The sequence below is a fragment of the Spirillospora sp. NPDC047418 genome, from assembly GCF_040643275.1.
Lineage (GTDB): Bacteria > Actinomycetota > Actinomycetes > Streptosporangiales > Streptosporangiaceae > Spirillospora.
Genome location: NZ_JBEYTW010000052.1, coordinates 1 through 57,161, shown reverse-complemented (window position 1 = coordinate 57,161; position 57,161 = coordinate 1). Strand labels below are relative to the sequence as shown.

At 67.8% G+C, this 57,161-nt stretch carries 54 protein-coding genes and 2 riboswitches; of the genes, 28 read left to right on the top strand and 26 right to left on the bottom strand.

The annotated features are described in order from the left end of the window. Positions 1-42 precede the first annotated feature (42 nt). The 3 genes from fxlM to ABZ806_RS28080 all read right to left on the bottom strand — a co-directional run bounded on the left by fxlM (position 43) and on the right by ABZ806_RS28080 (position 3,348). Positions 43-1,269, bottom strand: coding sequence for a methyltransferase, FxLD system (gene fxlM / locus ABZ806_RS28090; protein ID WP_500220402.1), 1,227 nt, complete (start codon positions 1,267-1,269; stop codon positions 43-45). A gap of 367 nt (positions 1,270-1,636) precedes the next feature. After that, positions 1,637-2,338 carry a DUF6879 family protein gene (locus tag ABZ806_RS28085; protein ID WP_500220401.1) on the bottom strand — a complete coding sequence of 234 codons (702 nt, stop codon included), beginning with the start codon at positions 2,336-2,338 and terminating at the stop codon, positions 1,637-1,639. 134 nt (positions 2,339-2,472) lie between these two features. Further along, positions 2,473-3,348, bottom strand: a complete 876-nt coding sequence (locus tag ABZ806_RS28080) for a helix-turn-helix domain-containing protein (protein WP_500220400.1) — start codon at positions 3,346-3,348, stop codon at positions 2,473-2,475. 830 nt (positions 3,349-4,178) lie between these two features. On the opposite strand from ABZ806_RS28080, the gene ABZ806_RS28075 reads away from it, so the two are divergent. Further along, on the top strand, positions 4,179-4,724 hold the full coding sequence (locus tag ABZ806_RS28075) for a GNAT family N-acetyltransferase (protein ID WP_500220399.1): 546 nt from the start codon (positions 4,179-4,181) through the stop codon (positions 4,722-4,724). Here the strand turns inward: ABZ806_RS28075 and ABZ806_RS28070 are convergent. Then, positions 4,676-5,986: a helix-turn-helix domain-containing protein gene (locus ABZ806_RS28070; RefSeq protein ID WP_500220398.1), complete on the bottom strand. Its 1,311-nt coding sequence runs from the start codon at positions 5,984-5,986 to the stop codon at positions 4,676-4,678. The genes ABZ806_RS28075 and ABZ806_RS28070 overlap by 49 nt on opposite strands. A gap of 389 nt (positions 5,987-6,375) precedes the next feature. Here ABZ806_RS28070 and ABZ806_RS28065 point away from each other — a divergent pair, with 389 nt between their 5' ends. The 11 genes from ABZ806_RS28065 to ABZ806_RS28015 all read left to right on the top strand — a co-directional run bounded on the left by ABZ806_RS28065 (position 6,376) and on the right by ABZ806_RS28015 (position 15,729). After that, positions 6,376-6,594 carry a hypothetical protein gene (locus ABZ806_RS28065; RefSeq protein ID WP_500220397.1) on the top strand — a complete coding sequence of 73 codons (219 nt, stop codon included), beginning with the start codon at positions 6,376-6,378 and terminating at the stop codon, positions 6,592-6,594. Next, positions 6,591-7,442, top strand: a complete 852-nt coding sequence (locus ABZ806_RS28060; protein ID WP_500220396.1) for an SAM-dependent methyltransferase — start codon at positions 6,591-6,593, stop codon at positions 7,440-7,442. Before ABZ806_RS28065 ends, ABZ806_RS28060 begins: the two co-directional genes overlap by 4 nt. Next, on the top strand, positions 7,439-8,263 hold the full coding sequence (locus ABZ806_RS28055; protein ID WP_500220395.1) for an SAM-dependent methyltransferase: 825 nt from the start codon (positions 7,439-7,441) through the stop codon (positions 8,261-8,263). The genes ABZ806_RS28060 and ABZ806_RS28055 overlap by 4 nt, the downstream gene beginning before the upstream one ends. 197 nt (positions 8,264-8,460) lie before the next feature. Then, a complete protein-coding gene (locus ABZ806_RS28050; RefSeq protein ID WP_500220394.1) occupies positions 8,461-9,777 on the top strand; it encodes an ATP-binding protein in 1,317 nt (438 codons plus the stop codon). Positions 9,778-9,806: 29 nt separating this feature from the next. Next, entirely contained in the window at positions 9,807-10,307 is a 501-nt protein-coding gene (locus ABZ806_RS28045) for a roadblock/LC7 domain-containing protein (RefSeq protein ID WP_500220393.1), read from the top strand. Positions 10,308-10,455: 148 nt separating this feature from the next. Further along, positions 10,456-10,740: a DUF742 domain-containing protein gene (locus ABZ806_RS28040; protein ID WP_500220392.1), complete on the top strand. Its 285-nt coding sequence runs from the start codon at positions 10,456-10,458 to the stop codon at positions 10,738-10,740. Further along, positions 10,730-11,344 (top strand): GTP-binding protein, encoded by a 615-nt coding sequence (locus ABZ806_RS28035; protein ID WP_500220391.1) that lies wholly within the window; start codon positions 10,730-10,732, stop codon positions 11,342-11,344. Before ABZ806_RS28040 ends, ABZ806_RS28035 begins: the two co-directional genes overlap by 11 nt. Continuing rightward, entirely contained in the window at positions 11,341-11,928 is a 588-nt protein-coding gene (locus tag ABZ806_RS28030) for a GAF domain-containing protein (RefSeq protein WP_500220390.1), read from the top strand. Before ABZ806_RS28035 ends, ABZ806_RS28030 begins: the two co-directional genes overlap by 4 nt. Before the next feature lie 65 nt (positions 11,929-11,993). Next, positions 11,994-13,235 carry an acyl-CoA dehydrogenase family protein gene (locus ABZ806_RS28025; protein WP_500220389.1) on the top strand — a complete coding sequence of 414 codons (1,242 nt, stop codon included), beginning with the start codon at positions 11,994-11,996 and terminating at the stop codon, positions 13,233-13,235. Positions 13,236-13,320: 85 nt separating this feature from the next. Further along, complete coding sequence (locus tag ABZ806_RS28020) at positions 13,321-14,703, top strand: BldC family transcriptional regulator (RefSeq protein ID WP_500220388.1); 1,383 nt, start codon at positions 13,321-13,323, stop codon at positions 14,701-14,703. Positions 14,704-14,793: 90 nt separating this feature from the next. Then, the gene (locus ABZ806_RS28015) at positions 14,794-15,729 is read left to right on the top strand and encodes an endonuclease/exonuclease/phosphatase family protein (protein WP_500220387.1); all 936 of its coding nucleotides are present in this window, start codon (positions 14,794-14,796) and stop codon (positions 15,727-15,729) included. Positions 15,730-16,366: 637 nt separating this feature from the next. Here the strand turns inward: ABZ806_RS28015 and ABZ806_RS28010 are convergent. The 14 genes from ABZ806_RS28010 to ABZ806_RS27945 all read right to left on the bottom strand — a co-directional run bounded on the left by ABZ806_RS28010 (position 16,367) and on the right by ABZ806_RS27945 (position 29,240). Continuing rightward, on the bottom strand, positions 16,367-17,869 hold the full coding sequence (locus ABZ806_RS28010; RefSeq protein WP_500220386.1) for a hypothetical protein: 1,503 nt from the start codon (positions 17,867-17,869) through the stop codon (positions 16,367-16,369). A gap of 24 nt (positions 17,870-17,893) precedes the next feature. Continuing rightward, positions 17,894-18,277, bottom strand: a complete 384-nt coding sequence (locus tag ABZ806_RS28005; RefSeq protein WP_500220385.1) for a hypothetical protein — start codon at positions 18,275-18,277, stop codon at positions 17,894-17,896. Positions 18,278-18,443: 166 nt separating this feature from the next. Beyond that, positions 18,444-19,196: a hypothetical protein gene (locus ABZ806_RS28000; protein WP_500220384.1), complete on the bottom strand. Its 753-nt coding sequence runs from the start codon at positions 19,194-19,196 to the stop codon at positions 18,444-18,446. Positions 19,197-19,201: 5 nt separating this feature from the next. Next, complete coding sequence (locus ABZ806_RS27995) at positions 19,202-19,603, bottom strand: hypothetical protein (protein WP_500220383.1); 402 nt, start codon at positions 19,601-19,603, stop codon at positions 19,202-19,204. A 90-nt stretch (positions 19,604-19,693) separates the two neighbouring features. After that, positions 19,694-20,515, bottom strand: coding sequence for a hypothetical protein (locus tag ABZ806_RS27990; RefSeq protein ID WP_500220382.1), 822 nt, complete (start codon positions 20,513-20,515; stop codon positions 19,694-19,696). Between the two features lie 52 nt (positions 20,516-20,567). Beyond that, positions 20,568-20,873, bottom strand: a complete 306-nt coding sequence (locus ABZ806_RS27985; protein WP_500220381.1) for a hypothetical protein — start codon at positions 20,871-20,873, stop codon at positions 20,568-20,570. Positions 20,874-21,035: 162 nt separating this feature from the next. Beyond that, positions 21,036-21,449 carry a DUF4913 domain-containing protein gene (locus tag ABZ806_RS27980; RefSeq protein WP_500220380.1) on the bottom strand — a complete coding sequence of 138 codons (414 nt, stop codon included), beginning with the start codon at positions 21,447-21,449 and terminating at the stop codon, positions 21,036-21,038. Between the two features lie 105 nt (positions 21,450-21,554). Beyond that, entirely contained in the window at positions 21,555-23,360 is a 1,806-nt protein-coding gene (locus ABZ806_RS27975) for a type IV secretory system conjugative DNA transfer family protein (RefSeq protein ID WP_500220379.1), read from the bottom strand. Beyond that, positions 23,357-24,802, bottom strand: coding sequence for a putative type IV secretion/conjugal transfer ATPase (locus ABZ806_RS27970; RefSeq protein ID WP_500220378.1), 1,446 nt, complete (start codon positions 24,800-24,802; stop codon positions 23,357-23,359). The genes ABZ806_RS27975 and ABZ806_RS27970 overlap by 4 nt, the downstream gene beginning before the upstream one ends. An 18-nt stretch (positions 24,803-24,820) precedes the next feature. Next, positions 24,821-26,296, bottom strand: a complete 1,476-nt coding sequence (locus ABZ806_RS27965; RefSeq protein ID WP_500220377.1) for an SCO6880 family protein — start codon at positions 26,294-26,296, stop codon at positions 24,821-24,823. After that, a complete protein-coding gene (locus tag ABZ806_RS27960) occupies positions 26,286-27,680 on the bottom strand; it encodes a TrbL/VirB6 family protein (protein ID WP_500220376.1) in 1,395 nt (464 codons plus the stop codon). Before ABZ806_RS27960 ends, ABZ806_RS27965 begins: the two co-directional genes overlap by 11 nt. After that, complete coding sequence (locus ABZ806_RS27955) at positions 27,680-28,426, bottom strand: DUF8175 domain-containg protein (protein ID WP_500220375.1); 747 nt, start codon at positions 28,424-28,426, stop codon at positions 27,680-27,682. The genes ABZ806_RS27960 and ABZ806_RS27955 overlap by 1 nt, the downstream gene beginning before the upstream one ends. Continuing rightward, the gene (locus ABZ806_RS27950; RefSeq protein WP_500220374.1) at positions 28,423-28,740 is read right to left on the bottom strand and encodes a hypothetical protein; all 318 of its coding nucleotides are present in this window, start codon (positions 28,738-28,740) and stop codon (positions 28,423-28,425) included. The genes ABZ806_RS27955 and ABZ806_RS27950 overlap by 4 nt, the downstream gene beginning before the upstream one ends. Continuing rightward, on the bottom strand, positions 28,737-29,240 hold the full coding sequence (locus tag ABZ806_RS27945; RefSeq protein ID WP_500220373.1) for a hypothetical protein: 504 nt from the start codon (positions 29,238-29,240) through the stop codon (positions 28,737-28,739). The genes ABZ806_RS27950 and ABZ806_RS27945 overlap by 4 nt, the downstream gene beginning before the upstream one ends. Before the next feature lie 182 nt (positions 29,241-29,422). Here ABZ806_RS27945 and ABZ806_RS27940 point away from each other — a divergent pair, with 182 nt between their 5' ends. The 4 genes from ABZ806_RS27940 (at position 29,423) to ABZ806_RS27925 (ending at position 34,778) form a co-directional block, all read left to right on the top strand. Beyond that, positions 29,423-29,710: a helix-turn-helix domain-containing protein gene (locus ABZ806_RS27940; RefSeq protein WP_500220372.1), complete on the top strand. Its 288-nt coding sequence runs from the start codon at positions 29,423-29,425 to the stop codon at positions 29,708-29,710. A 27-nt stretch (positions 29,711-29,737) separates the two neighbouring features. After that, positions 29,738-30,715 carry a C40 family peptidase gene (locus tag ABZ806_RS27935; protein WP_500220371.1) on the top strand — a complete coding sequence of 326 codons (978 nt, stop codon included), beginning with the start codon at positions 29,738-29,740 and terminating at the stop codon, positions 30,713-30,715. A 110-nt stretch (positions 30,716-30,825) separates the two neighbouring features. Then, on the top strand, positions 30,826-32,520 hold the full coding sequence (locus tag ABZ806_RS27930) for a tyrosine-type recombinase/integrase (protein ID WP_500220370.1): 1,695 nt from the start codon (positions 30,826-30,828) through the stop codon (positions 32,518-32,520). Next, positions 32,517-34,778: a tyrosine-type recombinase/integrase gene (locus ABZ806_RS27925; RefSeq protein WP_500220369.1), complete on the top strand. Its 2,262-nt coding sequence runs from the start codon at positions 32,517-32,519 to the stop codon at positions 34,776-34,778. Before ABZ806_RS27930 ends, ABZ806_RS27925 begins: the two co-directional genes overlap by 4 nt. 116 nt (positions 34,779-34,894) lie before the next feature. On the opposite strand, the gene ABZ806_RS27920 is transcribed toward ABZ806_RS27925, so the two are convergent. Further along, positions 34,895-35,728 (bottom strand): hypothetical protein, encoded by an 834-nt coding sequence (locus ABZ806_RS27920; protein ID WP_500220368.1) that lies wholly within the window; start codon positions 35,726-35,728, stop codon positions 34,895-34,897. 174 nt (positions 35,729-35,902) lie between these two features. On the opposite strand from ABZ806_RS27920, the gene ABZ806_RS27915 reads away from it, so the two are divergent. From ABZ806_RS27915 to ABZ806_RS27885, 7 genes are all read left to right on the top strand, one after another. Then, positions 35,903-36,103 (top strand): helix-turn-helix transcriptional regulator, encoded by a 201-nt coding sequence (locus tag ABZ806_RS27915; protein ID WP_500220367.1) that lies wholly within the window; start codon positions 35,903-35,905, stop codon positions 36,101-36,103. Positions 36,104-36,901: 798 nt separating this feature from the next. Beyond that, positions 36,902-38,338 (top strand): hypothetical protein, encoded by a 1,437-nt coding sequence (locus tag ABZ806_RS27910; RefSeq protein ID WP_500220366.1) that lies wholly within the window; start codon positions 36,902-36,904, stop codon positions 38,336-38,338. Next, positions 38,335-38,907, top strand: a complete 573-nt coding sequence (locus ABZ806_RS27905; RefSeq protein WP_500220365.1) for a hypothetical protein — start codon at positions 38,335-38,337, stop codon at positions 38,905-38,907. Before ABZ806_RS27910 ends, ABZ806_RS27905 begins: the two co-directional genes overlap by 4 nt. Then, on the top strand, positions 38,904-40,859 hold the full coding sequence (locus tag ABZ806_RS27900) for an AAA family ATPase (RefSeq protein ID WP_500220364.1): 1,956 nt from the start codon (positions 38,904-38,906) through the stop codon (positions 40,857-40,859). Before ABZ806_RS27905 ends, ABZ806_RS27900 begins: the two co-directional genes overlap by 4 nt. A gap of 847 nt (positions 40,860-41,706) precedes the next feature. Then, the gene (locus tag ABZ806_RS27895; protein ID WP_500220363.1) at positions 41,707-42,054 is read left to right on the top strand and encodes an AbiJ-related protein; all 348 of its coding nucleotides are present in this window, start codon (positions 41,707-41,709) and stop codon (positions 42,052-42,054) included. Further along, the gene (locus ABZ806_RS27890) at positions 41,951-42,997 is read left to right on the top strand and encodes an AbiJ-related protein (protein WP_500220407.1); all 1,047 of its coding nucleotides are present in this window, start codon (positions 41,951-41,953) and stop codon (positions 42,995-42,997) included. The genes ABZ806_RS27895 and ABZ806_RS27890 overlap by 104 nt, the downstream gene beginning before the upstream one ends. Positions 42,998-43,273: 276 nt before the next feature. After that, positions 43,274-43,966, top strand: a complete 693-nt coding sequence (locus ABZ806_RS27885) for a DUF305 domain-containing protein (RefSeq protein ID WP_500220362.1) — start codon at positions 43,274-43,276, stop codon at positions 43,964-43,966. 173 nt (positions 43,967-44,139) lie between these two features. On the opposite strand, the gene ABZ806_RS27880 is transcribed toward ABZ806_RS27885, so the two are convergent. The 4 genes from ABZ806_RS27880 to ABZ806_RS27865 form a co-directional block, all read right to left on the bottom strand. Continuing rightward, the gene (locus ABZ806_RS27880) at positions 44,140-44,712 is read right to left on the bottom strand and encodes a hypothetical protein (RefSeq protein WP_500220361.1); all 573 of its coding nucleotides are present in this window, start codon (positions 44,710-44,712) and stop codon (positions 44,140-44,142) included. Positions 44,713-44,717: 5 nt separating this feature from the next. Then, positions 44,718-45,395: a hypothetical protein gene (locus ABZ806_RS27875; RefSeq protein ID WP_500220360.1), complete on the bottom strand. Its 678-nt coding sequence runs from the start codon at positions 45,393-45,395 to the stop codon at positions 44,718-44,720. Beyond that, on the bottom strand, positions 45,392-46,069 hold the full coding sequence (locus ABZ806_RS27870; RefSeq protein ID WP_500220359.1) for a hypothetical protein: 678 nt from the start codon (positions 46,067-46,069) through the stop codon (positions 45,392-45,394). Before ABZ806_RS27870 ends, ABZ806_RS27875 begins: the two co-directional genes overlap by 4 nt. A 224-nt stretch (positions 46,070-46,293) precedes the next feature. After that, entirely contained in the window at positions 46,294-47,082 is a 789-nt protein-coding gene (locus ABZ806_RS27865; RefSeq protein ID WP_500220358.1) for a peptidoglycan recognition protein family protein, read from the bottom strand. 375 nt (positions 47,083-47,457) lie between these two features. Further along, positions 47,458-47,607: riboswitch (cyclic di-AMP (ydaO/yuaA leader) on the bottom strand. Positions 47,608-48,505: 898 nt separating this feature from the next. Between ABZ806_RS27865 and ABZ806_RS27860 the strand changes: the two genes are divergently transcribed. The 3 genes from ABZ806_RS27860 to ABZ806_RS27850 all read left to right on the top strand — a co-directional run bounded on the left by ABZ806_RS27860 (position 48,506) and on the right by ABZ806_RS27850 (position 52,054). Then, entirely contained in the window at positions 48,506-49,636 is a 1,131-nt protein-coding gene (locus ABZ806_RS27860; protein WP_500220357.1) for a PLP-dependent cysteine synthase family protein, read from the top strand. Next, positions 49,633-50,925 (top strand): MFS transporter, encoded by a 1,293-nt coding sequence (locus tag ABZ806_RS27855; RefSeq protein ID WP_500220356.1) that lies wholly within the window; start codon positions 49,633-49,635, stop codon positions 50,923-50,925. The genes ABZ806_RS27860 and ABZ806_RS27855 overlap by 4 nt, the downstream gene beginning before the upstream one ends. A gap of 94 nt (positions 50,926-51,019) precedes the next feature. Beyond that, complete coding sequence (locus ABZ806_RS27850; protein ID WP_500220355.1) at positions 51,020-52,054, top strand: abortive infection family protein; 1,035 nt, start codon at positions 51,020-51,022, stop codon at positions 52,052-52,054. Here ABZ806_RS27850 and ABZ806_RS27845 read toward each other — a convergent pair. Then, positions 52,051-52,251 (bottom strand): hypothetical protein, encoded by a 201-nt coding sequence (locus tag ABZ806_RS27845; RefSeq protein ID WP_500220354.1) that lies wholly within the window; start codon positions 52,249-52,251, stop codon positions 52,051-52,053. The two genes, ABZ806_RS27850 and ABZ806_RS27845, sit on opposite strands and share 4 nt — an antisense overlap. 306 nt (positions 52,252-52,557) lie before the next feature. On the opposite strand from ABZ806_RS27845, the gene ABZ806_RS27840 reads away from it, so the two are divergent. Beyond that, positions 52,558-53,850 (top strand): MFS transporter, encoded by a 1,293-nt coding sequence (locus ABZ806_RS27840; RefSeq protein WP_500220406.1) that lies wholly within the window; start codon positions 52,558-52,560, stop codon positions 53,848-53,850. Between the two features lie 169 nt (positions 53,851-54,019). Here the strand turns inward: ABZ806_RS27840 and nicT are convergent, their stop codons facing one another. Beyond that, positions 54,020-55,189 carry a Nickel transporter NicT gene (gene nicT / locus ABZ806_RS27835; RefSeq protein WP_500220353.1) on the bottom strand — a complete coding sequence of 390 codons (1,170 nt, stop codon included), beginning with the start codon at positions 55,187-55,189 and terminating at the stop codon, positions 54,020-54,022. A gap of 140 nt (positions 55,190-55,329) precedes the next feature. Further along, positions 55,330-55,914: a TetR/AcrR family transcriptional regulator gene (locus ABZ806_RS27830; RefSeq protein ID WP_500220352.1), complete on the bottom strand. Its 585-nt coding sequence runs from the start codon at positions 55,912-55,914 to the stop codon at positions 55,330-55,332. Between the two features lie 270 nt (positions 55,915-56,184). Beyond that, positions 56,185-56,371, top strand: a riboswitch (cyclic di-AMP (ydaO/yuaA leader). A 6-nt stretch (positions 56,372-56,377) separates the two neighbouring features. Between ABZ806_RS27830 and ABZ806_RS27825 the strand changes: the two genes are divergently transcribed. Further along, complete coding sequence (locus tag ABZ806_RS27825; protein ID WP_500220351.1) at positions 56,378-57,046, top strand: M15 family metallopeptidase; 669 nt, start codon at positions 56,378-56,380, stop codon at positions 57,044-57,046. Positions 57,047-57,161 lie beyond the last annotated feature (115 nt).

The following is a 57,161-nucleotide window of genomic DNA, read 5'->3' as shown; positions in this document are numbered from 1 at the left end:
ACGGACAAGGGGGTGATGCTTCCCAGCTCACGGAGGCGGTCCTCAGTTCGCCTGCGGCCAGGAGATCGAGATGGCGCCGTGGTGCTTGGTGAGCACAGCCGAGCGGCCGGGGGGAGGAGCGGGGTGGCTACCGGTCGGCCAGAACCCGAACGTGGGCTCGCAGGAGCGGCCGTGGCGGTCCCACGCCCGAACCTGCTCGGTCAGCGCAGTGGCCGCGGCTTGACTGCGAGCCCCGTAGGCGGTAGCGCCGAACTCGACGCCACCGCCATCCAGCGCGGGCCGCGCCGCCAAGTAGGCGAAGGAGCCGTCTCGCACTGCCCCGAATGGGAACCACGACTTGCCGAGCTGTGACGCCAGTTCGGTGCCCGGGTCGGCCCCGACGCGGCAGAAACCGGGTAGAAAGGCCGCAAGCCATAGGTGCAGGTCGGCGAACGAGACACCGTTGGCGATGGTGACGCCGGACCACGCCGCGAGCGGCTCGGAAGCCAGGACGCCGTCGAGCCCAGAGATCGGCTCTGGAGCTTCGGAGTCGAATTGCAGCTTGATGTGCTTGCCGTGCCGGTCTGGCAGCAGGAACGTCCGCTCGGTGTGGGCGCCCTCGCCTCTCATCGGGACGAACCCGGCCAACTCGACATCGATGCTCGCCAGGTGGTCGCCATGGCGCCGGAAGGCGATGGTCCTCGTGATGCCGTTCATCCGCAGCGGCATGACTAGGACGCCTTCTGCGGTGAGCTGATCCAGCCAAGCCGGAAAAATGTCCCAAGCGCCGACCGTCACCAGGATCCGGTCGAACTGCTCAAAGCCGGGGACGGGGCGATCGGCATCGTGCTGCACGACTGTGACCTGCTCGCCGTACCCGGCCTTGCCGAGCAGGTCACGGGCCCGCTCGCTGATCTCAGGGTCGATATCGACGCTGACGACATGCCCACCCCGCCCGACGACTTCGGCCAGCAACGCGGCGTTATAACCGCCAGACCCGATCTCCAGCACCGTCATACCGGGTGCGAGTGCGGCCATTTCAATCATGCGAACCTGGATGTACGTCGCGCTGACCGAGGAGATGTGCGCACCGTGCTCGTCGGTCTTGGTGATCACTGGGCTGTCGACGCTGTAGACGATGTCCAGGGGAGTGCCGGCGAGGACGAACATTTCCCGTGGGACCGTGCGGAACGCTTTGTCCACGGCCGGTGAGACGATCTGGCCCCGATCGACCAGTGTGTCGGCCAGTTCGTGGCGCAGCCGTCTCGCTGGGCTGGAGTCGTCGGTCATGTCCCCTGCCTGGATCACGTGGTTCCCCGATTGGTCGATATCGCTGGCATGTCCAGTTCCCGCGTCGGAGCTCGCCCAGAGGGACGGACTCGATGCCGCTGGGAAGCCTGACATGACCTGGCGATGCCTACCGGGAAGTACGCCCGACACCGGTGAACGGGTCGGCTGACGTGATCGGCCGCGAGAAGGCAACAAGCCGTCTCACGAGGCCGAGGTCGATGCCGATGGGTGAACGGTCATGGCGGGCTCCCCTCAGGCAGGGGGAGGCTGTATCAACGACCCTGACGCTCCGGAGCCGTACTCGGGAAGAGATTTGGCGCTGTTTGGCCCCTGACTGGAGAGTGAGGAGACCAAGCCCCATCCTCCGTCAGTCGGGGCTCGGTAGTTCGTACTGTTCGTGCGGGATCGCACGTTCCCACACCCGTTCGAACGCGGCCAGGCAGCGCGCCACCACGTCAGGATCGTTGCTGCTCTTCTCCTCGGGGATTTCGATCCCGTCCCCGGAACAGAAGTTGAACATCACCAGCTTGTGGTCGAAGAGCCAGAAGTCCGCGCCTGGCAGCATCAGGTCCCATGCCCGTTCACGCGGCAGCCAGCGCACGTCCTCTCCCGCCGCGACGTTCTGCGAGGTGAGCATGTGCTCCCAGCGGATGTAGTCCGACGGCGGCTCGGAGACCACGCGGGCGCGGCGGATCGTCACGCCCCGCCCGACCGCGTCTTGGACGAGTTTCCGCCAGTTCGCCATCTCGTACCAGCCTGAGCCACCCGACACGAAGTCCTGGTAGGCCGGGTGGGAGGGGTCGTAGGTGTCGCGCATCTCCAGATGCAGCGCTGTGTGCTTGGCGACTTGGAGGACCTCGGTGCTGTCCGCCGGGCCATGGCCGAGACGTCCGGGCTCGTAGATGCCGGCGGCGGCCTCGGCGATGATCGACGCCATGCGGGCTGGCAACCGGACCACGGCCTCGTCGGAGTGCAGGTTCCCGTGCCGGGCGATCTCAGCGATCAGCAGCGGGTCGGTGATGAGCAGACCCTGGAAGTAGAAGTCGCCGGTGTTGGGATCGACGTACACCGCTGGGCACCTGCCCTCCGGTGAGTCAGGGTCTTCACCGACCAGATCGAACGCCACCGCGGTCCTCCGTTCAGCTTCGAGCAGCCAAGTCGAGAAAGGTTTACAGCCCTTGCCGACCCTGACCCCGCCGCAGCTCAAGCGTCAAGCTGATCCTGGGCACTGGTGATGATTTGTCTAGCTTTCTCCCCATGGACGGCCAGACCGAAAAGCCTCTCCCAGGCCGCCACATAATCAGCGATCTCAGCCGGCTCGGACACCGACAGGAACCCCGAGACCAGCTCCACCGTGACCAACTCGCTATCGCTGATGACGAAGGTGTGCTCGGGCCATATCCGATGTCCGGCATGGGAGCGCTCAGCGTTCAACGGAATGATTCCTAGCGACACCGACGGCAGTCGCGCCGCAGTCAGCAGATACGACAACTGCTCGGCTTGCACCTGGGCGGGGACGACACGGTGATGGAGGACCTGCTCCTCCAGCAGGAACACGAACCGCGCGTCCGGACGCCGCAACACCCGTTGCCGCCCCATACGCTCATCCACCGCCGCAGCGACGTCGTCAACCTCGACGTGCTGCTCGATACGCACCGACTCAAGCGCCGCGGCGGTGTAGGCCATCGTTTGCAGCAGCCCTGGAACGACGTGCGTGCAGTAGGTGCGCATGAGCCTGACCCGCTCATACCGATCCCGGACAGACTCTTGGGCGCCCTTGAGGCCCCCGCGGTTGAGTTGCCGGTAGGTCAGCCACATCCGCTCGACGCTGGCCTGCTCGGCCAGCAACTCACGCATGCGCTGCTCGGCAGCCCCGCATATCCGGCACCACAGCCGGACATGCTCGGCCGACGCCGGACGGACGGCCCGCTCGATCTTCGAGATGTTCGTCGAGTCCCGCCATCCGGCCCGGCGCGCGAACTCCACACCGGAAATCCCGGCAGCCGTACGGAGCTCGCGGAGCTGATCGGCCAGTCGCTGCCGGGCGGCCTGCGCGCTGGACGAAGACGACGAGGGCATCGACCCTATCCAAGCGCAGCCACACGACCCACCTGCAACTCAACGGGCGAGCTGGAAACCGTCCGCCGATCGGTAGGCGCCACCTGTGGCAGAGAGGCCGTGGGGCGGAATCGAAGGTGACGCTGACACTCCGGTGGCCGGCGTCGAGGCTGCCTGCCTATGAGGCGCCCTCGCCGGGTCACTACAAACCAGGCTTGGCCTGCGCGGGCCTCGCGGTGGTGGGCTTGGGCGAGGGGCAGGCCGCCGTCGTGCAAGGCAACCGCTGACGGGACGCGGGGACTGTGCTGACCCGCTTGCAGATCCGCTGCGCAGCACGGGCATACTAGAACGTATGTTCGATCTGCTGACGGTCTGACGTGCGGATTCCGCCCGTAGTCACCTACCGGGCCATCGGTGGTCCTGCCTATCTGCTCGTCTGGGAGCAGCACCCTGACCGCACGTGGTGGGCTCGCCTCCTCTGGCTTGAGGTCCGTCGGGAGGGCCACATGGGGCGCCATGCGCGCGTGGCGGCCGGTGAGATCGCTCCCATCGCAGGGCAGGACTACAGCAAGGTCCCGCGCGAGCGGCTGGAATCACGGCACCATCCACCGAGCGATCCCACCGATCCCCGCGACCCGGTCAACCGGGCCATCAGCCGCAATCGCGGACAGGAACGTTATCGGCGAGCGGTTGAGCGGGGACGTCGTCAGCGGCCGGAGCCCGACTTCTGACAGGGGTGTTCGGTTTTGAGCGCTCCAACGTGGACGTCGTGGCCAGGGCAAATGCCGTTACAAATGCTCGTCTGCACGGTCCTGGAACGAATCGGGAGCTCTTGGGGAACACTCAAAGATGTGGACATCGAGTACCTCGACGGTGACGGCGCGCGGACCCAGTTCAGCGAGATCGAGGTGGTGTACGCCGAAGCGTTCCCGGGCTATGACCTCGGCAACTATCGGACCCGCATGGGCAACCTGCTTGCTCGATCCGGTTTTGAGGTGGTAACCGCGCGCCTTGACGGTGTGCTGGCCGGGTTCGCCTACGGGGCGCCGCTGCCTACCGGGTCGCCCTGGTGGGACGGGCTGGAACCCTCACCGCCCAAGGGGTTCACCGCCGAGACCGGGGAACGGACGTTCGCCGTGATCGATCTGGCGGTGCGACCCTCACATCGCAGCAGTGGCCTCGGACGCCGCCTGCTGGACGGCCTGCTCGCAGCGCGGCAGGAAGAGCGGGCCACTCTCGCTACAGCCCCGCACGAGCACGACGTTCAGGCGATGTATCGGCGGTGGGGTTGGCGGCATGTTGGCCGCACGCCTGGCGGCGAGGGCGAGACCGAGCCGTGGTTCGATCTCTACGTGATTGCCCCATCCGGCGCGCTGGAGGACAACAGTTCCCGATAGCCGGCGACGACCGGGAGATCACGGTCCCGAGCCGGGACGGCCTCGGAGACCTGGCGGGCCAAGCTCGTCACCATCACCGTCCGGTGCTCGGTGGGCTGAGTCTCGTAAACGATGTGGGCGTGTTGCACGCCCTCGGTGGTGTCCCCGGCGCGCACATGCCCAGCCGCGCGCAGCAAATCGAGTTGGACGCGCACACGCGGATCATCGCCTGGAAGGACCTGCGCGGCGCGGGCCACGGCGGTGTCGACTCTGTCGCGCTCGCCGGCGTGCGCATGGACCCACGCCTCGGTGTAGCGCAGGCGGTCCTCGGCCCACCCGGCGACCGACCGCACCTCACCGGTCACCGACGCCGGGAGGCAGCCGAAGATCTCCTCGCACATCCTCAGTTCCGCCGCGGCCTCCTCGCGGGCGCCCTCCAGGGCGAGCAACTGCGCGCGGACCGTGCGCACATGGAGCAGTCCTCGGCACGCCGTGCCCGAGGCGACCGCCTGATCCGCCTTGCGCAGTAGAAGCACCGAGGGCCGGTTCTCGTATAGACCGTGCACGATCTGCTCGCCGCGGATCCACAGGCTCAGATCCGCGTCGCGCGAGGCGTCCGCGGCGTGCTGCGCGGTGACCCACCAGTCACGGGCCATACGTGACTGCCCCATGTTGCACAACGTCTTGGCCATGAGCGCGGCCAGCCCGCCGGTGACCCTGTACCACGAGGGCAGTGACCGGTCGCCGGTGCGCTGGCCGGTGATCCGCTGGACCGTGACCAGGTCGGCGGCCAGGTCGCGCAGCAGCCTCTGAGGGGGCAGGAGCAGGTAGGTGTAGCCGTACTCGGCAACCGTCTCCTCCCACTCGTCCAGATGAGACGACTCGTCCCGGCCAATGACACGGTCAACGCCGTCGCGGATGCACTGGACGGCCTCGACTGCGGGGGAGGAGGCGGCACCGAGGGTGGCCAGTGCCTGCAGCAGCCGCCGTCGTTGCATCTCGTCGTCCTCACCCCGGTCGTCGGCGTGCACCCCAGGAATCACGCTACCGGCCTGAACTGGGGCTTCTGGTGTTGTCCGGGCGAGGTCAATGAGCAGCCCGCCCGCATCGAGGATGGCGTCGAGCCGGGCGGCTAACTGCTCGGACGGGCTCTTGTGCCCGTGGCAAAGCTTGGAAACGTGCCCGGCGTCGCATGGAACCTGCCTTGCCGTAGCGCGGACGCCGATCCCGCGGTCGGTCATCAGGCGGCGGAGCGCCTCACCGAAGGTCTCGTTGAAGGTCATCGTTCCCACCGTTTCATCCCGGTGCGACTACCACGAGCCGTTGGCCGCTCGGCCCGGTCAACGGACAACGTCTTCCACGCTAGTGCCGAAAAGCGGTCTTGTGGTGGGCGGAAGGTGACTCGGGACAAAGACGGCCTCGGCTGCCGGCGGGCAAACGCCGGTCGCTGTGGGGCTGACCGGAACGGAGTTCGGCTATGAGCAAGGTACCGACGCGAGACCGCCGTCGGCCTCTGGCCTTACTCCAAGGTAGCTGGCACCTGGGGTGCGGGATTACACCCGGCCAGGCGTTCACCCATCCCCTCGGACGTGCATGCGGACGGGTTAACGCCTCGTATGCGTGTATGTCCGCGCCCTCCGTATCCAGACAACTCCCCGTCAAGGAATCCAACATGCCCACAGCCGAGCCATCGCTCGCGGCCTCAGTCGCGTCCGACAAGGCGGACCTGAAGGCACGCCACCCCGACTGGAGCATCATCCGATCCGACCAGGGCCGTTGGTGGGCGCAGCGCTTCCCGGTGCCTCGGGAACTGTTCAACAAGCCGAACTTGCTCGACGCCGACAGCCCGGAGGCGCTGGACGCCAAGCTGATGGAACTGGCCGCGTCGTGACCGGCATTAGCAGTCACCCGGCCTTGGCGTTCAGTCGGCCGAGCACTGCCCGCATGTACAACTACTACCTGGGCGGGAGCGCGTGGTTCGAAGTGGACCGCGCTGCCGCCGAGGCTGTGCTCCGGTCCGCACCCGACGCCGGAGTTGTGGCGCGGGAGAACTTCCTGTTCGCCGGGCGCGCCGCCGCATGGGCGGCCAGGACCCATGGCATCGGTCAAGTCCTCGACATCGGCGCCGGGATCCTCAGCGGCGTACCCCTGCCGAGCGTGGAGGACCACGTTCACCAGGTGTGCCCTGGCGCTGTCGTGGTCAGCTGCGACAACGACCCCGTCGTCCTCGCCCATGCCCGCGGGCTTCGCCCTGGATACAAGCGGATCCTGGACGGAGACGTCAGGGACCTCGACACCATCTTCGGCAACCCGGACCTGAAGAAGAGTCTGGACGTTGCTGACCGCATGGTCGTGGTCTTGGCGGCCGTGCTGCATTTCGTCTCCGACGATCAGGTCAAGGGCGTGGTCGACAACCTGCGGCAGCGGCTGGCACCAGGCAGTGTCCTGGTGGTGTCGCACGCGACATCCTCCGCGACGGACCAGCGGCGGGTCTCCGGTATGGAGTTGGCGTACGTTGACGCCACCAGCCGCATCTACTTCCGCACAGAGGAAGAAATCGCGGGCCTCCTCGTCGACTGGGACGTGGTCGATCCGCCGGCGCTGTGTGACGTCGCCCGGTGGGGGATCCCTATCCCACGCGACGGGCAACCTGGTCGACACGTCCGGGTCGTCGGCATGGCTGCCGTCCTTCTCGACCCCCAGCATGGCCAGATTCGCGCGCCGGGTGGTGGCCGGTGAACGGCGACATGGCCTTCGACTGTCGCGCCGCCGAAGGCGAACGCAACGGGGGATACGACAGCAACCGTGCGGCGATCTCGCGCCTGTGGGCCTTCTGGGGCCGCGGGAAAGACTACAACCCGGCCGATCGCGCCCTCGGGGAAACCATCGCCGCGCGCTTTCCGCAGATCGAGTCGGTGGCCCGGCATCGGCTGGTGTTCCGCAGCCGGGTCGTGCGTGCCCTGGCCAGCGAAGGCGTCGACCAGGTGCTGGTCGCCGGTGTCGACATGCCCACACACGACGAGGTCCACACCATCGCCCAGTCGGTGAACCCGGGCGCCCGTGTCGTGTACGCCGACGCCGACGAGTTGGTGATGCTCCACGCTGGCGCCTACTTCAATAGCAACCGAGCGGGTACCTGTGCGTTCGTGCGGGCGGGACTGGACAATCCCCGCGCGGTGGTGTCGGGTGCCGCCGATGCCTTGGACCTGGATCGGCCGGTGGCCGTGCTGCTGATCAACAGCTTGGACGTCCTCAGTGACCCCCAGGCGGTTGCAGCTGTGTTTGCCTTCCGGAAAGCTCTGGTGGCCGGTAGCCGCATCGCCTTCTGCCACCTGACCGCCGAGTATGACCGCGGCTTGGGCTCGCTCGGGAGCATGTGCGCGGGCATCAGCCCTGGCCCGCTGTGCGTCCGCAACCCCGCAGCGCTTGAGACCTTCTGCACCGGGATGGAGTTGCTTACGCCGGGGCTGGTGCCGGCGCCGGTGTGGCGCCCGGACCCCGGCCCGTGGCAGGTTCCGACCTCGGTCGATCTGTGGTGCGCCGTCGGGGTGTTGCCATGACGGCTCGTCCCCTTCAGGCGCCGGTTAGGCGAGGCAGCGACGAACCGTCTGGACAGGCCCGTGCCCGCGCACACGAGTTGGTTGAGCGCCTCGCCTCCCGAGGGCTGCACGCGTCGGTGGCGCCGAACGCCGCTGGCCCGGCGGATGCGATGGCGGTGACGGCCCAGCGAGTGGACGTCCATCCTCACGTCGGCCGGATGGTATTCCTGCTGCCCGCCCGAGGGCTGGACGGCCTGTACTGGCATTGGCGACGGCGCTTCTCCAAGCACCCGCGGGCTGGGGCTTGCTGGTTCCAGCCATTCTGCCGGGCCGACGACATCGTCAGCGCCGTCGAGGCCATCGCCGCGGCGATCGACGCTGATGTACGTGCCCGCGCCCGCCTGAAGCACGCTGCGGACGCCAGACCGGACGCAACGGAAGAACCCGACCGGGAGGTACTGGTCTACGTCGGACACCGCGTGCATTCGCTGGTGAGCCGGATGCTGGCTCGGCTCAAGGCGATCGAGAAGGAGTACGAGGACCCCGATCTCCTCGACGAATTGTACGCGCTCGACCACATGGCGACCCAGCTGCGCCGTGCCGCCGAGCGGATGGCGGTGCTCGGCGGCGTTACCGCGCGGCGTGCCAAGTCGCCGATGCTGATGTCCACGGTCCTGCGCCAGGCGATCGCCGAGGTCGAGCAGTTCAGGCGGGTCGGGCTGGTCCTTCCCGAGCGTGATGTGCCGGTCGTGGGGCACGCGGGTCCGTCGGTCATTCATGTGCTGGCCGAACTGGTGGAGAACGCGACACGGTTCTCCCGCCGTGACACCACCGTGCTCATGGCGCCGGTTGAGACTCCGGACGGGCTGGGCGTCGAGATCCGCGACCAGGGCCTGCCGCTGTCGGCCGAGAAGCTGGCGGACCTGCGGCGGATCCTGTCCGGGCCGCGCGAGACCAGCTCCCGCGAGCAGGTCAGGCAGGGCCAGATCGGCGTGCTGGTGGTCGCGCGGCTCGCCGATCGTCTCGGCCTGCGGGTCGAGTTGCATCCGGAGGAGGCCGGGACGCGAGCCCTGGTCGTCCTTCCGCCGGCGCTGCTGGTGGACACGGCTCCGGCCCCGAATCAGGCCGCAAGCCCTGCCGAGAGCACCGCCCGGCACACGGGGGAGCTGTCCCGCCGCCCAGCTCGCGTGGCCACTTGGCCTGCCATGACTTTGGCTGATCCCGTCATCGTCCCGGCGGCGGCAGCGGCTGGGAGTTCCCTGGACGCGGCCGCAGCGCCTGTGGCCTCTGCTGCGTCCTTGCCATGTCCGCTAACGGCGGCCGAATCCTCGGGGACGTCCGAACCGCACCAGGACGGCAAACCTCCGCTGCCTCGGCGGAGCCAAGCGGGGCCGTCCGCCCAAGCCCCCCGGCCCGCAGCCGAGGCGCCGGCCCAGCCACCGAGCCTCGGGCTGATGGCGGCCTTCACTGCCGGGATGCGGAAGGGACGGGTCGCCGCCCAACAGGACGACATCACCGAGCCGGAGACCGGCTGAACCCCCTCTCGCAGTACGGAGTGACGAGCATGACGACGCGCATGACCTCTATATCGGCCACGTCGACACCGGCCGATGAGGGACTGAGTTGGCTTTTGGACGAGTTCGTGGGCAGGGTGATCGGCGTCACCGCCGCCCTGCTGGTCTCACGCGACGGCCTGAAGATGGCGACCGCCCGCCTGGCCGATGACCAGGCTGACAAGGCCGCGGCGTGGTTTGCCAGCTTGCACTCCCTGGCGCGGTCGGCCGGCGCCATCAGCGGCATCAAGGCCAGCGGGTTCCGGCAGGCCGTCATCGAGGACGACGGTGTTCTGGTGTTCGTGGTGAGCGCCGACTACGAACGGCACGGCGGCAGGGGACTGGTCGGCAGCGTGCTGGGGGTGCTGGCCCGCCCGGACGCCGACCCCGGCGTCATCGGCCACGAGATGGGCCTGCTGGTGGGCAGTGTGGCCGATCACTTGGCCACCCGTACCCGAGGCGACGCCCACTCCGGCCCACGTTCCGATACCCGCAGCAGGGAGGCCCGGTGACATGGCGGGCACTCCAGCCCCTTCATTTCCGCCGCGCCCGCAAGGGCCCCGCCGAGCTATAACAGGCCGTGAGCCCTGGGATACCTACGACACCGAGGACGTCCGTCCCTACGCGATCACCGGCGGCCGGACCCGCCCCAAGCATGCGATGCGCCTTGTCACGCTGATGGAGGTGGCGGACACGGCCCGCGCCGTGGGGATGGCCCCCGAGGCCGTCCGGGCCGTCGAGATGTGCCGCCTCCAGCCGTGCTCGGTCGCTGAGATCGCCGCTCTGATCGACCACCCGATCCACGTCACCAAGATCATCCTGTCCGATCTGGTCGACCGTGGGGCGCTGGTCATGGCCCTGCCCGGCCCCGGCGCGCCCGACCAGCTGCAACTGCTCGAGGCGCTGCGGTCCGGCCTGGAAACGAGGCTCTCCGATGTCGCCTGACTCTGAGCCGTCCAGCCCGGCCGCCCGCAGGATCCCGGCGAAGATCTTCGTCAGTGGCGGGTTCGGGGTCGGAAAGACCACGCTGATCGGCGCAGCCAGCGAGATCGAGCCGCTGACCACCGAAGAATGCCTGACCGAGATCAGTGACGGGATCGATTCCCTGACCGGGGTCGAGCGCAAGTCCACCACCACCGTCGCCCTGGACTTCGGCCGCCTCACCTTCACCGAGCAGCAGATGGTGCTCTACCTGTTCGGTACGCCCGGACAGGACCGGTTCTGGTTCACATGGGACGACCTGGTCATCGGCGCGGTCGGCGCCGTGGTGCTGGTCGATACTCGGCGCCTGGCCGATGCCTTTACCGCGGTCGGCTACTTCGAGCAGACCCAGTTGCCGTTCATCGTCGCGATGAACGAGTTCGACGATGCCCCCTACCGCTACTCGCCCACCCAGGTCCGTGAGGCCCTCGAAGTTCCCGGTCACGTGCCGATCGTGCGCTGTGATGCGCGCGACCAGCGTTCCGCCATCACCGTTCTGCTCACGCTGGTCGGTCACGCCCTCACCCAACACCCCACGCCCCATCCGCCCATCGGAGCACCTGCATGAGATACGACGCCGACGCTGGCCTGGAGGTCCCCACCTGGCACGACCAGGCCGAGGAGAGAGTGAAGCTATTGGCCGAACTCGGCCTGGGAGAACCGGACATCGAGTTCGACCGGTTCGCCGCTCAGATCTCCGGCACCTTCGCCGCCGAACTCGGCGACCACGCCCAGAACCTGTACGCGATGGTGAACCTGTTCCTGCGCGAGGAGCAGACCTTCGTCGGGCTGCACAACCCGCCGGGCATGCGCCCGGTGGATCGCACCATGCGACCCGACCACGGGTTCTGCCCCGAAATGCTCGATCGCACTAAAGCGCTCGTTCTGGCTGACGTGTGCGCAAAGCCGCAGTTCGCGTCCAATCCGGTCGTCGACCGGCTCGGGGTGCGGACCTACGCGGGGGCGCCACTCATCCACGAGCCGACCGGAACCGTGCTGGGCAGCGTGTGCGTGGTGGGGACCCGGGCGCTCCCCAATGAGACTCGCCAGACCTCGCTGGATCTGATCAAAAGGCACCGCGACGAGTTGGTGGACCTGCTGGCCGCCGGCACCGGCCGCGGCCGACACAGTTCCGGCTCTCGGAGCGGCTGACACCTGGCCGCGGCAATGACGTCTGCCGGGTCCGACCGCTCGGCAACGGCCCCAAGTGGAAAGGGATGGTGTCCGTGTTCGAGACTGACGACCACCGTGACCTGCGCAAGACTGTCCACGACTTCGCCGAAGGCGAAGTCGTGCCCCGGGTTGCCAAGATGGAATCCTCCGCCGCCATCGACCTCGTCCTGCCCACCCGCATCGCCCGCCAGGGGTGGGTCGGGGTGACCATCCCTCGCGAGTACGGCGGCATGGGCGCCGGTCACCTCGCCAAGACCATCGTGATCGAGGAACTGGCCCGGGTGTCGGGGGCGATGGGCGCCATGGTCCAGGCGTCCCAGCTCGGCGCAGCCAAGATCATCCACTTCGGTACCGAGGAACAGAAACAGCGGTGGCTGCCACCGATCGCTGCCGGCGAGTGCCTACCGACGATCGCGGTGACCGAAGAGGGATCGGGCGGGAACGTGCTGGACATGCAAGCCGACGCCCGCCGCGACGGCGACGACTGGATACTGAACGGTCGGAAACTCTACGTTGGCAACTCCCACATCGGACATGTCCACGGCGTCATCGTCCGCACCGGCGGCGACGACACCCGCAGGTCCCAAAGCCTCTCGGCATTCCTGGTGGAGCACGACCGGCCCGGCCTGACGCTCGTCCCCTACCAGCCATGCCTGGGGCTGCACGGGTTCAGCTTCGGCGACCTGGTCTTGCAGGACGTCCGAGTTCCGGCCCACAACATGATCGGCGACGAGGGTGCGGGACTCGACGTCGCCTACAGTTCGTCCCGCCTGTACGGGTGCCCGAACCTGACAGCCGTCGCGCTGGGCATCCACCAGGCGCTGCTGGAGGAGACCGTCCGGTTCGCCAAGGACCGCCACCGCCGAGATGCCCCTCTCACCGCGCTGCGCACCATCGAGCAGCGCATCGGACAGATCAACGAACGGACGATGACCGCCCGCACACTGGCCTACCAGGCCGCGCACATGCTCGACCTCGGGCAACCCTGCGACGACGAGCTGATCAGCGCCAAGTACCGCGGTGTGGAGTCGCTGATGGAATCGGCCTTGGCCGCGATGAAGATCCACGCTGCGGCGGGACTCCGGCGCGACCGCCCTATCGAACGCCTGGTGCGGGACGCCTTCCACATCGACGCACCCGCCGGGACCGGAGACATCCAACTGCAGCGCCTCGCCGAGTCCGCCCTCGGCACCGGTAAAGGCCAGTGGTCGCGTCGCCTGACCCACGTGACCGCCCACCACCCGACGTCGGCTCCACCCGAAGCCGCACAGGAGTCTGCCGCCTGACCTGCGGTGCGGCCCCTGGAAATCACGAGCCCCCGATCCCGGGGCCGCACCGCCTCCCCTTCCCTTCGTCGAAAATCCAGTGCTCATGACTTCACCTGACCTACTCACACCCGCCGAGGTCGCCGCCCTGTTCCGGGTGGACCCCAAGACCGTTACCCGCTGGGCACAGCAAGGCAAGCTCTCCGCGATCCGCACGGTGGGAGGCCACCGCCGCTACCGTGCCTGCGAAATCCACGAGCTGCTGAACGTGGAACGAGCCTCCCGCCGGTACGCCGGGCTGGAGGCGCTGGTCGACAACCACTACGACGGCGATCCCACCCGCGTGCTACTGGACATCGCCGACCGGTACGGCCTCGCCGTCACCATCCTGAATCGGGCCTGGTTCACCCAGTTCATGCGACGCGACCTCACCGACCTCGAATGGAAACGCATTGCCGCAGAACTCGGAAACTTCAGCGGCACACTCCACCAAGAGTGCGCCGGGCAGCTGCTCGACTACGCCTCCACCGTGCTGAGCACCGCGGGCATTCCCCTCCCGGACACGGCCGCCTCCGAACTACCGTCACCACCCACCCAAGTCCGAGGGGGCCAGGACGCCGACGCCAGCGTCAACGCGCTCAGCGCCACGTCCGGCAGCACAGCGCAACGGGGACAGACTTCGCCGCGCGCCGATGTTCCAGCACTCACATTGGACGACGTTGACCGGCTGGTGCCGCATTCGGCACGGATCTGGGACTACATCCTGGGCGGCATCGATTACTACGAGGCCGACCGACAGGCCGCCGACACCTTCCAAGAGGTTTATCCCGACCTCGCACACCTGGTCGTGAGCCAGCGCAGTTTCAAGCGCCAGGCGATCGGATACCTCACCAGTCGGCAGGTGCGGCAGTTCATCGACATCGGCCCAGGCCTTCCGTCCCCGAAAGATCTCACCGACACCCACATTGTCGCGGGATCGGCAGCCCCCGACGTTCGTACCGTCTACGTCGACAACGACCCGCTGGTGACCATCCGCATCCAGGAACGGCTGAACCGTGACCCGGCCAGCGGCGCCGGCCTCGTCCACGCCGACGTCGCCGACACCGAAACCATCCTGGCCGGCGCCGCTCACCACCTCGACCTCCGCCAGCCGGTCGCGATCCTGCTCATCGGGGTCATGGGCCACATCGACAACACCGACGACGCCCACGCGATCGTGCGCCGCCTGATGGACGCGCTGGCACCGGGCAGCTACCTGGCGCTGTCCGATGCAACCAGCACCAGAACCGCGCTCATCTTCGCGCAAGAGACTTACAACGGCACTGGTGCTGCCCCCTACCGGCTCCGCACCCCCACCCGGATTGCCGAATTCTTCACCGGCCTCACCCCGGTCGAGCCCGGCCTGGTACCGCCGACGCTCTGGCAGCCCAGCCGGCCCCCGGCGGGAGGCGTCAACACCGACGCACGCTGCGCCGTGGCCAGGACGTGATGCCCCCAGCCCCTTGTCCGACACGACAGCACTCCGGACACCCGGCCGAACGCCCCAAAATCAGCCATCCTCGCCTAAGGAACCTGCGCGATGACGCACCTTCGGCTCAGCTACGTCAACGTCGAGCACGGCGGCCGGACCGACGCCGGCTACTCCTCCTACTCCGGTGACGGCGGCGCCTACGACTACAGCAAGGTCGCTGGGATGTTCCACGACGGCGACTGGCCCGACATAGCCGTGGTCGGTGAGGGCGACCGGTACGAGTTGAACGGCATGGAAGGCGCCTACGAGGCCGCCGCAGCGCTACGAGACGCGGGCGGCCCCGCCTACGTCCCGCACCCCTGCTCGCTGCCCCGCGAGTGGGGCATGTTCGCACCCGTCATCTACGTCAACCCGCACAAGGTCGTGGTCCGCCGGTTCTACTCCCACCGGCTCCCCGACTTCGCCGCCCGCAACCGCAACCTGATGCTGTTCACCCTCCCCGGCCGCGCCGACCCCATCCGGGTCGCCGCCACGCACGGCGACATCTACTCCGGCGACACCCGCCTCGCCGACAACCGGCGGTTCGACCGGCTCGCCGACCCGGCCATCCCCTGCGCGCTCCTGGGTGACTGGAACACCGTCCCCTCCGGCCCCCACTTCGAGCCCGCCGACATGAACAAACCCGGCCTCCACAACCCACGCGCGATCAACTACCGCGTCCAGTTCCACGGCGGCCCCAGGCAGGCCGGACCCCACATCTACGACACCCGCGCCCTGGACGCCCTGATCGGATGGTGGAACCCCGACACCCGGCAACGGGAAGGCGGCGTCGGCTTCCACCACGCCGCCGAAATCGCCCAGGACTTCACCCCGACCCAGATCGAGAGGCCCAACGGCCGCCAATGCCTGGCTATCGACGGCATCCTCCTCAACGACCCTCTCCGGGACGCCTACGTGTCCGGCTCATACCGCGTCCACGACTTCCGCGACCCCGACCACCCCGACTCCGACCACAAACGCATCTCGATCACGGTCGACGTCTGAACCATCGTAGGTCGCACCACTTCCCCTCCCGAATGCTCCACGCTCCCGCCGACATGCGCGCAGGCCGGGACGTCGGACCACCACGAGTAGAAGGGGTACCTACCTGACGCGCGTACGAGGGGGCGAAAACCAGCGGAGGCGCCGCGCCCGCGCCGCGTGCTACGAAAAGTAAGAGTTTAAGGAGAAAAGGGACGCTCAAAAGCATTTGGGGCTTTAAGTCTCATACCAAGAATGAGCGACTCTCCGTTAAGGTCGGAGAATGCGAATAGGCGCGCCACAACATTGGCGTGATCAGGCGGCGCCGCTAATGTCCGGAAAATGCCACGTCATCGAACTGGCCGGATAAGCCAGGAGTGGCTCGGGCAATGATCCTGGGCGCACGGGGATGGGGCGGCTCGCGCGCGTCCGGTGGCTGCCGCGGGTGGCAGCCACCGGCGCGCCCGCTGGCGGATGCGGTCGGCGTCAAGCCGTCGTCGATGACCGCGCCTGTGGACCTCGCGCCCCGCGGCCGCCGCCTCAAGCCGACCTCGATCACGGCCTCGCGCAGCGACTGACCGCCACGAAAGCGATATGCACACGTTCTGATGTGTGATCCATGAGCGCGGGATGGCCTGGCTGACGCACGCACTGCGGAGTTCTACAGGCGTGGCGGTGTCTTAGGTGGCGACGTAAACGGCGTAGACGGGCTGGTTGGTGACTCTGTCGTCGATTCACAATTGTCTAGTAATTCGTGGATGGGTTTTGGGAATTCAGTTGCAGCCAGTGCGGCTTCGTGTTGGTTGGCGATTGTTGTCCGGTGTGCGATTAGGTGGGCTTCTTGGGTGGCGGGATTTGGTTCCGGGGCGAGAACTCGGATGGCTTGGCCGATGGTGGTGATGGTTTGGTGGCCTTTGGTCTGGGCTTTTTCGTAGCGGGTTGAGAGTTCCCAGGCTGTTGCTGGTACGCGGGGGATGTGGGTGGGGTATTTCTTTTGGCGGTCGAGGGCGTGGAGGGTGGCTGCGTCGTTGATGGCGGCGTGGTGGTGGGCGGCGAGTGTGTTGCAGGCTTCGACGGCCTTGAGGGTGACGGTGGCGAGTTGGGCCGCGTGGGTGGGGGTGGGGGCGAGTTGGTGGGGTGGTTTGAGGTGGGGTGAGGCGCGGGGGCTGGGTGTCCAGGCGGGGTCGGTGTGGATGAGGCGGCCGAGGCGGATGATGAGGTCGCCGGCGTCGGTTGCGGGGCCGTTGGCGGGGTGGCCGTGGTGGCCGATGTGGGTGTCCCAGTGTCGGACGATGCTCTTCCAGGCGGTGCGGAGGTGGCGGAGGTCGAATTCCGCCCGTTTGATCGCGGGTAGGTGGTCGGGCCGGTTGAGTTCGTTGATGCGGTAGATGAGTTGGCGGATGGTCTTGTGGTTGAGGTCGCAGATGATGGCGGCTGCGCGGGCGAGGTAGCGCCAGGTGGTGACGGAGGTGGCGGTGGTGGGGTTGCTGAGTCGGTGGATGCTGGCGTTGATGCCGGCGAGGACTTGATCGCTTGTTTCGCCGATTTCGGGTGGGATGCGGTCGGGTGTGTGGTGAAGGGGGATGGCGGTGATGGGTGGTAGGGGCTGGTTCTCGCTGTAGATGCGGGCGAGGACGGCGGCTTTGAGCAGGAGCGGGCCGGCTTGGTCGGTTGGGGTGGCGGTGCCGTAGGCGAGGTGGCCGAGGGTCGCGGTGTGGGTGCTGAGCTGGTGCAGCAGGGCACGGGCGGTATCGGGGGCGGCGATCACCGCGGCGTTGACGGATGTCGCTTGGTCGGGGTTGGTGGGGAAGTGGGTGGCGAGCAGGTCCAAGCCGCAGCCCAGGGCGATGGAGGCGGCGCGGAGTTTTGCCGCCAGGGGTGATTGCGGGGTTTGGGTGGTGGCGGGTGGGCCGAGGTGGTGTTCGGCTTGTTTGATGAGGGTGCCGGCGCGGTGGGCGGCGTCCCGGACCCCGGCGTCGACGGTGTCGGTGTCGGGGTGGGGGGTGCCGAAGCTGGCGGCGATCTGGTCGTGGTAGCGGGCTAGGACGTGGGTGAGGCGGGCCAGTTCGGGTGGGGCGGTGTGGTGGCGCAGGTCGTGGTGCAGGGGCGGGGTGTAGAGGCGGTGGTGCAGGTCGGTGAGGTGCTGGTCGGCGAGTGCGGTCATCTCTCCGAAGGTGGCCATGGGCGGCTACCGGAGGGTGTCGCGTAGGCGGCCGGCGTGGAGGGCGGCTTGGAGGCAGGCCATCTTGTCGTCGGGGTCGCCGGTCAGTTCGGCGGCCCGGACCAGGTTCTGGGAGACGGTGGTGGCGAGGTGGAACAGGGCGTCGGCGGTGGCGTCCAGTTCGGTGTGGTCGGTGGCGGGTGTGGCGTGCAGGGAGGGGGCTTGGCGGAGGGCTTGGTGGGCTTGGACGGCTTCGCCTTCAGCCATGCCCCAGGCGATGAATCCGTCGGGTTGCTGGGCGGCGTAGGCGGTGATGACGCGTTCGGCGTGGGCCAGGTCGTTGAGGGCGGTGGTGAGGATCTCGGTGAACCAGGTGTGTCGGACGTCCTGGTGGTGGTGTTCGTTGGTCATTGGGGTGTCCTCCGGTGGGACGGGTGGGCTGTCGCGGGCGGTGCCGGCCGGTTCAGCCTGGCGCCGGCCGTGGTGTGGCGGCGGTGGGGCGTGTTTCTGTGGACAACGGCAGGCTGCTCGGTGGCTGGGTTCGGGTGGTCGGGTCCGGGCGGTCAGGACTGGGCGGTCAGGACTGGGCTGCGGGAGAGCGCGGCGGCTCCTCACGGCCGTGGGGGTGCGGGCCTGCCGTGGGCGGGCTCGGGTTGATGTCGGTGTAGGAGTCCGTGGCGGCGGCTGTGGTGTCGGTGGATTGGTGTCTGCTCGGGGTGGGGTGCGGGGCGAGTACGTCGTGCAGTCGGGTTTGGGTGATGCCGCTCCAGGTGCTCAGCGCGGCTAGGAGCCGCCGCCGGTCGTGTTCGAGGGCGTGCCGGGCTGGTTCTGGGGCGTTCGCGAGCCGGGTGGTGATGGTGGTGTAGAGGTCTTCGGCCTGGTCGGCGTGGTGGACGGTGCCCAGGGCCGTCTGGGTGGGCGGGAAGGCAGGCGCGGGTGCCAGGTGGGTGGCGGGTTCGGCGTAGATGAACGGGATGCCGGGGACCGCGATCAGGAAGGTCGTGTCAGGGTCGGGGCCGGTGGTCTGCCAGCCGATGACGGTGCCGCACCGGTCGTCGTGGCGGGTGAGACGGACCTGGTCGCCGACCTTGTACGGGGCGTCCTCGGCGACTTCTGCGGCGTTGAGGGCGCGGCCGGTGCTGAGGGCGGAGGTGAAGTTGATGCCGTGCTGGTGGGCGTAGTGCTCCAGGTCGCAGACCAGCGCCGCGAGCAGCGCTTGGGTGTAGAAGGCGTCACGCTGCAGGAGCGAGGGCTTGCCGGGGAAGGCGTCGTTCTCGTAGGCGGTCAGGGCGTGGGTGGCGCGGTCGAGGCGTCTGCCGGCAAGGGGCATGGCGGTCACCTCAGGGCCGCGGCGACGTTGCCGGCGTGGTGGACGGCGCGCAGGCACGCCACCCGGTCGGCGGGCTTGGTGGTCTTGGAGGCGACGTTGAGGAGCGCTTCGGCCACGGCCATCACCAGTGCGGCGATGGCCTCGGTGAACTCGGGGATCTCGGTGTCGGGCATGGAGCGATCGGGCCAGGCCAGCGAGGGGGCCTCGGCGAGCGCCCACCAGGCGTCGGATACGTCCGCGAGTGCGGTCCGGTAGGCGTCCTCGGGTACGGCTTGGGCCAGGACGGTGGCGGCGCGCTCGATCAGATCCAGCCCCATGAAAGCGGCGGCCAGGAGCGCGGGCAGGGAGTCGGCGGTCTTGATCTGCCGGGTGGCGTAGTCGAAGAAGTGCTTCAGCGGAACCTCCATGGTGTCGATGCCCGCGGCCTTGAGGGCGCCGTGGCACAAGCAGTCGTGGTGCGGCGAGTGTTGTGCTGGAGTCTGTGCAGGTGAAGCTGGCTATGGGCGGTGTCGGTGGTGTGGTGCGGGAGAGGTGGCGGGACGCTGCCGGGCGGCGGGTTGGTGACCGGTGAGCTCTTGGGCCAGCGGGATGGGGAAGTCGCGCGCGGCGAGCTGGGCCGGGCTGAGCGCTGTCCCGGCGGATGCAGGTGGGGTGGTGAGGCGCGGTTCCACTTTGGCCAGCAGCAGGTCGGTGACCTCGCGTTCGTCGATGACGTTCCAGGCCGTGAGGGCATCCAGTAGGGCGTGGTGGTCGTTGAGGTCCTCTTGTGCCGGCTGGACACCGTTCAGGTCGGCGCGGCCGATCCGGGCCATGGTCTCCACGAGGGTCTCTTCGGCCCGAAGCGGGTTGCCGATGACGCCCTGGCTGGTGGGTGTGGACGGGAAGGGCGGGGCCGGCTTGAGGTCGGCGGCGATGATGGTGCGGCTGCCTGTCTGGCCGAGGAAGTGCACGTCGTACTCGGTGGGGCCGTCGTGGGGGACCAGGAGTCCGGTGACGGTGCCGCGGGTCGGTGCGCTGAGCAGGATCGCCTCGTCGGCGGCGGGTCCGTCGAGTTGGACGGTGGTGCCGATGGCGAGGACGTCGGGGCTGTTGTGTTCGCTGAGGTAGTAGCCGTTGGCTTGGGCGAGGATGTCGTTGAACTCCAGGCCGCGGTGGTCGGCGTAGTGCATCAGGTCGATCAGCAGATCGCCGAGGAGTTCGCGGGCGTGGACGGTGTTGCCGCGATGGTCGAGGTGTTCGGTCTCCTCGAACAGCGCTTGGAAGGCGTCCAGGGCTGCGGCTCCGAACTCGGCGAATTCGGCGGTGCCGGCTTCGGTCATGCAACCTCCATGCGTGTCGGTCGGGTGGTGTGACGGGCGAGGAGTTGGGCGGTCAAGGGCGATGCCTGCGCGGGCGTGGCGGGTTGTCCGGCTTGGGCCTGGTGGCTGCCGGTGAGTCTTCGGAGTTGGAGGGGCCCGGCTGCTGGGGCGGGTCGATGATCCCGGGGATGCGCAGCACGCACTCGGGATCCTGTCCGGGGCCGGAGGATTTCAGTTCGGTGATGAATCCCCGGTGGGGTTCGGCGCCGTGGTTGCGGAACTGGACTTCGGTGTTGAGGCGGAAGCTGTAGCGGGGGTTGGTGAGGGCGCCGCCGCGGTCGAGGCGGGCCTGGACGAGGGCGTCCAGCAGGTCGACCACGTCCAGGTGGTTGCCTTCGCCGTAGTTGATGAGGTCGACGACCAGGGGCGTGCAGGAGTCCTTCGGCTTCGGCGTGGTCGGTGCGGTGCCCGTTGGCCAGGTCGCCGAACAGGTGCTGCTGGTAGGCGTCCAGCGCCAGCGCGGTCGCTTCCATGCGCTCGTTCATGCGTGCACCGGTCCCGGAGCCGGGGCCGTGGTGGCGGTGGTGAAGCCGAGCCAGCCGGTGGGGACGGCCACGAGGCGGGCTTCGTGCGGGGCGAGGTGCTCGTTTTCGGTGCACTGGTAGAAGGGGCCGCGTGGGCCGAGGAGGACGGGGAGTTGGTGGTCGAGGTGGTCGCGGTACCACAGGGCCATGCCTGTGGCGCCTTGCAGCCGCATCGCTTCCCAGGCGAACCACAGTGCGGTGAGGCGGGAGATGGCCTCGCCGTGCCGCCACCATTCGGCGCACCAGCGGAACTCTCCGCCGAGCGTGCGCCGGTACATCGGGACGAAGTGCTCGCTCACCCAGGCGGTGACATCCGGGTACAGCGACTCGGAACGCCTGCCGGCGTTCGCGGACGGGGCAGGATCGGACATGAAGCTGAAGCCTCCAAAGCGGTGGATGTGTGCATGTGAAGGCCCCTTTCTCTGCGGACGTGGACGTGTGCGGAGCGTGGTGCGGGGTTAGGTCGGTGGTGCGGGCTAAGTCGTGGGCTCGGTGTCGGGGCGGTCGTGGTGGCGGCGGGCGGCCTCGGCGATCGCGGCGCTGGCGGTGGTGATGGCTTTGCTGATGGGGGCGGCGTGCGGCCCGCTGTACCAGGGGCGGAGCCGGATGAGGGCGGGTTTGGTGCCGGTGGCCAGCAGCAGGGCGGTCCCGGCGGGCAGGGCGCGGATGTCGGCGCCTTCGAGGATTTCCTGGCGGCGCAGGGAGATCTGTTCGCTGGCGCGTCCGTCGCTGTAGGTGATGGATCGGACGGGCACGTCGTGCTGTCCGATGAGGGTGGCCAGGTCGCGCACGAGCCGCGGCGAGTCGATGCCGGCGCCGATGAGTTTGCGGGTGGCGGCGCCCCAGAGTGCGGCCATGCCGGGTTCGCCCCAGACGGTGACGCCCTGCTCGTAGCTTTGCAGGATGGTGACCGGGATGATTCCGCGTGAGCCCAGGTGGGAGTACAGCTGGGGCAGGTCGGCGATGCGGCAGATGTTGGCGGCCTCGTCCAGTGCGACGATCAGGGGAGGGTCGAGGCGTCCGCCGGCTTGTTCGGCGCGGCGTTCGGCGGCGCGCATGGTGGTGTCGGTGAGTGCGGCTATCAGCGGCGCGGCGGCCGATAGCGACTTCGACAGCAGGTACAGGGTGTCGCGTGAGCCGGCGAACGCGTGCGGGTCGAAGACGGGCAGGCCGCGGTCGGGGGTGACCCAGGCGAGGATCTCCTGGTCGCGGAGGGCTTTGGCGGCGGTGCGGGCGGTCTGGTAGATCCCGTCCCTGGTCTCCACTGCGCCGTTCTGGGTGCCTTTCAACGAGGAGGCCATCAGCTGGAACCCGGCCTCCTGGAGCAGTTCGATCGGGGTCGGGACGGCCGGCTCGTCCAGCCACCGGGCGACGTGGTGCAGTGACCGGGCGGAGGTGGCGGCGGCCAGGAACAGGGCGCACAGCAGGTCTTGCGCGGCCGGCCCCCACAGGTCCTTCTTCTGGCCGTCGTCGACGGTGAGGACGAAGTGCCCGGCCAGGCGGTGGGCGTCTTCGACGGTGGACAGTCCGGCGAGCGGGTTCCACCACCAGGCTTGCGGCTGGTAGGTGATGTGCTGCGGATCGAACAGCCAGATCTTCCCGCCGCTGCGTTCGGCGCGGACGGTCGCGATGGCCGACCACAGGTCGGCCTTGTTGCTGGTCGCGATGACCGGTCCGGGCGCCGACAGCACGTGCGGGATCGACTGGGTGGTCGTCTTGCCCGACCGCGGCGCCATGAACGCCACGACGGTGTCCTCGAACGAGGCGAACAATGTCGGCCCGCTCCGGTCGCCCGGCAACAGGACGTCCCCCAGGACGAGACCGATGTCGTCTGGCTCCAAGTCACTGGGGTCGGATTTGGCGAGAGAACGCCGCAGCGCGATCGCCTTGCGTGCGGTCGCGTCCGGCTGGAGAGCGGTCAGTCCGGGGTTGTCGCCGAGCGCGGCAACTGGATCCCCAGGCTGTGGAAAACGTCGCGCGATCTTCGGCCAGATCTCCCAGACGGCGCAGGACAGTGCAATGACCAGCAGAAGGAGGATGAACAGGACAAGCCATGTCGGTGTCCCCGGCCAGGCCAGATCGGTCCGTCCCCGGGCGAGGGTGACCGCGAAGTCGGTGCCGAACGGCATGACCGTCCCGCCCGCCGCGACCGCTCCCAGCTTGGCCGCGGCCCACACGATCCACAGCCCGGCGATGGGTGTCCAGCAGGCGGCGAGTATCAGCCATGCGGCGCCGGTGTTGGAGTGCCACAGTGATGCGCGTGGCCCCAATGCCCGGGTCATGCGGTCGTCCGGATGGCGTGGTCGGTGTCGTAGAGGTCGGTTTCGGGGCCGACGAGGGAGAGTTCGACGGGGATGCCGAGGCGTTCGCCGGTTTTGATGAGGTATTTGCCGCGGCCGGGGTGGCGGGCGCCGGGTTGCCAGGAGTCGGGTGCCGACCAGGAGGTGACGAGGTGCTGTTCGGGGCCGGTGAGCGGGGTGATCTGGTGGACGCGGGCCAGTTCGCGGGGCGGGAGTCCGGCCAGGACGGTGATGGCGGAGCGGTCGGCGAACCCTTTGGCCTTGGCGCGGTCTTCCTCGGTGGCCAGCGCGTCCAGGTCGGCGAGGGAGTGGGTGATCATGACCGAGGCCATGCCTTTGGCGCGGTTGAGGCGGGTGAGGGCGTCGGCGTGCTCGACCAGGCCGGGGGCGCCGCGTAGCGCGCGCCACAACTCGTCCATGACGCCGAGGTAGGAGCGGCGCGGGGCGGCGCCCAGGTCGGCGAGGGCGGTGGCGGCGTCGACCATGCCGAAGGCGTAGGCCCAGGTGCACAGCATCGCGGCGGTGAGGAGTTTGTCGCCGGCGGCGCGGACGCGGGAGATGTCGACGCTGATCGCGGGCGCGTCCAGGTCCAGCGGCCGGGTGGTGGCGGCGTCGAACACCCCGGCCAGGGACCCGGATATGAGCAGGTCGAGGGTGAAGACCAGGTCGCGGGTCTGGGCGCGGTAGGCGTCGCTCGAATCGGTGCGGGCCGCTCCTCGCAGTTCGCCCGGTCCCTCTTCGAGGAGGCGCAGGACGTCGACGATGGTGGGTTCGCGGTCGAGGCGGTGGTCGAGGAGGTCGATGGCGCGGCCCAGGACCACTTCTTCGGCGTTGGTGATCCGGGCCTCGCGGACCAGAGTCGCCAGGGCCAGGAGCAGAGACAGGCGGCGGGAGCGTACTTCCCAGCGCAGAGTTTCGGCGTCGGCTCCCGAAAGGCGGCGGCGTGCTTGGTCGAGGGCGCCGGCGTCCAGGGGGTTGATGCGGTCGGCGCCGCGTCCGACGCGGATGACCTGCCCGCCCAGGTAGTCGACCAGGCGGGTGTAGTCGGGTTTGGTGTCGCCGAGGATGATCGGTGTGGTGCCGGTGGCGACGGAGCCGGTGACCAGGCGTTTGACCAGGGTGGATTTGCCGGTGCCGGGTTGTCCGAGGACGAACATGCCGGGGTTGGTGACCAGTCCCTCCCGCAGCCAGGCGAGGGGGTCGAGGCAGACGACTTCGCCCCACAGTTGGTGGCGTCCGACGGGGGTGCCGGCGGTGGGGGTGCCGGATCCGGCGGTGAAGGGGTACAGGCCGCAGACCTGGCTGGTGGTGGCCTGGTATTCGGGTGCGGGTTCGACGTGCGCGGCGCGTCCGGCGCCGTGCCCGCGCCACCCCCAGGGTGGGGCGAGCGGTTCGGACATGGCCAAGGTTTCGGCGTTCGGCAAGCGTGACTCCCACGGGTGTTAGTGGATGAGGCGGCGGGACAGTTCGGGCGGGCAGATGCCGCACGGCAGGGTGGTGGCGAACCCGGCGGCCTGGCTGCCCCACAGGCGCCGCAGCCGGATCTTGGCCGAGTCGGCCGCGGCCTCCACGTGCGCGGCGGCGCGTCGGACCTGGACGGGGTCAGTGGCGGTGACGGTGGCGTACAGCGAGACCAGGCACACCCCGGCACCCATGGCCTCCTCGGCGGCGGCCTGCCGGGCGCGCGCCCAATCCCAACTGTCGCGGGCGGTCTCATCGCGCCCGGTACGGCGCCGGAACTGAGTCCGGAACGCCGCCGCGTTCACCTCCTGCTGCAGCACCCGGCTCGCCGCCGCGGCCGGCAGCGCCCGGTACTGCAGGGTGACGCGCTTGGGGAACGGGCCGGGCGCCACCAGGCGGGCCAGGACGTCGGAGCGGACGTTCTGACGCGGCGGCTCATGCCACGCCCAGCTCACCGAGCATCCGCCGTCGTGCTCGTAGTGGCCGGTGTGCTCGGTCGCGGCCACCGGCCCCGCATCACACCAGCCCAGAGCCTCATGCGCGTCCGGCCCGGCCAGGAGCCGGTTGACCTCTCCGCGCGCATTGGGGTCGAACGCGGTACGCACCGCCCCGGCGATCTCCGCGGCCGTGGCCCGGCCTAGAACGGAGACGCCGCAGCCACCGAGCCGGGACGCCAGCCCGTCTAGCGTCCGGCCCAGCTCGGCGACCGCCTCGTACAAGTCCTTCGGACGCGCCGAGGACGCCTTGGGGTCGAAGGTGATCGACACGCGGGTGTCGACATCGGCGGCCGCGGCGGGAGCGGTGCGGACCAGTTCGCTCATGATGGTGCGCGCCGGGGCGGGCGCAGTGGGGACGACGGCGCGGCCGACGGCGTCGGCGAGGGTGGACCCCGGTTCAGGGGCGGTATCGACCGTGACGGTCACCCACCGGATGGCGGGCATGTGCCCGAGGGAGGCCAGCCAGCCGCCCCACCCGGCGACCCAGGCGTCGGCGTCAGCTTGGTCGGCCAGCCAGGTCGAGGTGGGCACGACGCGCAACGTGGCGGTGAGCAGTCCGGTGCGGCGGTCCCACACGATCCCGTACCGGCCGCCGTACCCGTCCTCGGCGCTCAGCAGCGTCAACGGCGCCAGCACCCCCGGAAGCTGGAACGCGCGCGGATGATCGATGACGACCCCGGCCCGGTAGCGGGTGTGACCGCGCCACACGGCCCACCGCCACCGGCACCGCGCCAGCACCAGCCGCGCCACCGGGACGCCACCAATGCGGAGCAGTCCGAGCCCGCCGCCGATCAGCGTCGGCGGGAGCAGATAGAGCAGCAGGTCCGGGGCAATGGCGGCGACCAGGACCAGCAGCATCGCCGCGGCCAGGGCGATGAAGGTGGAGGCGGTGTCCAGGCCGAGCAGACCGATGCCGTGCCGGCGCCGCCATCCCCCATAAGTGCGGACGTCATGCCCCATGGCCGCCCCCTTCACTGGCCGCGCCGGTCGGGCCGCCGACCCCGCCGGTCGCGGCCCACCGGACCGCGTCCTCGCCCCGCTGCCGCTCCTGTTCGGCCGTCCGGACGACGGCAGGGCCGACCGGTTCCCCCTGACCACCGTCCGGTGGCGCCCACCCAGTCCCGCCCGTCCCGGACGAGCCGGCGTCGGACCGACCGCTCCCCGGCGTGGCGGTCGAGTCGACGCCGTGGCCACCCGGATTGGCCTGCGAATGCGGGTCGGACGGCGGCTCAGGCGGGGTGGGCGGCTGGTCTGAAGCATCGTCGCCGGGTGGCGTGGCGTCCTCGAGCTGCTGCTTGAGGTAGGTGGTGTGCTCGCTGACCGAGCCGGCCTGGCCACCCCCGGCACCGCCGCCGCCGTAGGCGCGCAGCGCGCCGAGCGCGGCGGCGCTGCTCATCAATGCGCCGAGCATCCCGCCCCCGGTACTGGAGTCGGTGCCGCCGGTGGTCCAGGTGAAGAACTTCAGCAGTACGGGGAAGGCGATCAGGCTGATCAGCATCATCGCGAACCCCATCAGGACCGTGTGTAGGTCCTTGCCCTTGCCGACCAGCGTGAACGTGGTCGCATACACCGCCGCCGCGGCCGGCTTGTAGAAGATCAGCGCAAGCATCCAGCCCGCCACGCGCGGGAACCATGCCTTGGTCGAGGTGGTGATCATCCCTGCCGCAGCCAGCGGCAGCAGCCCGGCCAGAATGACCAGCGCCGCCCCGCGAAACAGCAGCAGGATCGCCTGGACGAGCCCAATGACCAGCGCGAACAGGCACAGGATGAGGACCAGTGCGCGCGGCGTGGCACTCGGGAACGCCACGATCTGGGTCATGCGCTTGGCGAAGTCCCCGTCGGAGGACGCGCTGAGGACCCAGTTGCACCACTGGTCGCCCCACTGCAGCAACAGGTTCGGCACCACCGTCCCGATCACAGCGACCACCGCCAGGACGGCCAGTCCACGGCCGGCGTCCACCAGCGGCAGCGCCTTGCGCGACAACGCCATCCGCGCGGCCACCGCCAGCAACGCCAGCACCGCCACCGCGACCGTCAACGGCCGGACCAGCAGCTGCAGGTATCCGATCGTCGGCGTGTCCTGCAGATCGGGGGAGGGAGTGTGCACCCACCAGGACGCGGTGGTGGAGATCAGCCACCCGGTCGCCGACCGGAACGACTCGGCCATCTCGTCCAGCACGTGCCCGCCGATCGCCCCCGGGATATCGGGCAGACCAGGCAGGTTCGGCAGGAGCGGGTTGCCGCCGCCGTCATCGTTGTCCACCGGCTGCACGCACGCCGGATCCAGGACTGGCGAGCACGGATCCGGCGGAAGCCCGGGCAGCCGGGGAAGCAGGGGATCCATCAGTGGCTCCCGCGCGGGAAGCGGACGTAGCCGTCCAGCGAAGTGATCGGGGCCGCCGCCCCGGCCCAGGTCCCGCCAGGTGGGGCGACGACGCGCCAGTCACCGCCCTGCCAGCGCAGCTGGAGCCGCGTCACGGCCCGGACGGTCACATCACTGTCGCCGGGACCGGCCGACAGCAGATCCACGCTCGCAACCTCGGGCGTGTAGCCCAGCCAGCGGAACCCCTCCAGCACCACATAGCCGCGGCCGAGCGGCTCCCCATCCGGGCGGTCACCCCGGTGCTTTTCGTAGGCGTCGCGGGTCGAGTCCATCAGCACATCGGTATCGGGACCGATGACCTGCCGCTGGATGGTCGGCCCGAACACCTCCGTACCCCACTGCATCCCGGCCCGCACCGCGATATGCACCGCGGCCAGCAGCGCACCCCGCGGCGTCCGCGCGAACCCGGCCGCCAGATCACCCTCGGTGTTGCGGGGGCCGTCCTGCGGCGAGTAGGGGAGCGCGATGCCGTGGTAGTCCCGCCACGACACCCCGGCGAACGACACCTGCGGGGCATTCACCAGCTGCCTGGCCTGTGTGGTCGTTCGCACGATCACCGGGGTGCTTGTGGGGGCCGCCCTGAAGATTGAGGGCACGGCCATGCCGAGCAGCACTCCGCCGCCGACCACGGTCACCGCGATGACCCGGCCGCGGCGCCGCCACGGCACGCCGCCCGGCTGCCCTATGTCCTTGGTTGGTTGGTTCATTTGAAGAACACCCCGACGATCGGGGCCGCCGTGGCCGCCAGGCTGAGCCCGCCCAGCACCCACGGGATGCCGGTCGCGCCGTCGGCGGCGAACGTAGAGCGGTTCTTGCGGCCGATGGCCATCTGGCCCGCGCAGATGAACAGGCCGGCGACGCCGCAGATCAGCACGCCCCACTTGCCCCACGCCAGCAGCGTCTCCATCTTCTGATCCAGCCCCGGCGGCGCCTCCGGAGGCGGATCGGGCACCTCCACACTCCCGTCCAGCCGCGCCAGCGCCGCCAGCGCGGTCAGGGTGAACGAGGTCAGCACGATCACGCCCTCCCGTCCGCTAGCCGACGAAGCTCGTCGAGTGCCTGGCGTGCCTTGCCCGGCAGGACGACCTGGGAGGGGTCCTCCACCAGCCGCAGCGCCCGCACATGCGGGACCCGTACCACACCGCCGACCCGTCGTCCCTCCAGCAGCGCGAACCGGGCCGTGGCCTCCCGCGACTCCGGGCCGCCGTCACTGACGATCGCCAGCGCCGCCACCCGCTCGTCCCAGTCGGCCAGGGCTCCGATCGCCGTGGTGGCGTCCTTGGCCGCCACCGCGGTGTTGCGGACCGCCAGCACCACCGGACGGCCCCTGGCCTGCAGCGGCGGGCGGTCGAACTCCAGCAGCGGCCCGATCGACCCCAGGTCCCACAGCGCCGGCAGCAACGCCGCAAGCGTGGAGGTCCCGGCGCCGCCGTGCGCGCCGGCCACGACCACGTCCAGGTCCTCGCCCGCCTGGCCGCCTGCCTGGTCGGCCGGGCTTGGTCTGGTTTGTCGAAGACTCACCCACATACCCCCGAATCGATGCACTGAGTTGCTGAACGATCACGGTACGTGGCAACATAACAGAGCGCAAGCATCGCCAAACAAATTCAGACAACGGCATCACGTCGAACAGGAAGCTTCCGCAGCACCCGATCCGCCACACTGGAAGGACAACCGTGACCGCCCACCCAGGAGCCCCACCGATGACCGAGACACCCGGCCGCGACCCCGACGTCCTCACCACCGCCGAACTCGCGACCAAACTCGGCCTCTCACCCCAGACCGTCCGCCGGATGGCCAACGCCGGGCAGATCCCCGCCCTCAAAACCGGCAAGGACTTCCGCTACTCCTGGCAAGCAGTCCGACAGGTGCTGCGGCAGCCCCACCAGCAACCCGGGGAAGCCGCCCATGACCCAACTAGCGAGTCTCAGCCCAAGAAGGGCGCTGGGTACCGCGCCCAACGCCAAGCCCGCACCGGCGCCCAGGACTAACCCCACCCGATCCCGGCAGCCGACCCGGTGAAGGCCGCCGCCGCCGCATGCGCCGCCGCCCTCGCCCTCCCCCTGGGCCTGCTCTTCCTGGCAGCCGGCCACGACTCCGCCGCAGGCACCGGCTCGCCCCTGGCTGGCGCGCCCACCGCCGAAGCCAAACGCGACATCCCACCCGCCTACCTGCGCTGGTACCTCGACGCCGCCCACACCTGCCCCGGCCTGCCCTGGAACGTGCTGGCCGCCATCGGCAAAATCGAAACCGACCACGGCCGCTCCACCGCCCCCGGCGTCCACTCCGGCGAAAACGCCGCCGGAGCCGGCGGCCCCATGCAATTCCTCGCCGCCACCTGGACCGCCTACGGCGCCGACGGCGACCACGACGGCACCAAGGACCGCTACAACCCCGCCGACGCCATCCACGGCGCCGCCTACTACCTGTGCGCCAACGGCGCTGGCCAAGGCGGCAAGCATCTGCGCCGCGCTATCTGGCAGTACAACCATGCCGACTGGTACGTCCGCAAAGTCCTGACCCAAGCCGCCCGCTACGCCGCCCCCACAGCAACCGGCCGCGGTGCCATCGCGGTCAAGGCCGCGCTGCGCTGGCTCGGCACCCCCTACTCCTGGGGCGGCGGCGGATCCACCGGCCCCTCCTACGGCACCGCCCAAGGCGCCGGCACCAAAGGCTTCGACTGCTCCGGCCTCACCCAATACGCCTGGGCCCAGGCCGGCATCCGCCTACCCCGCATTGCCGCCGACCAATACAACGCCGGCACCCACGTCCCCAGAGCCCAACTCCAGCCCGGCGACCTGCTCTTCTTCGCCACCAACCCCGACAACCCGGCCACCATCCACCACGTCGCCATCTACTACGGCTCAGGCCGGATGATCCACGCACCCCACACCGGCGACGTCGTCCGCATCGCCCAGTTCACCGGCAACCCCTACCGCGAACGCCAATACACCGGCGCCACCAGACCCACGGCATCGCGCTCTACCCAGACCTGACCGGAGGACCGCCCTTGCCCCACCACGGGAACCTAAGCCGTGACCCACACTCGCCCGGGACCGCCCGCGGCCACACTCGCCCAGTACGCAACCGCGAAGACTCGAAGACGATGCCACCCCATCCGAAGAAGGCGAAAACCCCGCCGCCCTGCGCGCCGCTCCGCGCCTTCAGTTACGGCGGCGGCTGGCAATCCACCGCCGCCCTCGTCCTGGCCGCCCAAGGACGCATCGACTTCCAGACATTCCTGTTCGCCGACGTCGGCGACGACTCCGAACACCCCGCCACCCTGGCCTACATCCGCGACCACGCCGCCCCCTACGCCGCCGCCCACGGCATCGACCTCCGCCAACTGCACCGCATCCGCCGCCACGACACCACCGAAACCCTCTACGGCCGCCTCATGCGCGAAGGCTCCCGCTCCATGCCCATCCCCGTCCGCATGAGCAATGGCGCCCCCGGCACCCGCTCCTGCACCACCGACTTCAAAATCCGCGTCATCGTCCGCTGGCTCAAAGCCCACGGCGCCAGCCCTGCCAACCCCGCCACCATCGCCATCGGCATCAGCCTCGACGAAATCCACCGCGCCAACACCCGCCGCCACGAACCCTACGAAAACATCGTCTACCCCCTCCTGGACCTCGGCATCCGCCGCACCGACCGCCCCCGCATCATCCGCTCCGCCGGCCTCCCCGTCCCACCCAAGTCCGCCTGCTGGTTCTGCCTTATTTGGAATCTGAGCGGCCTACGTTGCTGGGGCATGACATCGGTTCTCTGGGAGAAGTTCCCCCTGCTTGCCGGGCATGAGCACGCCCGTCGCTGGCTGCAGTTCACCGCGAACATCGGCCGGGCACCCAACACGGTCGAGGCGTACGGGCGGGCGGTCGAGGACCACCTGCGGTTCTGTGCCCGGACGGGTGTCGACCCGCTCAAGGCTCGCCGGGACGCCGTGGCGGCGTGGATCGGAGACATGCACGACCGGCCGAATCCCCGTGCAGCCAAACTGGTGCGTCTCGACTCCGGCTCCGGGCTGTCCAACGCAACGATCCAGCAGCGTGTGATCGCAGCGCGCTCGTTCTATGAGTTCCTGGTCGAGGACGGACTACGGGAACGCAACCCCGTCTGCCGTGGTCAGTCCGGCCGCCGCGGACGGCGCCCCAGGCAGGGACTGGTACGTCGAGTGGAGCGGGCACCGTGGATCCCCAACGAGTGGGACTGGCAGAAGATCCTTCATGCCGTTCAGGCCGAGCCGCTGCGCAACCGGTTCATGGTGGCCCTGGCCTACGACGGGGCGCTGCGCCGCGAAGAGCTCGTCAGCCTGCAGGTCGGCGACTTCGAACCGGCGTACTCGCTGATTCATCTGCGGGCGGAGACGACCAAATCCAAACGAGCACGCGAGGTGAGTTTCGGGGCGGCGACGTCGCGGCTGTTCATTGCCTACCTCGCAGAGCGCCGTCCACTGACGGGACGGAGGGAACAGCGTCTGTTCATCAGCGTTTCGCGACGCAACCGAGGCATGCCGCTGGAAGCGTCGAGTTGGTCGAAGATCGTGACCGGCATCGCGAAAACCGCCGACGTCCCACGGCTGTCCACGCATACCTTCCGGCATCTGAGGCTGACCGACCTGGCCCGTGCCGACTGGACCATCGACCAGATCGCCCAGTACGCCGGGCACCGAGACCTGTCCACCACGCTGCGATATATCCATCTCAGTGGCCGTGAGCTGGCAGCCAAACTACGCAAGGCGTCCGCTTCGGTCCAGGTCGACCGCGAACGGCTTCTAGCGACCCTGGCGGAAACGCGATGACCGAGGCCGCCCGCCACGCTTTCCTCGTCCAAGGGCCGAAGAGCCAGCGTATTCCCGCACTGACCATAGCCGAACAAACGACGCTCGCACGCCTGGTGGAACAACCTTGCATCCGGCTACGGGACCCTGAGCGAGCAGCGCTGGAACGCCTGCTTCTCCCGCTAGAGGAAGTAGCCGTCGGATGGGATCCGCGCCGGGTCGTGATCGCCCGCAACAAGATCCTCACCGAAACGCATCGACAACAATGCACCTGCTGGGCATGGGACGAGGACGTCTGGGTTCACCTTGCGACCGCCGACAACGCTGGCGACAAGCAGGCCCGGTTCCAGATCGTGGCGTTCGGTCATCTGCTGGGGGCCCACCACCGGCTGCACCATCGGGCCGGGATCGTCCAGGTGAGCAAGCTCGCCGACGCAGTGTTCGGCCCCCAAGCGGTGCAGCCGGCGCTGGAGGAGGTCAAAGGCACACTACTGGCCTGGGAAGCGTCGGAGAACGCCCTGTCGTGGCAGATCACCAACGCGACCATCGACCTTCTGCTGCGGTGCGGAAGCCCACGGCTGGAGGACATCACCGAGCAGCGTCTGCACGAATTCGTCACCGACACCCGGACCGCTGGACTCAGATCCCGGCGGCGCGGCATCTTCAAGCTCTCACGCGTCCTGGCCGACAAAGGCATCATCAACAACCCCCTCACCAGCAACGGTCACCAACGCGGCCCCCGACCCGGGACGCTGGCCAGCGTCCCGCCCCAGTGGCTGGAGTGGGTGCAACGCTGGCGCAAACTCAACACCCGCGAACCCAGCACCGAACGGACATGGGTGTCGGTCCTGCTGATCGCCGGCCGCTGGGCGGCTGAAAAGCACCCCAACGCCATCAGCCCAGACCAGTGGACCCGCGACATGGCGGCCGAATACGTCGCCGACACCCTTCAAGCCGCCATTGGTCAATGGGCCGGCCACGACCGCAACACCGATCGACTCGGCGAGCCCATCGGCGTCAGCGGCATGGCCAACCGCATCGACGCGCTCCGAGGCTTCTTCTGCGATCTGATCGAGTGGGAATGGATCCAACCGCGCTTCGATCCGCGTCGCGTCATTAGCCTCCCACGGTCTCGGCGGGCGCAACTCGGCCCCAACCCCCGGATCATCGATGACGCCGCGTGGGCCAAACTCATGGCCGCCGGGCTCACGCTCAATTCCGAAGACCTCAAGCCCTACGGAACTCCCCGTGCACGCGCAGCAGGCCAGCACACCACGTACTACCCCGTCGAAATGGTCCGGGCCCTGGTTGCTGTCTGGCTGTTCGCCGGATGCCGTATCGACGAGATCCGCCGCCTGGAACTCGACTGCGTCCGCTGGGACGAGGCCACCGACCAGGACAGCGGCGAGGCCTACCCGATCTGCCTGCTGCGCGTCCCCGCCAACAAGACCTCGGGAGAGTTCACCAAGCCAGTCGACCCCGTCGTCGGCCAAGTCATCGAGGCATGGAAGCTCGTCCGTTCGCCTCAGCCCGACATCATCGACCGCAAGACCGGCCAGAAACGCCAGCACCTGTTCTGCTACCGCGGGCAGCTCACCGGCCGTGCCTACCTCAACAATCACATCCTGCCCGCACTCTGCCGCAAAGCCGGGATCCCCGAAGCCGACTCCCGCGGGGCACTCACCAGCCACCGGGCTCGCGCCACCATCGCCACCCAACTACTCAACGCCCGCGAACCGCTCTCACTAGCTGACCTGCAGCAATGGCTCGGACACAAACACCCGGCGAGCACCCGGCATTACGGCGTGATCCTGCAACGCACCCTCACCGCCGCCTACAGGAGAGCCGACTACTTCGCCCGCAACGTCCGCACCATCGAAGTCCTCATCGACCGCGAGACCATCATGTCCGGCGCGGCTTCCAATGGGCAGCCCTGGAAGTACTACGACCTGGGCGACGGCTACTGCACCTACGACTTCTTCGCCAAATGCCCCCACCGGCTCGCCTGCGCCCGCTGCCCCTTCTACCTGCCCAAACAGTCCCACGCAGGGCAGCTCCTGTCCGTTAAAGACGGCATCGAGAGCATGCTCGAACAACTCGACCTCACCGACGACGAACGCCAAGCCCTCGAAGGCGACCGCGACGCCGTCACCGCCCTCGCCGAACGCCTCGCCAACACCCCCACGCCCGCTGGTCCCACCCCCAGCCAACTCGGCAACGACAGCGCGTTCATCTCTCTCACCGCACTGCGCGACAGCCTGCACGGACGTGGGTCATGAGGGTCAGGCCTGCATCAGCACACGACAGGACCAGATCGAACAAGCTCAGGATCGAAACCCTGCACATCATTCGATGTCGAGGACGTGACTTCCTGACGGCAAACGCACCACAGGACTCAGCTGGCCATGCTGGCATCCCTCGGCCAGCCACCCAGCTGCGGGAACTGCCGCATATACCGCTGGCAGCGTGCGGCGAAATCGTCTCCCTCATCGTGCAGCCGTGTGTGTTCGATCACCTGGCGTGGATCGGTGATCGGCGGTCTCAGCATCCTGATCTCCTCATCGAGGAACTCGCCGCCACCCTGTTCCGCAGCCGCGAGCGCGAGCACGGTGGCCAGGACCACCCCGGCACACGTCCGATAGGGGCTGAAGATCGCATCAACCGGCTCAGCCGGGTGCTCCGAATGATCTATGACCATGAGCCAGACCCCGTCACCGGTCTCGGGGATCTCAAACTCGAAGTGGAGAGTCGGTCGCTCCAAGACCGGACCAGGGAGGTGATCGCCGATCAGTACGGCCTCAAGCGCCTCCCCGGTCAACCGATGACCAGCGTCGACACGACGACCTTCTTCATAGCGACGATCCGCGAAGACCTCGATAGACGGCGCGCCCTCCATCCCCAGCAACCTGGCCAACATGCGCTGAGCCGTCTCGACAAGCACATCCAAGCCAACCGGCCTTCGCATCGTCCCAACAACATCGACGGACACGAGCGCGACGCTATCCACACCACCAGTACCGCAGCCACAAAATATCGCCCACGTCGAACGGCAGCGCCCCCCACGGGGCGAGAAGAGCCCGACCGGCGCCACCACTGCAAGCGTCACCAGATATTCGCAATAACGTGCCCCTTCCACCGCCTCACCACTTGGCAAGACATGCGCCGCGAACAACCAACCCTCTTCACCAAGGCCTGCCACTTCGAAACAACCATCAGCCAACGCCGCCACGCCCTCGGAAAAGACCCCGTCTACCTCACCCGCTACAACGCCCCCTCGCCGACGTCACTCCCACCGCCGAACCCCTCCCACTCGACGACGGCGATGGCACCTGCGACTCCGGCTGGTGCTTCACCTGACCACCAGCCATCAACCAGCCACAACTCAATTCCACGGAGGCCAACCATGCAGCCCCTCAAGCACGCAGACCTCGCTGAACTGCCCGCCGTCGTCGACATCGTCACGGCCGCCCGAGCCCTCGGCCTCTCCCGTACCTACGCCTATCAACTCGCCAAGAACGACCAATTCCCCTGCAAGGTAATCCGCATCGGCACCTGCTACCGCGTCCCCACGGCCGCCCTCCTGACGCTCCTTGACGCCACATAGCGATGAAAGGATTCGTCCTTGTACAGGGACATGGGCAGACGCAGAGCTACCTGCCCATGTCCTGCTCGTGTTCGCTGACGTAAGGCGGGCTGAAGCCTCGGAGGTCAGTCTTCTCGTGTGCTCTCAGCGGCTGGGTTTCCGTGAATCCTTCGAGCCAGTCAAGCTATTGCCCCTTCGGGGGCCGGCGACCAATTAGGTTGCCCATTCGGGGTCTGCCGGTCACGGCATCCGGGAAAGGTTAGCGGTCGGCCTTTCTGACCTGCAGTGCCTCGATATTCTCTCCTGACGGGCGTCAATGCGGACGGCGATTTCGGTGCAGGCGAGTGGCTGTACGCAGTGGCGAAGTTGCTGAAGTTCCGATGAATCAACTGGTTGGGCGCGGGCCCCCTGCTCGGCGACCTGCTTCGCCGAGCAGAGACACGTCCTGCGAGCCGAGTGACACACCGACCGCATGCTCGTCTACGACGAGCACTACCTCGGGGCCGTCCTCGCCGAGTTGATCGCGGGTGGCGTGTGTAGCCCGCGGGGATCGCGTTTCGTCGGCAGTGCTCGATCTTGGCGGCCAAGTGGTCGGGGTGAACTGCACCTCGACCACGTTGCTCCAGGGACCAGTCAGCCGTGGCGCTCGATGAGACGATCGGCTGGCCGCGCTCCGGAACGGTTCGCCGGCCATCATGAGGCGTGTCGTACGAGCGCAAGGCCCATCTTGGCTCCTGAAGTCCGGTGAGGTGCCTCCCAGGGCCCGGGGCGCATCCTCGGGTGTCGCGGGAGGTCGCGGGTGTGTCAGCAAGGCAAGATTTGGGTGACCTTCTGGAGAAACTTCAGGTCGTCGTCTATCTTGCCAACGTGTCGTCGGACTCAACCGAAATCGAGGGGTCAGCTGTACAGCTGATCATGACCACTCTCCCACCCGACGACGCGGGTGCGAGAACGGCCGACCTGTACGACTGGCAGGCCTCTATGGCCGCTGCGGACGGACTTGAGTTCTATCGGACTGCCCTCACCGCGGGTGAAGATCTCTCTGATGCAGGGGCGCGTCGGCTCCTGTGTGAGTATCACGAGGACTGGGTGGCGATCCTTGGCGACGATGCTGAACTGGTGTCGGCTAAGCACAAGGAACCGTCATTCGGTGCGTACACCACGATCAATCAGCTGCGTGGTGACGGCGGGCTGGGGCATCTGTTTTCACGGTGGCTTGCGTTGGGCGAGAAGCCGGCATGTCGCCTCGTGACGACAGCCGGCTTGGCAGCTGGTCCGCCTCAAGAGCTGGGTAAGGCCGTTCTCATCCTGAGGAACCAGCGACTGGACGGGAAGCCACTCGTCGTCGCCGGCGCCCCCGGCGAGGCGGTCTCTCAGTTCGCCAGGACTCTTCTGAGCAATACAGACAGTCTGCCTGCTCATTGGAAAATGACCGGTGGCGGCCGAAATGCCGGGCCGACCGCTCAACAACGCGAACAAGTCGCACGATTCCTCTCAATCCTAACATTGCAGTGTGGCCGCCCCAGCAGAGTGCACATCGCCTATGCGGCACCTGGCATGTACGCCAAGCCGGTCCTTGCTCAGCTTGGCTATCCCGACACGCCACCGGAAGCGGTCTGGGAGGCGGTTCTCGGAATCGTCAGAAGCCGCATGCGCGCCGCCGGACCACGCCCTGAGGGCGGGCTTGAGCCGGTCCTGGCCCATACGTCAACGGTGTCGGCCCTAGGCACCGCGCTCGACAGTGACTTCGCCGACAGGATCGTTACGCTTGGTGATATCGACGTTGCGGTGAGAACCGCCGTCGCCCTTCCGGGCGGCTTTATGCCGCTTCCGACGCTAATCCGAACCAGCCGTCTCGCTGTCAAGATGGCTGCCGGACATTGTGGGGACAACAGCATCGAGCGGGCCGAGCAACTAAAACTGGACTTTCGGAACTACTGGCGGGCTCGAGCCAGTGGTGATCCAGCAGCGGGCATGGAGAGGGAGCGGCTCATGCGTGCCCTGCATCGACTCAGTGATCAAGCGGCCGCCGCTACAGAATCCCACGATCGTCCATGGGGAGCCGACTTCTGGGTAGAGGTGCAGACCCAGATCGAGGCCCTGCTCGCGAGTGAAGGTCGAGACGATCTGGACCTTGATCTACTCCTCGGCGGGATCTGCGAGCTCGCCAGCCGCTGCAAGGTGTGGTTCAGCAAAGGCTTCGACGTCCAGGCAGCGATCGCCCAAGCACGGGCCCGACAAAGGGCAGCCTCATGAGCACCGTACCTGACCCCGAGGAACTTGCTCTCTTGCGTGAGGACCTTGCCTACCACCAGGCCAGGGTGCTGCTGTTGGTGGAAGCCGTAGCCCGTACGGCGGGGCATGCCGGCAAGCTCGATGGATTGACCAAGTTGGCCAAACTCGACTTTCTCGTTCGCTATCCGGCGCTCGCGCCGACCGTATTGGACAGCCTCGATCCCACCGATGGACGCCTGCACCTTTCGCGGGAGGACGTTGCCGTGCCCACCGACGTCGAGGCCCCAATGACGCGCTACCGATACGGTCCGTGGGACGATCGGTACTACCCCGTGATCGGCGCGCTGACCGGGCGCGGCCTGCTGCGCTATGCCCGCGGGCGCCGCGGCAGCGTCGCGCTGGTACCGACGCCGGCTGGGCGCGACCTCGCCCAAGCCATGGCAGCCACCCCAGAGTGGGCGGATACCACCGACCGCTGCGCCGCAATCGCCGAAGCCGCGTCAGGCATGACGGGCAGCGCCCTCAAAGACCTGATCTATGAGCGGCTGGCCGAACTGATGGACCGTCCCCATCGGCAGGTGATCCAGTGACCGTCCGATTTAGAATCAACACCATCACCCTCGACACTACCGAGGGCGAAGTGCATTACGCTTTCCCGTCAGATCTAACCGTGCTCGCCGGAAAGACAGGCGTCGGCAAGACCACATTGCTCGAACTGATCAAGTTTGGTTTTGGTGGGAACGCCGCGTTGGCCGATATCGCACGCAACCACGTCCGCGAGGTAACGCTCGAGGTCGCCATCGGCGACTCTCGCCTGCAAATCTCTCGCAGCCTGGATACTCCCAAAAGTAAAAAGGTACACGTCACCGACCTTTCGGCCCGGGAACGACTTCCAGACCACCATATCGATGCTACGCAGCCAAGCCTTAACACACTGTTGATGACCGGGCTCGGTCTTCCTGATGACCTCAAGGCCGCCGTGACGGCCAAGGGCAGCACCAACGCCGGCAGCCGCATCACCTTTGCTGACATCTTTGCTTACCTCTATGTACCACAAGCGGCCATCAACCGGGAGATCGCCCGCAGTGGCGAAAACTATTATCAGCCTAAACGTAAAGCGGTATTCGAGTTATTGTTCGGACTGACCAATCCCGACATCATGAAACTTCAGTCTGAGGTCAATAGCCTCAACGGCAAGATTGCTGAGGCTGAGAAGGAGCATCAGACGGTCCTGACCTTCCTGAGAGACAGCAACACCACTGCCCGCCGAGACGCCCAAAACGCTCTCGACACCGCGGTGGCGGCGCAGGCGGCCGCAGAAGCAGAGCAGACGAACCTCAGGAACGCGGTCGACCCCATCACAGACCGCGAGACGCAGGCCCTGCGGGACATGCTCAACGATGCAGAGCGCGGACTGGCCGAGGCCCGCGCCCTCGTCACGCACCTCACCCGACAAATCGGCGAATACACGGTGGAACGACGCCGGGTGCAAACCGACCTGGCCAGACTCCAACGCATGCATGACGCGGGCGAGCGCCTGGCCGACATCGAGTTCGTCGTCTGCCCGAGGTGCATGCAGTCACTCTCCAACCGAAGCGTCCCCGACTCCAGTTGCCGGGTCTGTTTGCAACCAGACCCGGTGCAAGCCAGCGCGTCTGAACGCGGTGGACATTACGAGATCCTCCAATTGACCGATCAACTCGCCGAGATGGACGACCACCTTGCGGGGATCAGCGCCCAGTTGGAAGGAGCCCGGCAGGCCGAAGTGGACCGAGCCCAACTCGTCGAGGCGTTGACCGCGAAAATCGACGCCCGGCTAGCGGAGCGTCTCACGCCACGGCTTCAGGCATTCAGTGACGCAGCCGACCGCCTGGCGGCCGCCCGAACGCAACAGCAGCACCTGGAGCAAATCCTGCGGCAATGGGATCGAGTTGACGACCTCGGCTCGGTGGTCCAACGATTTCAAAGTGACAAGGAGCGCGTTCTACGAGCCATCCGGGAGGCCCAAGACGCTATCGATTCCAGAAAACGCGAGGTCCTCGACGCTCTCAACGACGAGTTCCAGCGCGCCGCCTCCGAGTTGGGAATTCCCGGTGTTCAGCGGGCCACCATCAACCGCGACAACTACCTTCCGATGCTCAACGGGCAGAAGTACTCCACCTTCAGTGGCCCTGGTGGCGGGATCATAACGGCAACCCAAGTCGCCTACTGGACGTCCCTGCTCAACGTCGCGCTCCGCGACCGGCAGACCCATTACCCGGCGTTCTTGCTCATTGACACCCCGCGCCTAGCCCTCCAGGCGGAGAGCCTGGCCGCAGCGCTCTATCGACGGCTCGTCGGCCAAGCAGATGCCAACCCTGGACGTATTCAGCTCATCATCGCAGATAACGAACTCCCCGCCGACTACAGACGCCACTACCAAGAGATCCACTTCACTTACCAGAACCCGACCATTCCGACCATCCTGCATCCAGGACCCAACGCTGTACGGAAACTTGTCGACTCGGACGCAGAAGCCGAAGGAGAGGATGTCGCGACTTAGTATTACAGCCGCACCTGGAGATGGATGAGTCGCCGTTGCAGCGGGCCGTGGCGCCTTCGGGCGCGACTTTGGTTACGGCGTCGCCATCTTGACCGCCACAGACGCTATGCGGCGTCGTACCGGGGCGGCCGCAGGAACGGCGAGATCCCGGCACGGCAGCGGTCTGGGCTGCTGCCGCCTGCGCTAAGCAACGGCAGCACTCGGGACTGCTGCGGCAGTGACGCCGCCCATTACACGACGAACCGGGGACGTTCCTTCCACCGTCGGGATCGTCGCGCCCGCCTTCTCCATCGTCGAGGGCCCAGAGCGTGGCTGGACGGAGGGCTGGTCCTGTTCGGCTCCGTGGCGGCGGTGGCCTTGTCAGCCTTTACGTACTGGGAACTGCGCCTTCAGGCCCCCAAGCTTGCCTGGATTACGGGCGGCCAGGCGCTCCTGCCCTACTCGATCAAAATCGGGTGTACGGCCGGTGCTGGCGGGTGGCGTACTGATCGATGCTGGTGTCGCCTATGCCGCCACACCGGCCACGGACGCGATCGTCGTCGCTCCGCCCGCTGCCAAGCAAGGCATGACCTCGGCCCTCAGTGACGTCACCGTTCGAGCTGGGTGCCATGCTCGGCGGTGTCGCCGTGGTCGTCGTCGGGGAGCCATCGGGGTCCTGGCACTCCACCGGCCGCGCATCTACCGAGGCTCGACAGCGCCAGAAAGGCCGACATCCGCGCCTGGCCACGCACGGAGCGCCCGCCGGCCGTCGCGCACCATCCGCCCGCCTCAGTCCCGGGCGGTCCCGGACTTCTCCAGATGCGTCAACATCCGGCACGCCGGCCGGTGGGGAAGCCATTCTTGAACCATGGCACAGCCCGACATCCGCTCTGGACGCAACAACAACTCTAAGAAGATCACCGCAGTCACCCGGCGCGACGTCTTCGACTACCTACGCGGATTGGGCGGTCCGTGGTGGGGCAGGCTGGATGAGGTCGCCTTCCTGGAGAGTCTGTACGACTTGGATGCCTTGCCGTCGAACGACTCGCGATACAGAGCGGTGCGCCGCGACATCATCCAGCACCGGGTCAACAACGACGATTGGGGGATGACTGGGCCCTCGAGGACTCCCGGTTCAGCTTGCGGACGGACCGGACGAAGTGCTCCTGGTCTTCCTGGCCCGGATGGTCCATCCCGAGGTGCAACCCGATGTTGACCGGGCGGCCCGGCAGGTTGACGAACTGAACCGGCTGTTCGCGCCAGACGGCTGGGTACTGCGAGCCCATGAGTTCCTGTCGGGTCGACCTATCTACACAGCGGTCTCGACAGGCAGTGCTCCTAGTCCGATCATCCCTCTGCCACTCAGGGACGACGACGCTACAAAACTCGATCTCGTCCTCGGCCAAGTCCATTATCTGCTCCGCAATGGTAACCAGGGAATTGCTCAAGAGCTGGTCCGCGCTGCGACACTCACTCTGCGCCGTGACGGCGGCTTCTTCCACCCGACGCCCGGTGACAACTGGAGAGCTGATACCTATGAAGCGGTCCTGACCGTGGAAGCCGAGTTTGTTCCCGAGTTTACTTCGCCGGTGACCGACCTGGTCTGGCGAAACCTGGCGAGTGTCCTCCAGCGCCTCCAACGCGAAGACGTCCAGTCTCTTGTGGTCGAAGCGGCCGTCCCTCCACTTCCTGACGTCGGCCGCGACTGGCGGCAGGCCGTCATAAGGTCTGCCTCGACTCCGACCAATCAGGGTCGCCGCGAGAGGCAGATCGGTGACGGTCATCCCACGCAGGACGGACTGGTGTTCGGCAGTAGGGCGGAACTTGTCGTCTACCAGGTCCTCAAGGAGATCCAGCGGGAGAGCCCGCCCCGAAATGCGATCGCCATCCTGCCCTTGCCGAGTGTGAAACTCCGGGACGCCGGCGTACGCAGCCCTGACCTCGTCGTCATCGGCAATGGCCGCGCCGTCGTTCTGGAAGTCGACGGCCCGCACCACTATGCACGCATGCGCAAAGCCGACGACGAGGACCGGGACAGGCATTGGCTGCGCTGCGGAATCCAGACGGTACGCATCGCCTCCGAGCAAACCGAAGACACCGCCATGTTGAAGGAGCGTCTCAGAGAGGACCTGACGCGCACACTCATTCCGCGCCCCTGACCATATGGGCGGCTTGCTGAAGCGCGTAAACCAGCGGGATTTTCACGGTTAGTGGCGAAAGGCCGAGCTGGCCTGGAACAGTCAGAGCTTTGAAGGGGCTGCCGGGGTGGCACCCAAAGATGTGTCAAAGTCGCGGCGTGTGGCCGGGTGCGGGGCGCTGTTGGGGTGCAGTATCGCTTCGGGCATCAGCACGTTTGCTGAGGTGGGCCAGGCATTGTTGGCCGACTCAATGAACAGCGGCCACCGTCCGAGATAGTTGGGAGAATTTGTGGCTACTTGGGGTGTATCGGCTCTACGGCGTCGACCGACTCGCCTGGCCGCCGTCACAGCGGTGGTCGGCTCGCTGGCCCTGTCGCCCGCTGCCTCGGCTTCCTCGGCGACAGGGGGGAAGGTACGAATCTTGCGACCCGCCAGCGGACCGAGCAGCACGACGTCAGCTTCGTCGCCATGTTCCTTCCTCATCACCAGTCGGCCGTGCGGATGGCCAAGGTTGCGGGGGAGCGGGCCACCGAGGAACAGGTGCGTCGGCTCGCCGCGCACATTGTCGAGGTACAGACCCGCCAGGTCGGCCAGATGGAGTCCTGGCTCAAGGAGCGCAATGCCGAGCCGATGCCGCCTCCGCCTCCCGTCCGGAAGCTGAACCAGCAGAACCTGCAGATGCTGCGCGAGGCGCGCGGGGTCCGGGTCGATCGGCTGTTCCTGATACTCATGCGCATGCATCATGCCCAGGGCATCTCGGAGGCGGCAGACGAACTGCTGCACGGTCGCGATTCGTTCGCCATCAATCTCGCCAGGACCGCCAAAGAAGGCCAAGTTGGTGAAGTATCCGAGATGAACCGGCTGCTGACGCCGTGTACGGGACATCCGAGGAGGGAGACCGGACGTGTCGGCAGACTGAACAGTGATCGGCCGGCAGTACGTCAGGTGCTGAAGCTCTCTTGCAGGCCGATAATCGGGCGACGATCCTGACCGTTCACGGCATGGTCCAGATCTCGAATCCAGGTCTGCGTTCGGCTGCAGCAGCGGACGCGCGCCGCGGGCCCGCGATCTCGGTCGTGGCCCGCCGCCGAGGCCGAGATCGCGGGGGCTGACGCGGGGCAGGCAGGCGCGCCGTAGGGGCAAGCCTGCCTGCCTCCGGGCTCTCAGTGTCCGGTGTAGCGGAAGATCCACAGGCCGCTGTCGCGGTCGCTGCCGAAGATGTAGGTACGCCCCCTGACCTTCTTGGCTTCAATGCCCCAGAAGTTGTTGCCGCCGTCGTCGACGTAGTGGCCGACCTCGCGGATGCCCTGGCGGCCGACCTTGATCACTCGGATCCCGCCCGCGTAGTAGGACAGGTAGGCGAGGCGGCTGTCGGCCGGGTCGGTGGCGGCTTCGTGGACCGTGAGATCGCCGTGTCCGGTGGCATAGGCCGGGTCCAGGCCCTCCTTGATCGCGTAGTTGTCGATCTCCTTGAGGGTCCTGCCGTCCAGCAGGTGCACGGTTCCCCAGCCGTCGAACTTCGACTGGGCCTTGACCCCGGCGCCGATCGTGCCCAGGGCCGGGAAGTCCGCACCCTCGGGCGTCGACGAGTATTCGGGCGTGTCACCGAACAGGAGGTGCCCTGCGCGGTGGCCGACGCAGACGGCGGATGCGGTGACGGTGAACTGGTGCCCTTGGCTTCCGCACAGGAACCCGTCAGGGAACAGGCCATTGCTCGTCGCGCCGTGGCTCTGCACGACGATCACCTTGTCGTATCCGGCGAGCTGGCCGGACTCGACCTTCTTGGAGAAGAAGCAGCCGCCCCGGACGAAGACGGCGACATCGGCGCCGGTGGTCGCCTTGGACGGGACCTCGGCGCGGTCACTGGTGCCGTTGCCGTCGACGTCCTCTTCGCACCGCTCCCGGCCCAGACGGTCTTGGCGCCTTCGAAGGTCTTGCCGGGCAGCGTGTCGATCTGGACCGTCCAGTCGAACTGGCCTGCGCCGTAGGTGCCGGCATTCGGCCCAGCGGTGATCTGGAAGGACGTCCGGGTGGGGGAGAAGTCCTCGTCGGTGCCGACGATGAACCGGTTGTTGCGCGTCCATTCGGCCTGGTGGCCGTTGCCTTCCGGCGGGCTGAAGCCGAGGAGCTTCTCGGGGTCCGGGTAGTCGGAGTCGTTGACGAAGACCGGCTTGGCCGGGTTGTCGAGATTGAGGATCACCCAGCCTGCGTCCCAGTACGACAGCAGCCCCAGCCAGTGGCCCCTGATCTTCTTGACGACCATGTCGTGCAGGAAGACGGTCTCTCCGTTGGCCAGGGGTTTCTGGGCGCCGGGCCAGTCGGTGAGGCTCGTCTCGGCGATCAGCGTCGGGTTGGACGGGTCGGTGATGTCCATGATGTCGACGTCGCTGGTGGCCTGTTCCTCGTCGTCGGAGATCATGGCGTAGACGTGGCGCCCGGCCTGCCAGGCGAAGACGCTGTGCTCCTGACGAGCCGTCGGCAGTTCGCCGTCGTTGGTGTCCCCTCGCCGATCGCCAGTGGGACGATGTGGCGCGGGTCGGTCACGTCGTAGATAGACATCCCGCCGACCTGTGATCCCGTGTCCGAGCAGATCTCGTTGTTGGTCACCAGGATGTCGCCCTTGAACGCGGCGGTTCGCATCTTGATGACCTGCATCCCCTCACCCGGATATGACCCCGCCGGGAACTCGGTGAAGGAGACCTCCTTCGGCTTCGCCGGGTTGGAGATGTCGACCGTGTAGAAGCCGCCCTTCCCGCATGGGTCGGTGTTGAGGCGCCGAGCCGCCAGGTAGGCGTGGTCGCCGCTGACGGCTAGGTCGGCGATGTGTCCCGGCCGGTCCTGGCCGGTCGCGCCGCTGACGTCGAGTTCGCCGACCAGCTTCACGTTCTTGCTGGAGCCGGGGAGGTGCCCTTCGCTTCCACCGTGCTGGTCGTCGGCTTCACGGCCGCCGCTCTCGGGATCGGCGGAACCTCCATTGATCTTCGTCTTGGCGGTTGGTGGCGTGGGGCTGGCGGCTGCGTCCCCGAGACCGCTCATGGCGATCGTCAGGGTGGTGGCCAGGGGGATCGCCCATGGGCCCTGCGCATGTCTCACCTCTCGTCGGTGGACCTGATCATCGGGTGGCATGCCTGGGTCGGCGCCCCCGGCAGCCGGCGATCAGACATGCCGTCCGGACCGTACTCCTACGCAATGTAGGAGGAAAGGTGTGACTCCAATACGGCCGCCCGAAAGCCCTCCTGAGATCTCGACCGCTGCTCCTCCGTGAGCGAAAGCCGAGTTGTTTCAGTACGGAGGGTTACGCGTCGAAGCGGTTGGCGTCAGCGGAGCAACCTGGGGGAGACGACCTTGGCGACGTCCTTGCGGAGGCTCGGGAGGGTGGGGGCGAACTTGTAGCCGCAGCAATCGGTGTCGTTGAACTTCATGTGCGGGACGATGGCCTCATACGGGTTGAGGTCGTACTGCTCGCACAGCCAACCGCAGACCTTGACCAGGGAATCGCGCAGTCGTTGCGGAGGCAGGACGGTGTTGTAGGTGCCTTCGCACTCGATGCCCACGGTGTCGGCGTTCGCGCCTCTCACGTGCGTGCCGACTACCATCTCGCCCCGTTCGGCCGCCGCGAGGCTGCCCGTACGACCCTCCAGGATGTGGCCTCCCCGGCTGATGGTGAAGTGCTGTCCGGTGTCGCCCCATCCTCGTCCCTTGTGCGCATTCTGGATCGCGCGTGCGAGGCGCTCTGCCCGTGCGAGCGAGTAGTCGTCGACGTTGTCGGTGAAGGTGTGGTGCACGACGATGTACTTGGGAGGACGCCGGCGGACGGTCGCGGTTCTTTCCGGCTTGCCGGCCCCCCACTCTTTGGTCGGGTGGATCAGCGGAGACTTGGCGGATGCCGTGCGTGCGTTCCGGGAGGCGCGAGATCGCCTGCCCCCGGCCGCGCCCTCCTTGCCACTCGCGGCGGCTCGTTGCGCTGTCCGCGCCGGAGGCGAGCCCCGCATTTCCTGGACGCCGAATGCCGCGCCGGCCGCGAGGAGGCCGCCCAGAAGGAGAGTTCGGCGAGGTACGGCGCCGTTCGTGGAGCCGTCGGCGCGATGCCGTCCGTCGTAGTTCATCGGAATTCCTCCGAGGGGATCGCCCCACGGCGCGGCCAATGTCATGGGAATGGCATGCCGAAGGGCAGGCGGAAGTCGCCGCCTGTGGTCAGCAGGGGATAGTGCGTGCACTAACGCATGCGGGGCCTGCCCCGGCTGGAGCCGTGGACAATGAAGGTCAAATGAATTAGTTGCGCACGTGCACGCTACGAGGAAGACGCTGCATCAGCATGCGTGGGGATGGTCCTCGTCAGACGATCGGAATCAACAGAGTCTGCGGTTCTGCTGTCTTCCGGCGCTCTACGCTGTGCCAGGTCAGGTGCCCGGACGGCTGACCGTTCGGGAGTCAGGCGCAGGACGGTCGGCAACTGGGGGAGCGTACTGCCTTTTCACGCTTTCTCCTCTCCTTGACTGCCTACCGGGTTAGCTGACGGGTTCGGGCCAGGAGTAGGCCCTACCGCGGCCTTGGTCGCGGATTCACCCCAAGAAGGATGGGTCCCCGGCTTCCAGGGCGTCGGGCGCCATGGAATTAGGCGTTCGGCCGGTCGCCTGTGGAGCGGCGTTCCCTGGCCGACTACTAGGCAAGTTAGTACATGGAGCTCCGTGCGTCCAAGTCGGCAAAGGTAAAATTCAATAGTGATCTACGCCGGGCCACTCCGCCCGAGGCTGGGTCTTCGCCTGTGAGTGACGCGGGTTCCGGGATGGGAGCTCCAAGGGAGCGGGTCGCTCGTGCGCCATCGATTCCGAGCTTGGCTCAGGGATGAAGTGAGCCATACGGGACTTTGGCGGGGTCTCGTCCTACGACACGTAGGAGATGGCTACAGTATGTGATGTGTACCTAACTCAGCGTGCTTCGCAGGGGTGCGGCCCCTCGTCAGGAGGCGGTCTGTCGCTCCTGCTGGTCACGCTGTCCGCGCTCCACTTCGTGCTCTGCCTGCCTGGTCTGCACTCAGAAGAATCGGCTGGGACGGCGGGGCGCACGGTACCCTCTGCCGCCTTGAGTGCCCACGCCGACGGTCAGCCTGGCAACTCGGGCGGAGCGGCGACGAAGAGCCTTCCTCCCGAGCCGCATGATGACTGCGGAGATTCGACGGCTCTCCCGTCCGAGGGCAGCCGGGTTGTCATGCTTCTCATTGCCGCGTTCCTCGGACTCGCCATCCTCTTGGTGAGGGGAGAGCGAGATGCGGCAGCGATGTTCCTGCGGAGTTCCTGTGCCGCGTTGCGTCGACGATGCGTACCGCCTCGCCCCAACGGGACCCGTCTCCTGAACCTGATCTGCCTGGCGCGGCTGTGATCGGCCAGGTCATGCGCCCTTGTCGATGACGGAATAGCGGAGGACGAAGTTCTCCGATCTTCCTCCTCGGCATGCCCGCTGAGGGACAACCGGCGACGACCGCCTCGCAACCACATCCGCGCTGCTGAGCTGAGCCTTCAGGAGAGAACGTTGGACGCGATCGATCTGCACGTACCAGGGCAATCGAAGGGCTTTGGTGCTTCCCGAGGGACGGGAGCCGGCACCTGCCGGTCGCCTGCGCGCCTGGTCGGGAACACTCCCGTCCTCTGGATTCCGGATCTGTCCGGAGGGAGCACGAACGGCTTCTGGGCCAAGATCGAAGGCACGAATCCGGGCGGGATCAAGGACCGTCCGGCCCTCCACATGGTCGCCCGCGCCCGGGAGCGCGGCGATCTAGCCTCAGGAACGCCGATCATCGAATCCACCAGCGGCACGCTCGGGCTCGGCCTGGTACTCGCCGGGATCTCCTACGGCCATCCCGCCACGCTCGTTACGGACCCGGGAATGGAGCCGCTGATGGTCAACCTGCTGCGCGCGCACGGCGCGACGGTCGACGTGGTGGCGGAACCCCATCCCACGGGCGGCTGGCAGGAGGCGCGTCGGCGACGCGTCCAGGAGCTGCGGGAACGGCAGGCGGACGCCTACTGCCCGGACCAGTACAACAACCCCGACAACGTCGCCGCCTACGAAGGGCTCGCGCTCGAACTGGCCGGCCAACTCGGCCAGGTGGACGCGCTCGTCTGCAGTGTCGGCACCGGCGGTCACAGCGCCGGGACCTCTCGGGTTCTGCGCCGGATGTTCCCGGAACTGCGGGTCGTCGGGGTCGACACGGTCGGGTCCACCATCTTCGGGCAGCCGGCGAGGCCGCGGCTCATGCGCGGCCTTGGAAGCAGCATCTACCCGCGCAACGTGGACTACGCCGCGTTCGACGAGGTGCACTGGGTCGCGCCCGCCGAAGCCGTCTGGGCATGCCGGGAGCTCGCCAAAGCCCGATACACCACCGGCGGGTGGAGCGTGGGGGCGGTCGCGCTCGTGGCCTCGTGGATCGCGCGGTCGGAATCCGAGCACCACAAGATCGCGGCCGTCTTCCCCGACGGACCGCAGCGCTACTTCGCGACGGTCTTCGATGACGGATACTGCTCCCGGCACGACCTGATGGGCACCGTCCCGAGCGAGAAGCCCGACGTGATCACGCACCCCGCCGAGCGCGAGGTCACGCGGTGGACCCTCTGCGCCAACGTGACGGCACCGGCCGGAGCACGTGCGGAGGCCGCGCTGTGAGGGCGACATGGTCCCAGCTGTGGTCGTTCGACCGTCCGATCCGGCTGCTGATGGTCAACCAGCTCACCATCAACCTGGGCTTCTACATGCTGATGCCCTACCTGGCCGATCACCTGTCCAGCGGCCTCGGGTTCGCGGCGTGGCTCGTCGGCTTGACCCTGGGCGTGCGCAACCTCAGCCAGCAGGGCATGTTTTTGGTCGGCGGCAGCCTCGCCGACCGGCTCGGCTACAAGCCGATGATCCTCACGGGTCTGGTGCTGCGCACCGTTGGATTCGCCCTGCTCGGAGTCGCCGACGCGTTGCCCATTCTGATCCTGGCCTCGGCCCTCACCGGCCTTGCCGGAGCCTTCTTCAATCCCGCCGTGCGCGCTTACCTGGCTCAGGAAGCCGGCGAACGCAAGGTCGAGGCTTTCGCGGCGTTCAATGTCTTCTACCAGCTGGGGATCCTGGTCGGGCCGTTGATCGGGTTGCTGCTCGGGGGCATCGCGTTCCAGCTCACCTGCATGGTCGCGGCCGGGCTGTTCGCGGTGCTGGCCATCGCGCAGGCCAAGGCGCTGCCGGCCCGGCGCGGCAGCCGCGCCGGCGTCGGCGGGTCCGTCGTCCGGGATTGGCGGACGGCGCTGTCCAACCGTGCCTTCGTCCTGTTCTCCCTGGCGATGACCGGCTCGTACGTCCTGAACTTCCAGGTCTACCTCGGGCTGCCCATCGAGGTCCGCCGGGTGACGGGCGGCGAACTCGGCGTCACCCTGCTCTTCGTCGTCTCCGGCGGCATGGCCGTGCTGGGACAGGTGCGGGTCACCTCCTGGGTCAAAGCGCGCTGGACTTCGGCGCAGGCGCTCGTCCGCGGGCTGGCGTTGATGGGGCTTTCGTTCGTCCCGATGGGACTGGCCGCAGTCCTGGCGCCGGCCACGGCATCACCGCCAGACGGGCCGGCGAGCTATGCGGAGGCGATCGCGCCGATCCTGCTGAGCACCGCACTGCTCACGCTCGCGACCATGGTGACGTATCCGTTCGAGATGGCCACCATCGCGGCGCTCGGGCGGGACGAGATGATCGGCACCTACTACGGCCTCTACAACACGGTCTCCGGCATCGGCATCGCGCTCGGCAACATGCTCACGGGGGCCGCCCTCGACGCGGGCCGGGTCATCGGAGTGCCCAGCCTTCCGTGGCTGGCCCTCGCCGTGGTGGGCATCGCTTGCGCTCTGGCCATCCGTGCCCTGGCCCGCGCCGGACGGCTTGCTCCGGGACGTGAACGCCCACGTGAACGCGCCGCAACTCCCGGCTGACTGAGCGGCCGCCCCAAAGGGCGTGAGGCAGCTGGGGCGCGAGGTGTTGAATCAGTCCAGCACCGCGCTGAACTAGTCGCGCTGAGAGGAACGAGTGACGACATCCACCCCCGGCACACCGATGCCGCCGTTCGTGTACCAGCTCACCCTCGAACGCCCGAACGGAATCAAGAACGAGGCGTGGCTGGTGATCGAGGCGCAGCAGCAACGTCTCGCACTGGCCCTGGAGACCGGCGACCGCCCGCTGTGCATCGGGACGGCCAAGGAACTGGTCGAGGCGATCGCGAAGATCGTGATGTCGACGCGTGGGCAGGCCACCGGAGCCTTGATCGATTTCGACAAGTGCGTCATCCAGGCGCACAAGGCCTTGGAACGCCTGCCGGACCCGGACCTCAGCGACGATCAGAAGCTGAGGCAGCTCGTCCAGAGCGCGAAGGGCATCGCCACCCAGCTCGGTGCCATCCGCAACGCCTACGGAACAGGTCACGGACGGTCCGAGCAACCCGCGGTCACCGAGGAGATGGTCCATCTTTGCCTTGACGGCGCACTGCTGTGGTCCCGGTGGGCGCTCCGCCGGCTCGGCGTCCTCACGCTCTCGATGCCCGAGCCGTTGATCCAGGACCTCGAACACGCGACCTTCCGCCGCGGCGACCTCGGGAAGCGTCTGGACGCGGCCGGCCTGGCCGCCTTGGACCCGCCCGTGCAACGCCGGATCGGGCTCGCCGTAGCGCAGCGCGCGATGCGGGAGACCTTCGTCGTTCGCCAAGACGGCGTTGAGGAGTGCGCTCGGAGTCGCGATATGACGATCTGGCCGGCCGCATATCGGAGTGCGGTCTTCGAGGGGCTGTTCATCGACCCGGGCGGGCGCCTGACCGTGGACGAATGGTCGGCCGATTGGGCCTCGCGCGTGCTCGCGCCACTTCCTCCGGAGGAGGTCACCGCGCTGATCGACAGCTTGCGGAGCAAGCTCGCCGAAACGAGTGCGCCTTCACTCGCGCAAGACCCCTTCGCAGGTGACTACGGCCTCGAACAACGCCTCAGGGCGAGCGCCGCCTACTTGCCGCCGGCGGCGCGTGACGACTGGCTGCTCCTCGCCCGCGAGGTGGCCGCGGCAGCCGAGAACGCCTAGTCGGCGCGCAAGGCGCCGAGCAAGGTCTTCACGAGAGCTTCGCGGGCCTCGGCCTGGCTGAAGCTTTCTGCGGAAACCTCCTCCGTTGCGGCATGCAGCAGTGCGTAGACGGTGCTGACGAGGCATTCCACGGGAAGGTCGGTGCGGAACCGTCCGGCATCCCGCCCTTGGACGACCAGCTCCCGGACGTGCGCCATCGGCGGATCGTGCGGTTGCCGGACCTCCTCGGCCGGAAGGCTCCGCCGTGCGGCGTTGTACAGGCGGCCGAACCTGCCGATCAGCGGCCAGGTCGTGCGTGGCTCAGTTCATGCTGATCCTGGACGTCACGGTGGTGAACGTGGCCTGATCAGGGCGAGCGCCGGCCAACGCCGTGGATCCGGTGGTGCCGCAGGGGCCGGGGCGTGGTGATGCGTGGACGAGCCGTGAGTCATGAGGAACCTCCTGACCGGCTGGTGCCGGAGCGTCGCCGCTAACCCGAACAGTGATGTTCGGGTTTCCCCGACATCGGCGTCGACCTGTCGCTCAGCCGCTCCGTCCTGACCTGGACGGTCACGGCCTACACCCTCTTCTTCGGCGGCCTGATGCTGCTCGGCGGCCGGCTCGCCGACACCATCGGCGCCCGCCGCATGATGCTGATCGGCCTCTCCGTCTTCACCCTCGCCTCGCTGGCCACCGGCCTCGCACAGAACCAGACGCTGCTGCTCGGCGGCCGGGCTACGCAGGGGATCGGCGCGGCACTGCTGTCCCCGGCGGCACTGTCCACCGTGGCGACCATGTTCCACGGCCCTGAACGCAACAAGGCGCTTGGCGTGTGGGGCGCACTCGGGGGAGTGGGCTTTGCCGCAGGGGTCCTGCTGGGTGGCGTCCTCACCGCTGGACCTGGCTGGCGATGGGTGTTCTTCGTCAACGTCCCCGTCGGACTCATCCTGCTGGTGACGCTGCCGATGGTGGTGCGCGGTCACGCCGCGCGGCCGTCCCGGCAGCGGCTCGACCTGCTCGGCGCCGGCACGGTCACCGCCGCCACGGCCGCGTTCATCTACGGAATGATCAACGCCGGGGACGACGGCTGGTCCGCCGCGAGCACCCTCGTCCCGCTGGCCGCCGCCGTCCTGCTGTACGGCGGCTTCGGCTGGATCGAGCGCACGGTGAAGACGCCGCTGATGCGCGTGACCATGCTGGCCCGCCGTCCCGTGGCCGCCGGTGCCTTCCTCATGCTCGTCGCCTCCGGGCTGCTCATCTCACTGTTCTTCCTCGGGTCGCAGTACCTGCAGCACGCGCGCGACATCGGCGCCATGGAGACGGGCCTGCTGTTCCTTCCCGCCGCCCTCGGAACCGGTGCCGGAGCGCACGTCGCCGGACGCCTCGTGGGCTCCATCGGCACGCGCCCCGTCGCGGTGGCGGGCCTGGCCCTGGTCACTGTCGGCGCCGGCCTGCTGACCGGCCTGTCGGCGGACGGCGGAGTCGGTCTAGAACTGCTTCCGGGGATCGTGATCGCCGCTGCGGGCGTGGGGCCGGTGTTCGTCGCGGCGAGCACCTCCGCACTCGCTCACGTCGACCACGCGGAGGCGGGTCTCGCTTCCGGCGTGATCAACACCTTCCACGAGCTGGGTGCCGCGATCGGCGTTGCGGTGGCGTCCACCATCGCCGCCACAGGTCTCGCAGCAGTCCCTTCCATCGACGGCTTCACCACCGCGTTCGCCGTGTTCGCCATCGCCGCGGCGACCGCCGCCATCGCGTCCCTCTGGCTGGTCCCGCCAGGCAAGCCGCAGATGACCGGTGTCCCGCACGCCCACTAGGTGTCGTTCCGCGCCCCGGAACCAGGCTCCCTACATCGTTGTAGGCATGACGTGCGGGCACTGCTTCAGCTCGATCATCGAGGAAGTCGAGAAGATCGCCGGGGCGTGTTCGCGGCCAGCGACGGATTTCGACGACGCGCTGATCCCGGACGCCGGAAGGGCCGTCTCATCAGTCCCCGCGTGACAGCCCGTCCGGCGGGCCGGCGGCCGTCGATTCAAGTGGTGTCGCAGGCGCGGGCGTCGTCTTCCAGCGCTCTTCGATGCGTCCGAAGCGCCAGATCACGAGGGCGATGATCCAGGTCACCACGAACAGAGCGACGATGGCGTACCCGACGTAGTTGAGGTCGAGGCCGCCCAGGGATGCCAGCGGACCTCGGGTCACACCGAGCTTCTCGATCAGCGGGCCGGTGAGCTCTAGCACGCCGATGATCATGGCGACGGCCACGGAGAGCGCCGTGATCGTGATGTTGTAGTACACCTTCCGGACCGGTTCGGCGAAGGCCCAGCCGTAGGCGAAGTTCATGAAACAGCCGTCGATGGCGTCCAGGAGGGACATTCCGGCAGCGAAGAGGATCGGGAGGGTCAGGATGGCGTACCAAGGGAGGGTGAAGGCCGCCGCTCCGCCGGCGAGGACCAGGAGGGAGACCTCCGTGGCGGTGTCGAATCCCAGGCCGAACAGGAGCCCGACCGGGTACATGTGCCACGGTTTCCGCACCGCCTTGGTGATGCCGGCCAGGATGCGGTTGGCGAACCCGCGCTTGTTCAGGTGCTCTTCGAGTTCGTGCTCGTCGTACTGGCCGTGGCGCATGGCGAGGAAGACCTTGACGATGCCGCCGAGGATCATCAGGTTGATCAGACCGATGACTACCAGGAACACGCCGGAGACGAGCGTGCCGATCAGCCCGGTGACGCTCTGCAGCGTGGACGACTCGTCCTCGACCTGCCCGGTCAGGGTCCGCATGCCGAATCCGAGGAGTACGCACAGGGCGAAGACGATGCTCGAATGCCCCAGCGAGAACCAGAAGCCCACCGACAGCGGGCGACGGCCGTCGGCCATGAGCTTTCGTGTGGTGTTGTCGATCGCCGCGATGTGGTCGGCGTCGAACGCGTGCCGCATCCCCAGCGTGTAGGCGGTGACTCCCAGGCCGATGGTGTAGGCGCCCGCTCCGCCCAGTTCGTAGTGCTGCGGCGCGATGAGCACGATCAGCGTGTACCAGCCGATGATGTGCAGCGCGGCGATGAAGGCCGCCATCCCGGCAAGACGCGTCCACTCGGCGCGGGTGAGGTCAAGCCCCGTCCATGGACGCCGCTGCCGGACCACCGGGGTTCCCCTGCCCATCTACCCGCCTATGCTCGGAAGTCCGATCTCCTACGCCGCATAGTAGATGCGTGAGATTTGTAGCTGCAAGAAGTTCGCATCTGAGGCCGTGCGCGGTGGGCAGTGAGGTCGCTGGGCCGCCCCGACGAGGGCGGTTCGCGTTAGGGCTGCTGGACGACGAGGCCGCCGAGTAGCAGGTCGATGACGGCCTTGCGGGCGGTGTCCGAGTCCCAGTGGTGGCTGGCGCGTAGGTGGATGTATCCCCACCCGACCGTATTGAACAGAACCGTTGCGGTGACCGTGACGTCGAGGGCCCGAAGGGAACCGTCGGCCGCGCCATCGCGCAGAAGTCGTTCCAGGGGCTCGGCGAAGACGTCGACCAGCAACGCCTCTGGGCCCGGTCGATGGAAGACCTCTCCATGCGCCAAGAACATGCCGGCCAGCAGATCGAGGTGACGGTCCGCCGCCTCGCAGATAGCGGTCAGTGCGGTGCGCAGCCGCTCGGCTCCAGACCCCGAGCTGGTCAGAGCCGGCCACATCGCGGCCCGGTAGGTCTCGGCGGCCCGCTCCGTGAGCGCCGCGATGAGTTCGTCGCGGGTCACCTTGCGACGATAGATGGTGGCCCGGGACATGCCCGCCTCTTCGGCGATTCGCTCAAGCGTCGTCTCGGAGAGCCCCCACCGGGTGATGGCGGCCTCCGTCGCATCGATGAGCCGAGGATCGAGCGCGGCCGGGCCTTGCGTCATACGTGCATCGTAATTGAGACCCATGACTCTCACTTGCGGCGCCATCCCCGAGCAGGTAAGGGCAGGGCTGCCCTCACCAACATGCCGATCATGCCGCTGAACAGCGCAGGCTGTTTGCTCGCTGTTTGCATCGTCTTGAGCGTTTGATATGGTCCGTCCCAATTCGGTGCTTGCCATGCGCCGAAACCACACATCAGTGCCCGCTTCACCACCGAGCCGAACGGCGGCTCGCGATCCGGCTCGTCAGTAGTGCGACCCGGTGGTCAGGTGAAGGCGGCGACGCCGAGTCCGCGTCCGTGCGGAGCCGGGGAACCAGCGCGAGGACGATCCAGGTCGACGAGGCCTGGCACCTCGCAGGGGTGAATCGACCTCTCCTCATCATGATCGAAGTGGGGTCGTAGGGCAGCTTCCATGCCCGAATCCGTCAGCTAACCCGGTAGGCGGTATGGAAGGAGAAGATGCCGTGAGACCTCGGCATGCCAAGAAACAGTTCAATCTCACTGCCCCCGTTTCTGGGGTGGTTCTCGCCGGCGTGTTCGCCGGTTCGCTCGGCCTGATGCCGAGCGGTGACTCAGAGGACCCGGCGCCCCGCACCACGCGGCCCGCGATACTCGCCGCGGACCGAGGGGAGGAACCGTCCAAGCAGGGAGACGCGCCTCAGACCGACAAGAGCAAGGCCGAGCCCGCCAAGCCGCCGGCCACTTGCAAGCCTTCGGAGGCGAAGAAGCGCAAGTACGCGAACGGACGGATCCCGACTCGGGACCTCTGTCCGCTGCCTCAGGAGGGAGAGTTCCTGCGAGCCGACGCGGCGGTGGCCTTCTACAAGCTCAATGCGGCTTATAAGAAGCGCTTCGGCAAGGACGTGTGCCTGAGGAGCTCCTACCGCACCTTTGCGAAGCAGAAGCAGCTCTATGAGAGCATGCCGGCGGGCATGGCCGCGCGACCGGGCCGCAGCAAGCACGGGTACGCCATCGCCGCCGACTTCTGCGGCGGTGTGCAGAACGATGAGTCGCCGCAGTTCAAGTGGATGCTCGCCAACTCGAAGAAGTACGACTGGGTACATCCGGAATGGGCCTTCAGCAGCCCGTTCGAACCGTGGCACTGGGAGTTCGACGTCGGCCAGGACGCCTAGCGGATTCCTCCGGGGTGGGCCGGGCGCGACCGGCCCGGGCCCCCCCCCCCCGGTTAAAACGGCCCCCCCCCCCCGCCGCGAAGGGGCCAGGGACGCAGAGACACCCTAGCCCCCC

Coding starts and splice junctions, on each gene's coding strand:
- ABZ806_RS27975 (WP_500220379.1), bottom strand. CDS start 23,360: ATGACCCGGGCATTGGGGCCACGCGCATCACTGTGGCACTCCAACACC.
- ABZ806_RS28000 (WP_500220384.1), bottom strand. CDS start 19,196: ATGCCCCTTGCCGGCAGACGCCTCGACCGCGCCACCCACGCCCTGACC.
- ABZ806_RS27875 (WP_500220360.1), bottom strand. CDS start 45,395: ATGATCTCCGACGACGAGGAACAGGCCACCAGCGACGTCGACATCATG.
- ABZ806_RS28025 (WP_500220389.1), top strand. CDS start 11,994: ATGGTGTCCGTGTTCGAGACTGACGACCACCGTGACCTGCGCAAGACT.
- ABZ806_RS27965 (WP_500220377.1), bottom strand. CDS start 26,296: ATGGGGCATGACGTCCGCACTTATGGGGGATGGCGGCGCCGGCACGGC.
- ABZ806_RS27940 (WP_500220372.1), top strand. CDS start 29,423: ATGACCGAGACACCCGGCCGCGACCCCGACGTCCTCACCACCGCCGAA.
- ABZ806_RS27980 (WP_500220380.1), bottom strand. CDS start 21,449: ATGTCCGATCCTGCCCCGTCCGCGAACGCCGGCAGGCGTTCCGAGTCG.
- ABZ806_RS28030 (WP_500220390.1), top strand. CDS start 11,341: ATGAGATACGACGCCGACGCTGGCCTGGAGGTCCCCACCTGGCACGAC.
- ABZ806_RS28045 (WP_500220393.1), top strand. CDS start 9,807: ATGACGACGCGCATGACCTCTATATCGGCCACGTCGACACCGGCCGAT.
- ABZ806_RS28015 (WP_500220387.1), top strand. CDS start 14,794: ATGACGCACCTTCGGCTCAGCTACGTCAACGTCGAGCACGGCGGCCGG.
- ABZ806_RS28040 (WP_500220392.1), top strand. CDS start 10,456: ATGCGCCTTGTCACGCTGATGGAGGTGGCGGACACGGCCCGCGCCGTG.
- ABZ806_RS28070 (WP_500220398.1), bottom strand. CDS start 5,986: ATGACCTTCAACGAGACCTTCGGTGAGGCGCTCCGCCGCCTGATGACC.
- ABZ806_RS28050 (WP_500220394.1), top strand. CDS start 8,461: ATGGTATTCCTGCTGCCCGCCCGAGGGCTGGACGGCCTGTACTGGCAT.
- ABZ806_RS27995 (WP_500220383.1), bottom strand. CDS start 19,603: ATGGAGGTTCCGCTGAAGCACTTCTTCGACTACGCCACCCGGCAGATC.
- ABZ806_RS27930 (WP_500220370.1), top strand. CDS start 30,826: ATGCCACCCCATCCGAAGAAGGCGAAAACCCCGCCGCCCTGCGCGCCG.
- ABZ806_RS27915 (WP_500220367.1), top strand. CDS start 35,903: ATGCAGCCCCTCAAGCACGCAGACCTCGCTGAACTGCCCGCCGTCGTC.
- ABZ806_RS28080 (WP_500220400.1), bottom strand. CDS start 3,348: ATGCCCTCGTCGTCTTCGTCCAGCGCGCAGGCCGCCCGGCAGCGACTG.
- ABZ806_RS28020 (WP_500220388.1), top strand. CDS start 13,321: ATGACTTCACCTGACCTACTCACACCCGCCGAGGTCGCCGCCCTGTTC.
- ABZ806_RS27990 (WP_500220382.1), bottom strand. CDS start 20,515: ATGACCGAAGCCGGCACCGCCGAATTCGCCGAGTTCGGAGCCGCAGCC.
- ABZ806_RS27845 (WP_500220354.1), bottom strand. CDS start 52,251: ATGGCGCACGTCCGGGAGCTGGTCGTCCAAGGGCGGGATGCCGGACGG.
- ABZ806_RS27895 (WP_500220363.1), top strand. CDS start 41,707: ATGGCACAGCCCGACATCCGCTCTGGACGCAACAACAACTCTAAGAAG.
- ABZ806_RS27905 (WP_500220365.1), top strand. CDS start 38,335: ATGAGCACCGTACCTGACCCCGAGGAACTTGCTCTCTTGCGTGAGGAC.
- ABZ806_RS27865 (WP_500220358.1), bottom strand. CDS start 47,082: ATGAACTACGACGGACGGCATCGCGCCGACGGCTCCACGAACGGCGCC.
- ABZ806_RS27925 (WP_500220369.1), top strand. CDS start 32,517: ATGACCGAGGCCGCCCGCCACGCTTTCCTCGTCCAAGGGCCGAAGAGC.
- ABZ806_RS27955 (WP_500220375.1), bottom strand. CDS start 28,426: ATGAACCAACCAACCAAGGACATAGGGCAGCCGGGCGGCGTGCCGTGG.
- ABZ806_RS28010 (WP_500220386.1), bottom strand. CDS start 17,869: ATGACCGCACTCGCCGACCAGCACCTCACCGACCTGCACCACCGCCTC.
- nicT (WP_500220353.1), bottom strand. CDS start 55,189: ATGGGCAGGGGAACCCCGGTGGTCCGGCAGCGGCGTCCATGGACGGGG.
- ABZ806_RS27960 (WP_500220376.1), bottom strand. CDS start 27,680: ATGGATCCCCTGCTTCCCCGGCTGCCCGGGCTTCCGCCGGATCCGTGC.
- ABZ806_RS28065 (WP_500220397.1), top strand. CDS start 6,376: ATGCCCACAGCCGAGCCATCGCTCGCGGCCTCAGTCGCGTCCGACAAG.
- ABZ806_RS27830 (WP_500220352.1), bottom strand. CDS start 55,914: ATGACGCAAGGCCCGGCCGCGCTCGATCCTCGGCTCATCGATGCGACG.
- fxlM (WP_500220402.1), bottom strand. CDS start 1,269: ATGACCGACGACTCCAGCCCAGCGAGACGGCTGCGCCACGAACTGGCC.
- ABZ806_RS28005 (WP_500220385.1), bottom strand. CDS start 18,277: ATGACCAACGAACACCACCACCAGGACGTCCGACACACCTGGTTCACC.
- ABZ806_RS28035 (WP_500220391.1), top strand. CDS start 10,730: ATGTCGCCTGACTCTGAGCCGTCCAGCCCGGCCGCCCGCAGGATCCCG.